This is a genomic window from Planctopirus sp. SH287 (genome assembly GCF_056500625.1).
The window spans coordinates 5206824-5264494 of sequence record NZ_CM151403.1 but is presented as its reverse complement, the minus strand read 5'-3'; the positions used below and the strand labels follow the sequence as shown (position 1 = coordinate 5264494).

At 53.9% G+C, this 57671-nt stretch carries 45 protein-coding genes (2 of these 45 cut by a window edge); 22 read left to right on the top strand and 23 right to left on the bottom strand.

Going from position 1 to position 57671, the window contains the following annotated elements:
* Positions 1-1208, bottom strand: partial view of a catalase gene (locus SH287x_RS19605; protein ID WP_479516089.1) — the 5' portion only. The gene continues 385 nt to the left of window position 1, outside the view; 1208 of the gene's 1593 nt are visible here — the first part of the coding sequence; the start codon lies at positions 1206-1208; the stop codon falls past the left edge of the window.
* A gap of 296 nt (positions 1209-1504) precedes the next feature.
* On the opposite strand from SH287x_RS19605, the gene SH287x_RS19600 reads away from it, so the two are divergent.
* Positions 1505-2383: a LysR family transcriptional regulator gene (locus SH287x_RS19600; RefSeq protein ID WP_479516088.1), complete on the top strand. Its 879-nt coding sequence runs from the start codon at positions 1505-1507 to the stop codon at positions 2381-2383.
* Positions 2384-2388: 5 nt separating this feature from the next.
* Here SH287x_RS19600 and SH287x_RS19595 read toward each other — a convergent pair whose 3' ends face one another.
* Positions 2389-3894 (bottom strand): lipopolysaccharide biosynthesis protein, encoded by a 1506-nt coding sequence (locus SH287x_RS19595; protein WP_479516087.1) that lies wholly within the window; start codon positions 3892-3894, stop codon positions 2389-2391.
* 685 nt (positions 3895-4579) lie between these two features.
* On the opposite strand from SH287x_RS19595, the gene SH287x_RS19590 reads away from it, so the two are divergent.
* The 4 genes from SH287x_RS19590 (at position 4580) to SH287x_RS19575 (ending at position 8923) form a co-directional block, all read left to right on the top strand.
* Entirely contained in the window at positions 4580-5890 is a 1311-nt protein-coding gene (locus SH287x_RS19590) for a DUF1573 domain-containing protein (protein WP_479516086.1), read from the top strand.
* 613 nt (positions 5891-6503) lie between these two features.
* Positions 6504-7280, top strand: a complete 777-nt coding sequence (folK, locus tag SH287x_RS19585) for a 2-amino-4-hydroxy-6-hydroxymethyldihydropteridine diphosphokinase (protein ID WP_479516085.1) — start codon at positions 6504-6506, stop codon at positions 7278-7280.
* Between the two features lie 81 nt (positions 7281-7361).
* On the top strand, positions 7362-8045 hold the full coding sequence (locus tag SH287x_RS19580) for an HAD family hydrolase (RefSeq protein ID WP_479516084.1): 684 nt from the start codon (positions 7362-7364) through the stop codon (positions 8043-8045).
* A gap of 38 nt (positions 8046-8083) precedes the next feature.
* Positions 8084-8923 carry a hypothetical protein gene (locus SH287x_RS19575; RefSeq protein ID WP_479516083.1) on the top strand — a complete coding sequence of 280 codons (840 nt, stop codon included), beginning with the start codon at positions 8084-8086 and terminating at the stop codon, positions 8921-8923.
* Between the two features lie 774 nt (positions 8924-9697).
* Here SH287x_RS19575 and SH287x_RS19570 read toward each other — a convergent pair.
* The 3 genes from SH287x_RS19570 to SH287x_RS19560 form a co-directional block, all read right to left on the bottom strand.
* Positions 9698-10024, bottom strand: a complete 327-nt coding sequence (locus SH287x_RS19570; protein WP_479516082.1) for a hypothetical protein — start codon at positions 10022-10024, stop codon at positions 9698-9700.
* Positions 10025-10516: 492 nt separating this feature from the next.
* The gene (gene guaA, locus SH287x_RS19565) at positions 10517-12115 is read right to left on the bottom strand and encodes a glutamine-hydrolyzing GMP synthase (protein WP_479518742.1); all 1599 of its coding nucleotides are present in this window, start codon (positions 12113-12115) and stop codon (positions 10517-10519) included.
* A 214-nt stretch (positions 12116-12329) separates the two neighbouring features.
* Positions 12330-13403: a DUF1559 domain-containing protein gene (locus SH287x_RS19560; RefSeq protein ID WP_479516081.1), complete on the bottom strand. Its 1074-nt coding sequence runs from the start codon at positions 13401-13403 to the stop codon at positions 12330-12332.
* A gap of 591 nt (positions 13404-13994) precedes the next feature.
* Between SH287x_RS19560 and SH287x_RS19555 the strand changes: the two genes are divergently transcribed.
* The 3 genes from SH287x_RS19555 (at position 13995) to SH287x_RS19545 (ending at position 16607) form a co-directional block, all read left to right on the top strand.
* Positions 13995-15062, top strand: a complete 1068-nt coding sequence (locus SH287x_RS19555; protein WP_479516080.1) for a DUF1559 family PulG-like putative transporter — start codon at positions 13995-13997, stop codon at positions 15060-15062.
* Between the two features lie 33 nt (positions 15063-15095).
* Positions 15096-15560, top strand: a complete 465-nt coding sequence (locus SH287x_RS19550; protein ID WP_479516079.1) for a carboxypeptidase-like regulatory domain-containing protein — start codon at positions 15096-15098, stop codon at positions 15558-15560.
* 78 nt (positions 15561-15638) lie between these two features.
* The gene (locus SH287x_RS19545) at positions 15639-16607 is read left to right on the top strand and encodes a metallophosphoesterase family protein (protein WP_479516078.1); all 969 of its coding nucleotides are present in this window, start codon (positions 15639-15641) and stop codon (positions 16605-16607) included.
* A 226-nt stretch (positions 16608-16833) separates the two neighbouring features.
* On the opposite strand, the gene SH287x_RS19540 is transcribed toward SH287x_RS19545, so the two are convergent.
* The 5 genes from SH287x_RS19540 to SH287x_RS19520 form a co-directional block, all read right to left on the bottom strand.
* A complete protein-coding gene (locus SH287x_RS19540) occupies positions 16834-17871 on the bottom strand; it encodes a hypothetical protein (RefSeq protein ID WP_479516077.1) in 1038 nt (345 codons plus the stop codon).
* A gap of 377 nt (positions 17872-18248) precedes the next feature.
* A complete protein-coding gene (locus SH287x_RS19535; protein WP_479516076.1) occupies positions 18249-18626 on the bottom strand; it encodes an STAS domain-containing protein in 378 nt (125 codons plus the stop codon).
* Positions 18627-19093: 467 nt separating this feature from the next.
* On the bottom strand, positions 19094-20005 hold the full coding sequence (locus tag SH287x_RS19530) for an ATP-binding protein (protein ID WP_479516075.1): 912 nt from the start codon (positions 20003-20005) through the stop codon (positions 19094-19096).
* 629 nt (positions 20006-20634) lie between these two features.
* The gene (locus SH287x_RS19525) at positions 20635-23982 is read right to left on the bottom strand and encodes a response regulator (protein WP_479516074.1); all 3348 of its coding nucleotides are present in this window, start codon (positions 23980-23982) and stop codon (positions 20635-20637) included.
* A 655-nt stretch (positions 23983-24637) separates the two neighbouring features.
* A complete protein-coding gene (locus SH287x_RS19520) occupies positions 24638-25903 on the bottom strand; it encodes a DegT/DnrJ/EryC1/StrS family aminotransferase (RefSeq protein WP_479516073.1) in 1266 nt (421 codons plus the stop codon).
* A gap of 119 nt (positions 25904-26022) precedes the next feature.
* On the opposite strand from SH287x_RS19520, the gene SH287x_RS19515 reads away from it, so the two are divergent.
* Together SH287x_RS19515 and SH287x_RS19510 are read left to right on the top strand one after the other, a co-directional pair.
* Entirely contained in the window at positions 26023-26325 is a 303-nt protein-coding gene (locus tag SH287x_RS19515; protein WP_479516072.1) for a DciA family protein, read from the top strand.
* A gap of 125 nt (positions 26326-26450) precedes the next feature.
* Positions 26451-28595, top strand: coding sequence for an ABC transporter ATP-binding protein (locus SH287x_RS19510; RefSeq protein ID WP_479516071.1), 2145 nt, complete (start codon positions 26451-26453; stop codon positions 28593-28595).
* Positions 28596-28780: 185 nt separating this feature from the next.
* Here the strand turns inward: SH287x_RS19510 and argF are convergent, their stop codons facing one another.
* From argF to argB, 3 genes are all read right to left on the bottom strand, one after another.
* Complete coding sequence (argF, locus tag SH287x_RS19505; RefSeq protein WP_479516070.1) at positions 28781-29701, bottom strand: ornithine carbamoyltransferase; 921 nt, start codon at positions 29699-29701, stop codon at positions 28781-28783.
* 294 nt (positions 29702-29995) lie between these two features.
* On the bottom strand, positions 29996-31201 hold the full coding sequence (locus SH287x_RS19500; protein WP_479516069.1) for an aspartate aminotransferase family protein: 1206 nt from the start codon (positions 31199-31201) through the stop codon (positions 29996-29998).
* 260 nt (positions 31202-31461) lie between these two features.
* A complete protein-coding gene (gene argB, locus SH287x_RS19495) occupies positions 31462-32337 on the bottom strand; it encodes an acetylglutamate kinase (RefSeq protein ID WP_479518741.1) in 876 nt (291 codons plus the stop codon).
* Positions 32338-32842: 505 nt separating this feature from the next.
* Here argB and ispE point away from each other — a divergent pair.
* From ispE to SH287x_RS19475, 4 genes are all read left to right on the top strand, one after another.
* Positions 32843-33769: a 4-(cytidine 5'-diphospho)-2-C-methyl-D-erythritol kinase gene (gene ispE, locus SH287x_RS19490; protein ID WP_479516068.1), complete on the top strand. Its 927-nt coding sequence runs from the start codon at positions 32843-32845 to the stop codon at positions 33767-33769.
* Positions 33770-34414: 645 nt separating this feature from the next.
* The gene (locus SH287x_RS19485; RefSeq protein ID WP_479516067.1) at positions 34415-35047 is read left to right on the top strand and encodes a SpoVG family protein; all 633 of its coding nucleotides are present in this window, start codon (positions 34415-34417) and stop codon (positions 35045-35047) included.
* Positions 35048-35359: 312 nt separating this feature from the next.
* Positions 35360-36616: an adenosyl-hopene transferase HpnH gene (gene hpnH / locus SH287x_RS19480; protein ID WP_479516066.1), complete on the top strand. Its 1257-nt coding sequence runs from the start codon at positions 35360-35362 to the stop codon at positions 36614-36616.
* A 19-nt stretch (positions 36617-36635) separates the two neighbouring features.
* Complete coding sequence (locus SH287x_RS19475; RefSeq protein WP_479516065.1) at positions 36636-37493, top strand: TrmH family RNA methyltransferase; 858 nt, start codon at positions 36636-36638, stop codon at positions 37491-37493.
* A gap of 7 nt (positions 37494-37500) precedes the next feature.
* Here the strand turns inward: SH287x_RS19475 and SH287x_RS19470 are convergent, their stop codons facing one another.
* The 5 genes from SH287x_RS19470 to SH287x_RS19450 form a co-directional block, all read right to left on the bottom strand.
* Positions 37501-39249, bottom strand: coding sequence for an amidohydrolase family protein (locus tag SH287x_RS19470; protein WP_479516064.1), 1749 nt, complete (start codon positions 39247-39249; stop codon positions 37501-37503).
* A gap of 92 nt (positions 39250-39341) precedes the next feature.
* On the bottom strand, positions 39342-39995 hold the full coding sequence (locus SH287x_RS19465; protein ID WP_479516063.1) for a helix-turn-helix domain-containing protein: 654 nt from the start codon (positions 39993-39995) through the stop codon (positions 39342-39344).
* A 10-nt stretch (positions 39996-40005) separates the two neighbouring features.
* A complete protein-coding gene (locus SH287x_RS19460; RefSeq protein ID WP_479516062.1) occupies positions 40006-40446 on the bottom strand; it encodes a sirohydrochlorin chelatase in 441 nt (146 codons plus the stop codon).
* Positions 40447-40508: 62 nt separating this feature from the next.
* Positions 40509-41450, bottom strand: a complete 942-nt coding sequence (gene pyrF / locus SH287x_RS19455) for an orotidine-5'-phosphate decarboxylase (RefSeq protein ID WP_479516061.1) — start codon at positions 41448-41450, stop codon at positions 40509-40511.
* 52 nt (positions 41451-41502) lie between these two features.
* Positions 41503-42489 carry an alpha/beta hydrolase gene (locus SH287x_RS19450; protein ID WP_479516060.1) on the bottom strand — a complete coding sequence of 329 codons (987 nt, stop codon included), beginning with the start codon at positions 42487-42489 and terminating at the stop codon, positions 41503-41505.
* A 623-nt stretch (positions 42490-43112) separates the two neighbouring features.
* On the opposite strand from SH287x_RS19450, the gene SH287x_RS19445 reads away from it, so the two are divergent.
* Together SH287x_RS19445 and hisF are read left to right on the top strand one after the other, a co-directional pair.
* The gene (locus tag SH287x_RS19445) at positions 43113-43790 is read left to right on the top strand and encodes a class I SAM-dependent methyltransferase (protein WP_479516059.1); all 678 of its coding nucleotides are present in this window, start codon (positions 43113-43115) and stop codon (positions 43788-43790) included.
* A 185-nt stretch (positions 43791-43975) separates the two neighbouring features.
* The gene (hisF, locus tag SH287x_RS19440) at positions 43976-44782 is read left to right on the top strand and encodes an imidazole glycerol phosphate synthase subunit HisF (RefSeq protein WP_479516058.1); all 807 of its coding nucleotides are present in this window, start codon (positions 43976-43978) and stop codon (positions 44780-44782) included.
* 80 nt (positions 44783-44862) lie between these two features.
* Here hisF and SH287x_RS19435 read toward each other — a convergent pair whose 3' ends face one another.
* Together SH287x_RS19435 and SH287x_RS19430 are read right to left on the bottom strand one after the other, a co-directional pair.
* The gene (locus SH287x_RS19435; RefSeq protein WP_479516057.1) at positions 44863-46653 is read right to left on the bottom strand and encodes a hypothetical protein; all 1791 of its coding nucleotides are present in this window, start codon (positions 46651-46653) and stop codon (positions 44863-44865) included.
* A 3-nt stretch (positions 46654-46656) separates the two neighbouring features.
* A complete protein-coding gene (locus SH287x_RS19430; RefSeq protein ID WP_479516056.1) occupies positions 46657-47202 on the bottom strand; it encodes a sigma-70 family RNA polymerase sigma factor in 546 nt (181 codons plus the stop codon).
* Positions 47203-47371: 169 nt separating this feature from the next.
* On the opposite strand from SH287x_RS19430, the gene queG reads away from it, so the two are divergent.
* From queG to SH287x_RS19410, 4 genes are all read left to right on the top strand, one after another.
* Entirely contained in the window at positions 47372-48613 is a 1242-nt protein-coding gene (queG, locus tag SH287x_RS19425) for a tRNA epoxyqueuosine(34) reductase QueG (RefSeq protein ID WP_479516055.1), read from the top strand.
* Positions 48614-48624: 11 nt separating this feature from the next.
* A complete protein-coding gene (locus SH287x_RS19420; protein WP_479516054.1) occupies positions 48625-48993 on the top strand; it encodes a cupin domain-containing protein in 369 nt (122 codons plus the stop codon).
* A gap of 129 nt (positions 48994-49122) precedes the next feature.
* Positions 49123-49935, top strand: coding sequence for a 4-hydroxy-tetrahydrodipicolinate reductase (dapB, locus tag SH287x_RS19415; RefSeq protein ID WP_479516053.1), 813 nt, complete (start codon positions 49123-49125; stop codon positions 49933-49935).
* A gap of 139 nt (positions 49936-50074) precedes the next feature.
* Positions 50075-51742: an NAD+ synthase gene (locus SH287x_RS19410; protein WP_479516052.1), complete on the top strand. Its 1668-nt coding sequence runs from the start codon at positions 50075-50077 to the stop codon at positions 51740-51742.
* Between the two features lie 54 nt (positions 51743-51796).
* On the opposite strand, the gene SH287x_RS19405 is transcribed toward SH287x_RS19410, so the two are convergent.
* Positions 51797-53083, bottom strand: coding sequence for a hypothetical protein (locus SH287x_RS19405; RefSeq protein ID WP_479516051.1), 1287 nt, complete (start codon positions 53081-53083; stop codon positions 51797-51799).
* Between the two features lie 290 nt (positions 53084-53373).
* On the opposite strand from SH287x_RS19405, the gene SH287x_RS19400 reads away from it, so the two are divergent.
* Positions 53374-53733: a SpoIIAA family protein gene (locus SH287x_RS19400; protein WP_479516049.1), complete on the top strand. Its 360-nt coding sequence runs from the start codon at positions 53374-53376 to the stop codon at positions 53731-53733.
* Between the two features lie 363 nt (positions 53734-54096).
* Positions 54097-55227: a ZIP family metal transporter gene (locus tag SH287x_RS19395; RefSeq protein WP_479518740.1), complete on the top strand. Its 1131-nt coding sequence runs from the start codon at positions 54097-54099 to the stop codon at positions 55225-55227.
* Positions 55228-55446: 219 nt separating this feature from the next.
* Here the strand turns inward: SH287x_RS19395 and SH287x_RS19390 are convergent, their stop codons facing one another.
* Together SH287x_RS19390 and mnmG are read right to left on the bottom strand one after the other, a co-directional pair.
* Positions 55447-56412 carry a TIGR03009 domain-containing protein gene (locus SH287x_RS19390; protein ID WP_479516048.1) on the bottom strand — a complete coding sequence of 322 codons (966 nt, stop codon included), beginning with the start codon at positions 56410-56412 and terminating at the stop codon, positions 55447-55449.
* A gap of 306 nt (positions 56413-56718) precedes the next feature.
* A protein-coding gene (gene mnmG, locus SH287x_RS19385; protein ID WP_479516047.1) for a tRNA uridine-5-carboxymethylaminomethyl(34) synthesis enzyme MnmG crosses the window boundary here: on the bottom strand, positions 56719-57671 show its 3' portion. 889 nt of this gene lie beyond the right edge of the window; only the last 953 of its 1842 coding nucleotides appear in the window; the start codon falls outside the window, past its right edge; the stop codon is at positions 56719-56721.

Here is a 57671-nt window from a genome sequence, read left to right as displayed (position 1 = left end):
ATAAACCCGTCCTGGTTATTGTTATCGACCGCAGCCAGCGGTGCATTGACGGGGAGTGTTAAATAGTTAACTCCCACTCGGTAGCGCTGGGTATCCGCATAGGAAAAGAGACGGCCTTGCAATAAGCGGTCTTCGGAAGGTTCAATTCCGGGAACGACCATGGCAGGCGAAAAAGCGACTTGCTCTGTGAACTGAAAAAAGTTCGCAGGCACACGGTTCAGTGTCAGCTTGCCCACCTTGATTTCAGGGACTCCCGTCCAGGTCTTCGTGGCATCGAGGGGATCGAAATCAAACTTGTCCAGATCCTCCGGCTTGAGCCTCTGTACGCCCAATTCCCAACTGGGGAATTTTCCTGCATTGATATTGTCGTACAAGTCTTCCGTATGATTGCTGTGGTTCTTGGCTGTGGCAGCGGCGGCTTCAGCAGCCGTGTGTGTCGCATGGCCTTGCAGACTGTGCCAGTTGAATTTCACATAGGTCACTTTCCCTTGGGCATTGACCCATTTGAAGGCGTGAACTCCAAAGCCATCCATCTGGCGAAGGTTGGCCGGTGTCCCTTGATCCGAATAGACAAACGTCAGCATTTGCGTTGATTCAGGGAGATGTGAGAAGAAATCAAAGAAGCGATTGGGGTCTTGCTGATCCGTAATGGGTGAGGGCTTCAGCGAATGAACCATATCCGGGAACTTCATCGCATCACGAATGAAAAAGACCGGCAGGTTGTTTCCCACCAGATCCCAGTTTCCTTCTTCCGTATAGAATTTCACGGCGAAACCGCGAGGATCACGCAGTTCCTGGGGTGACCCCTTGGGGTGGATCACTGTCGAAAACCGCACGAACGTGGGTGTGACCTTCCCCTTTTGTGAGAATAAGGCCGCCCGCGTGAACTCGGAGTAGTCACCGTAGCTGACGAACTCGCCGTGAGCGCCAACGCCGCGGGCATGCACCACACGCTCGGGGATACGTTCGCGATCAAATCGCGAGAGCTTCTGAATCAGGTGGAAGTTATCCAGCAGCACACTGCCCCGCGGGCCAGCCGTCCGGCTGTTCTGATTGTCACCCACAGGCTGGGCACCATCTTCTGTTAAGCGAGGAGCTTTTGAGCTGGAGGGCGGATCTGCCGCTAAGGTGGTTAACGCGGTACCGGCTAACAATAAACTACTACCAAAGAGCGCGACCAACGATTTCAAACGACTGCTGTGCATCATGGAGTTCCTTTTTTGCCGGGTTGCTTGATTCACAAAAAAATCTGCTGCCATCGAATTGCTGTTGAATGTTGCTGTTTGCCCACCTCACTGTGAAGCCACGACAGTCCGGGCAATGAGATGTTCTTCACAACTGGCGAACGTGCCACAAATGCGGCATGCTCGCTTTTCCAGACCGAGATCACAAAACAATATCCGCCATTTCCGCTGAGCATCTCGCATCAGAACAGTGTTGAGATTACTCGCAAAACAGCGAACCGGAACCGGGGTTCGTCCTATGCGTCACAAAGGTTGTGCCTATGGAACTTCATCAACTGCGTTATTTCCTGAAGGCCGCTGAGCTGCGAAACTTTACCCAAGCGGCTGCGGAGTGCTTTGTTTCTCAGCCATCGCTCAGCCAGCAGATTATCAAGTTGGAACAGGAACTGGGACAGCCGCTTTTCGAGCGCTCAGGCCGGGGGGTGGAACTGACAGAATCAGGAAAGCTGCTTCAAAGTCGTGCCGAACAGATTGTCATGCTGGTCGATCAGGCTCGTCGGGAGATCACAGACGATGGCGAGACGGGCCAGCTTTCCATTGGGGCGATCCCGACGATTGCACCCTATTTTCTGCCGGAAATTGTCCGTCGCTTTCGTGAGACTGTCCCACGTGCCACTTTTAAGTTTAACGAGGATGTGACCGAGCAGTGCCTCAAAAAAGTTCAGACGGGCGAATGGGACTTGGCGATTGTGGCTCTGCCGGTGCGTATTGAGCATCTCGAAGTTGAACCACTGTTTGACGAAGACTTGTGGCTGGCTGTTCCTCATGGGCATCGTCTGGCAGACTTCAAGGAGGTGTCTTTTGAAGAACTTGACCGTGAAACGCTTCTGTTACTGGGTGAAGCCCATTGTCTGACGGAGCATGTGGCGCAGTATTGCCGCCGTAAAGATGCCGCCCCGCTGGAAACGGGTCGTCTGGCCCAACTGACAACCATCACCGAACTGGTCAGTCGGGGTCAGGGGGTCAGTTTTATCCCAACCATGTGCAAAGCGTTCGATCATGAAGGCCGCTGTGTTTATCTCTCACTTCAGGGAGAGCGGCCACAACGCACCATCGCGTTGGTCTGGAACAGTTATCGATATCAGACATTGCTGCTCAAGCGAGCGCTCGACTTTATTCGTAAATGGCCGAAAACATAGCGGAATCAAGCTTCCTGTCGGCGAAGTGAGCGTGGCAGCCAGTGGGCGGGAGGGAAATGCAGCATCATCCACGAGATTCCCAGCACAGCTCCCCCTCCGGCGCTGACACCGACCAGGGCCAACCAGCTGCCATGCGCCCAGGGTTGAGGACTGACAATCAGGCAATAGATGGCTAACAGAGCCAGCGGCACCATCTGAGGTCGCACAGCTTCATTCATGAGCCGCACCCACGAGATTCCCAGAATCGACAGGCCCACCGGGAGCAGAATGGCTCCTTCCAACACCACAGCCGGCACCAGCGTTCCGATCGCGACGCCCAGGCGTCCCATTGTCCAACCAAGAATCAGGCTGATCACCAGGTTTGCCAGGGCTTCAGCAAAATAGATCATGGCGGGAAATCGAATCGTCCCCTGGGCCAGCAGAAAGGATCGCAGCAGATTGCAAGGCAGGGTGACGACGGTCGCCGCCAGAAGGATCACCAGCAGTCGATGAGACTCTTCGTAGCCTCCGCCGACCCAGAGTTGAATCAGGTCGCCACCGAAGTAGTAAGCACCCAGATTGATGCCGGCTGCCAACAGGAACGTGACGCCAATGGCCTGCATAAAGAGTCGGTGCAGTTTGCCGCGATCAGCCGAACTCTGCATGGCGCCAGCGGTCGGCATGCAGATAAAGGCCACTTTTTCAATGGGTTGCCGGATAAACTGCACCAGACGCATGGCGATGTAGTAAGGGACAATGGCTTCGGCACCCATCAGGAAGCCGATGACAATGCTGTCTGTGGCATAGATCAGACTTTGCGCCAGGTTATTGAGCAGCGCCATGGAACTGAACGACGTGCATTCTTTCAGGACGGCGTATTTCCAATGGGCGCGGCCAATCCTCAGTTGAGGGAGTTCGCGCCAGGCCAGAATCATGAACGAACCGTTTTCAAGAACAGTGATCGCCATATAAATCAGAGCCATGGTCAGCAGACCATATTCCTGATGGAGAAAGACGACAATCAATGCCACACGAACCAGATCAAAGACAACGCCAACGGTTCGTTCGAGGTCAAATCGGCGTACGCCCATCAGCACGCCGCCGTAAATACTGCCCAGCAATGAGAGCGAGAGATTGAGGCCGAGAATGACAACAACCCATTGAATTTCAAAGAGTTCATGGCCACTCCAGGTGGTCACCCATGGCAACAACAGCGCGATCACCACAGAGAGAAGGAAGGCAAACAAGGCGCCCACCAGATAAACCGAGGCCACGATGGTCACGATTTCGTTCAGCTTGGTGTATTCGCCTTCGCTGTGATACTTGGCGACGTACCGGCAGATGGTTTCTCCCATCCCCATGTAAAGGAGACCGCCGTAAGCGACAAAGGAGTTAATGAAAATCCATTTCCCATACGAGGCATCCCCCAGGACGCCCATGACGTATGGCATCAGGAAAAAACCTGTCACCAAAGCTGCCAGATGAGCAGCCCACGTAAACAGGAGGTTTGCCTTAAGATTATGACCAGCCATCTCGCCATTCACTTTTCTGGGTGGTAGCCACTGACAGCCCCACATCTGACCCGCAGCTGGATTTTGGAAATCGGGATCTGCAGAATTTCCACCCAACTCGACACCGACTCACGTGTAAACTTAGGTCGAGAAACTGACACAGGCGGAATTCTCGGACTCCGGTAAGAGCGGGAATCTGGCAAAGGTCATGGGTTTTATTCGTAACCAATGAAACTGATTGAAGTTGCAACCAACGACACAACTCACGCCCTGAAAGCAAACCCTGATAATCGGCAAGAATTTCCGAATAAGAGCACTTCCTGTATTGAAGCAGCTTTGCCGAGATTTCCATGTGCGATGGCGTCTCGTCGGCCATGTTGACATTTTGCACCTTGTGAACTAACTTCGCGCTCGTGTTAAGTCGATTCTCCTTATCAGTTTGTTACAGAACTCTTTCGGTCAATTTTAAGCATCTGCGACAGAGGATGTTGGGTTTAAGCATGAGCTAGGGGATAGATCCAGAACGTGAACGTCGGCTGCAAATTCCGACGCGGATACTGCCCTAACATCAATACCAGACACAACATCAGGAGAAGAAGCCTCGGACACCCAGACCGTGGGGTTGGTGAAAACGCGTTGGCGATTAACATTAAACCTGCTTCTGGCGGCTAGGCGGGCATGACGTGGAATTCACAAAAAGTGTTTCATGTCGGGCGTATTTAGCTTGTCCGATACTGTAGATCTGGTTGAATTGATTGATGGAGAAGCCCATGGAATGGGAACATTGAACCTTTCGTTCAGTGAAGGAGCTGGCTGCTCTTGCGTAGCATGTGTTCCATCCCGTGCTGATCATCGATGCCAACTGAATTTCGATGTCAGCCAGAACCGTGGATTTGCCAGGACTTTTGGAATGATCCTCAACATGTTTCGTATGGTCGCAGTGAGCATCCCGTGCAGCATTCTGGCTGTAGGGATTGTGGCGTCTTTAATATCAGCAGCGCAGGCTCAGGAATTAAACTGGGCAACCAAGATGCTGGAGCGTCAGAACATCGACTTCGGCACGGTGGCCCGGGGGGCAGACACTGTCTACCGCCTGAAGATCCGCAACATCTATAAAGAAGATGTGCAGCTCCTTGGCACCCGCACCAGTTGCGGCTGTTCAAAGGCCGAACTAAGCACACGCCTGCTCAAGAGCGGGGAAGAAGGCTACGTCGAGATTCGCATGGACACCTACAAGTTCATGCGAGAAAAGACATCCAATGTCTTCGTCACTTTTTCCATCGCCAATGTGGGCACGATTGAAGTTCAGATTCCCTTGCGAGTTTATATTCGCACCGACGTTGTCCTGACTCCCGGGAACGTGAGTTTCGGTAACTTTGATTACGGTGCTGGCAAGGAAGCCCGCGTGACGGTGGCCTATGCAGGGCGTGCCGACTGGGCCATTACATCGATCACCTCATCACATCCCATGGTTTCCGCCACCGTGGTCGAAACATCACGCAGCGGCGGTGCGGTCAACTATCAGTTAGTTGCCAAAGCCTCACCTGAGATTCCCGTTGGCGTCTTTGGTGGCATACTGTCGGTGATGACCAACGATGGTGGGAATACTGCTGTCCCTGTCCCTTTTAATGGGTTGGTGGAATCTGAATTTGTGGTGACTCCCTCGGTGCTGACTCTGGGGAATCTGGTTCCAGGAACCACCAAATCCCTGCAAGTTGTCGTTCGCTCAAAGAATGCGTTTGCCATTGAAAAGATCGAGTGCGATGCGGCTGATGGGGTCTTCCAGGTGAAGCTTCCCACCACCACCAGCACCGTCCATGTGCTCCCCATGACATTGAAAGTTCCCAATATCAGCGGGCCATTAAACGAGACCTTCACGATCTCGCTCCCTGGTCGGCCCAATGCCATTCAGTTTAAGGCCAATGGCACGATTGTGTCGGCACCAGCCACAACATCATCACCTGCTGTCTCTGTCCCTGCCCCTGAGGGACTCCCCGCACTACCCAGCGGCATCTGAAAACCCATCCGGCAACACATAAACCCTTCTCCCTGAGGAGGGAACGTATGGCTTTCTGGCGGCGCAAGCCCCATTCGTGGATGAACAACCGGCCTTCATACGCCGCCCCAAACCCCGCAAGGGGCTGGCGGCGTAAGCCCCATTCGTGGATGAATTACTGGCCTGCATACGCCGCCACGAAGCCCGCAAGGGCACCGCGCAGGCGGGAGAGGGTGGCACGCAGTGCCGGGTGAGGGATTTTCCAATGGGCGTTCTCAATAGAGAAGTGTGCCTGGATCTCTCTCGACGAGCATGCAGGAAGACCGCTTATTTAAGTATCGGCTCGCCCTCACCCAGCCTCTCCCATCGGAATGGGAGAGGAGCAAATCCATTAACAACTGTTTTCTGGCGGCGTAAGACCCATTCGCGGATGAACGACTGACCCCCATACGCCGCCACGAAGCCCGCAAGGGCACCGCAAGGGGAGAGGGTGTGGCAAATCCGTTTACCCCCTCTTCGCTGGATGCCTGAGTTTGTCTGCGGTAGCCTCAGCAGATGGCTTCGTTTACCGGCGACAATCGTTGGCATAACGAAGCCGGAAGTTCATGAGGATTGATTGCGGGGTGAGCGGCTTATGCCGACCTGTTGTATCGCGGCGGGTGGAAATCTCGGAGACGTGGCGGAGACCTTGCGGTCGGCGTGGCAGATGCTGGCCGCAATTCCGGGAATCGCTGCGCTAAAGCCCAGCCATCTTTACCGCACTGTTCCTATCGGTGAACATGCGGGCGATGTGTTTCTTAATGCGGCCTGCCGTTTGGAAACAACGCTTCCCGCCCTGGAAATTCTGGATCATTTGCGGGCGATTGAAACTCATTTTGGCCGAACGCGTGGTGTTTGCTGGGGGCCGAGAACGATTGATCTGGATCTGATTCTTTACGGCCAGAACATCATTCGCTTACCCCAGCTTTCTGTTCCTCATCCCGCGGCATGGTACCGCCGTTTTGTGCTTGACCCACTGGTAGAGATCGCTGGTGAACTGACTCATCCCGTCCATCGCCAGACGTTCCGGCGATTGCACGAACAACTGGCCGCTCGACCGCTCAAAGTCGCTTTAGGGCCGCTGGAAGTTGACGAAGGAGTCACCATGTCTTCCCTTCGTCATCAGCTGCAAGCGGTCTTTCCTCAAGTGGAAATAACCGACCTGGAAGCGGCGCATCAGGCATATCTGGTTATCACTGGGACAGTGGGTGCCTATGATCTCCGTGATGGTTGGTTGCAACAGACCTCACCATTGCGATTGGTTGATTCCGCAGAACGTCCAGCCCGCAGTTTTCATGATGTCTACCACATCCTGCTGTCGGCGACCGACTCACCAGAACGAATTTCAGAACCCGGAGAAAATCCCTCATGACAGGTGGTAATGAGGTTCCCATTCGACGCCGGGTGACTCTGGAAATGTTGATATCTCTTGATTCATGAGCAGTGGAAAACAATGACAACACCTTCCTTTCGCGGCACGATCCTGTTTGATATCGATGGCACATTGATCGACGCCGGAGGGGCAGGACAAGCCGCGATGGAAGCCGCTTTCCGCGACGAATTCACCTCGTTGCGTGAAATCACTGGGATTCCTACTGCGGGACGTACCGACCGGGCAATCACCCGTGATTTGTTCGAATTTCACGAAGGTGTTTGTGATGACTTGTCGTTGGGTCGGATGCGTGATCTCTATCTGTCCCGCCTGCCGCAATACCTTCAGACGCATGCGGGGGAATTGTTGCCAGGAGCGGCTGAATTACTGCATCAGCTCACACTCTCCCAGCGATGGCGGCTCTCTCTGTTGACGGGAAATTTTGAAGAAGCCGCCTGGATCAAATTACGGCATTTTGGAATCGAGTCTCATTTTGTCGATGGAGGATTTGGCGACCATCACGTTGATCGGGATGATGTCGCACGGATGGTTTGGGAGAAATTGCTAAGCCGTGAGCCTCATTTGAGCCGCCATCCGGTGATCGTCATTGGTGATACGCCCGCAGATGTGAAATGTGGCCGGGCGATTGGCGCGCGTGTGGTGGCCGTGGCGACTGGTGTTTATTCGTCCGAGGCATTGAAAGCGGCTGAGCCAGACTGGCTGGTCGAAAATCTGCATGACACACGGTGGCTGACTGATTTATAACAGGGGAAAATCTTTCCATTGTTATGACGGGCCAGGTTATGTCATCTGCTGAAACTCGTCGAAATCCCCTTGGTGATCGACCCGCACAGCCACAGCCACAATTACAACCACAGGCACAGCCATGGCTTTCTCGCCGGGATTGGCTACAGACCACCTCGGGATATTTGGCTTCGAGTCTTGCAGTGGCTGCTGGTGGGTCACTTTTCCTGTCGACAGCGCAGTCTCAGCAGGTTTCTAAGCCGCAGTTATCGACGGCGAAATGGGAAGTGCTGTATCTCCCACCCCGTCAGCGTCGGGCCAGCATTCAGCCGCTTCCTGAAGGAAGCCCTTTGAAGCTGGTCAAAAGTCTGGATCTGGTGGGGCCAGCGGTCGGTCATCCTCATCAGTTAGGAAAGTTTGCGATCAATGGCGAATTTGGAATCGCCGGGGCATTGCTGACCCGCGTAACGGGGGCCAATGCGGCCATTGAGGTGGCAACTGCTGAAAACTTTGAGATGGAAGGAATGATCCAGGCCGAAGGGACAGGCGGCTGGTTCATCCTGCTTGGCTGGAAGGATGGCACCGGCAATGTCCTCTATCAGATGGGCACACGTGTGAGCGGTTCCCCCTGGTATCACTGCTATTTCAAAGATGGTGTGGCTGATAAAGACTCTCAGACGGAGTTTGGCCGGATTGAATGGAAAGGAGGGCAACCGGTAGTACTGACGGTTAGCAATCAGGCCGTCAGTCTGAAAGTGGGCACGTTCAGGCTGGCCCATGAAATGGCGCTCAGGGACTATGCCGGCGGACAAGTTCTGATTGGTACTTATGACACGCAATATGGGCCACGGGATGTGAGAATTCAGTCACTGCGAATAAAACACAACAAAACGCCCTAATACGTTCTCAGTACCTGCCCGAAAACTCTCCAACCCTTCTCCCTCGAGGGAGAAGGTGGCCGAAGGCCGGATGAGGGGGATCGCGTGACTCTCGGCGAAAGGGAGCACGTTGCTATCAACAAAGTGTTATCAGATATCTACCTGAAACACGGATAGTTAAATCCCCCTCACCCGCAAGCGTGGCCTCTGGCGGCGTAAGACCCATTCGTCAACAAACAACTGACCTTCATACGCCGCCCCAAACCCCGCAAGGGAGCGTACCGTCATTGACGAAGTGTTATCAGATATCTATCTGATAACACGGATAGTTAAATCCCCCTTACCCGCAAGCCTGCCCTCTGGCGGCGTAAGACCCATTCGTCAACAAACAACTGGCCTTCATACGCCGCCCCAAACCCCGCAAGGGAGCATACCGTCATTGACAAAGTGTTATCAGATATCTATCTGAAACACGGATAGTTAAATCCCCCTCACCCGCAAGCCTGCCCTCTGGCGGCGTAAGACCCATTCGTCAACAAACAACTGGCCTTCATACGCCGCCCCAAACCCCGCAAGGGGGTCTCAGTTAAAGTTCTGATTCTTTGCCGCGATGATCACTGATGCGACCTGTTCTTGATTTGACGTTGAAAGCAGCAGCGGCAGTCAAATGACAGTGGCGGTCAAAAGGCAAAAGACGTGGCAGGGATCGCACCCCCCGCCACGTCTTCACACACTTGCTTTGTTTCAGAGACCCAGCACGCGACAATTGTGCTTTTACTGGGCAGAGGAACGGAATCAGTTCCCTTCGGCGTAACCAATGCTGCACGAACCACAGACGAGTTCGCAGCTACTGTTGACGTCGCAATCATCGACACTATCTTTGTAGTGTGTGCCAGCGACATAGCTCTTGAGTTTACCGTTGCTGGAAGCTTTGAAGCCGGTGAAGCAGTACGACTGATCCAGGCGGCCGAAAGCGTTTGACAGATCGTTGAGTTCCGTGTTAATCGCCACCGCGACTTCACTCATGCCGACAATAACTCCCAGAACCAGCACGGTCAGAACCAGCACGAGTTCCGCAGAGATCACAGCACCCATTTCGTCACGATACATTGCAGTCAGCATTCTTAGCACTCCCGGCACCAGGGACGAGCGAGGAGTTAATCGTCGCAACACCTTGTCACAACTTTGATTGACAGCTCGTCGAGTGCTTTCCCTCTAGGCAGTCGGTGTGCCAAGAATGAGTGTTGCCAAAAATCGACGCAGGTTTTGCCTTCATCACGGCTGAATTGCAGTGCGCCACGAGTCACGATAACAAAAAACAACAAAGACAAAACTGTTGTTGGCGCGCTGCAACCTTGGCTTTGAATCACTGCGTTTCATGACATTGAAAAGATCTGTCAGTCTCCATTGGCGCCCGGTTGAATTCCGGCATCACACGAAAGAATCGTTATTCTCGGAGCCTGCCGTTGGTGCAACTGACCTGACATGACATGAACTGGAAAGGTCGCGAAGAATTTGAAACGGGGATGGACGAAAAAAGAAGCCGGCCACCAGAGAGAGAGTGGCCGACTTCAAAGATTCACCATCAACGATTCAATCACTAATTCAACGGGCTTATTCCCATTCGATCGTGCTGGGTGGTTTAGAACTAATGTCATAAACGACACGATTTACGCCGCGAACCTCGTTGATGATGCGTGTTGAAAGGACACGCATCACATCGTAAGGAAGCGGATACCAGTCAGCGGTCATGAAATCATCGGTAGAGACAGCCCGTACCGCGATTGTCTCTTCATAAGTCCGGCCATCCCCCATGACACCCACCGATTGAACGGGCAGAATGACAGCGAAGGCCTGTTGAATGTCTCGATACAAACCCGCTTTACGAAGTTCTTCCAGCACAATGGCGTCGGCTTCCCGCAGAGCTTGTAGTCGCTCGGAGGTAATTCCGCCCAGGCATCGCACTGCCAGGCCGGGGCCGGGGAAGGGATGTCGCCAGATCAACTCTTCGGAGAGACCCAGTGCCAGTCCCATTCGGCGGACTTCGTCTTTGAAGAGATCCCGCAACGGTTCGATCAGCTCAAACCCCAACTGCTCCGGCAACCCACCAACATTATGGTGATACTTAATCGTCGCGGCAGGGCCATCGGTTGAACCGCCAGATTCGATCACATCAGGATAGAGAGTTCCCTGAGCCAGAAACCGAGCATCGGTGATCGATTCGGCTTCTTTACGAAAGACTTCAATAAAGACCCGGCCAATGATCTTTCTCTTCCGCTGAGGATCGGTCACACCCGTCAGTTCTGAAAGGAACCGATGGCTGGCATCCACCACATGCAGATCTGTTTTGAAGTGATTCTGGAAGCGTTCGCGAACTTTATCCGACTCCCCTTTTCGTAGCAGACCGTTATCGACGAAAATGCAGGAGAGTTGCGAACCAATAGCCTTATAAAGCAAAGCGGCCACAACGGAGGAATCGACGCCTCCCGAGAGTCCGCAAATCACCCGACTGGTGCCGACTTGCTCACGAATGGCCGCGACTTGCTGGTCAATCAATGATTCAATCTGCCAGGTGCCGCTGCAGCCGCAGATCGAACGGAGGAAGTTTTCGAGGAGTTGCTTGCCGTACTCGGAATGCGTGACTTCGGGATGGAACTGCAGCCCATAGATTTCTCGGGACGCATGGCGGACGGCCGCCATAGGGCACGATTCGGTGTGAGCGATGGAGACAAACTGATCTCCAACTTGCTCGACCTGATCGCCGTGGCTCATCCAGACCGTCGACTTCTGAGGCATCCCGGCGAGTAAAGGATGTTCGGAGTTCACTTCCAGCGAAGTGCGGCCAAACTCGCGGGTTTTTCCGGCTTTGACCTGACCACCCAGCGCCTGGCAGGTGAGTTGCATGCCGTAGCAGATGCCAAGAATGGGGATTCCGAGGTCAAAAATCCCAGGATCACATTTGGGAGATTTTTCGCCGTAAACGCTGGCTGGGCCACCAGAAAGGATAATTCCACGTGGGGCCAGTTCACGAACACGTTCTGCGCTGATGTCGTGGCGAACCAGTTGGCAGAAGACGTTGAGGTCGCGAACGCGACGGGCAATGAGTTGGGCCGTTTGTGACCCAAAGTCCAGAACGAGAACCAGTTCAGACTGTAGCCGGCTGGCGGCATCGGTGTTGCTGGAAGATGGTGTGAACCGAGGGGCACCGGTCATGGCGGGAAATGTTCCGACATCGAGCAAACGGTTTCCCGGCCACACTTTCACGCGGCGTTCAAGGTGGACTCGGGAGCAAACCGTTATTGTGGCAACCTTGATCGCCAACGGCAAATGAACTTGAGGTTCCGTGAGAAAAAGACAAAAGCCCCCCATTCAGAAATGCAGGGCTTTTGTCATCAATCGGAAAATTCAGGCGTTTACGATCAATCCATTAGAAGTTGCCGGCAACTTCACCACCATCACGGGTTCCCAAGGCACCCCAAACGCCATAAGGGCTTGGGCCACTTGTGTTAGCGGTTGCAGCCAGGTTGCCAGTGTCGATGTTGTCCGAGATGAAACGGACGGCACCGTCGGCAAACAGGGCATGGACACCACCCGTATGATAGCTGGAAGGAGTGATGATGGCGGTCACCGAATCGGCGTCACCATTGGAACCCTCTGCACATGAGGGAGAGTTCGGAGGAAGGACGGTTGAGAAACCGGATCGTTCCAGTCGCCCATCTGTCCAGCAGGTTCCCGACCGTTCCTTCACAGATTCCGAGGAGAGGAAGTAGTTCCCACTTGCCACCGTACGGCATTGAGCAGGGTTCGTTGCTAACCCCGACTTGCCAAGAGCAATGCCCATGTTCGTACGTTTTGTATTGCCAGGCCCGGCGCCTGTGTTTCCTTTACATCGCTCGCTGATAGCAATGGTGTTGCTTGTCCCGTCGGTGCAATGGCGAACGCCGACGGTATTGGCGTAACCAAACAGACCACGGACATTTCGCAGGGAATCGGCGTTGGTAATCGTATCACCAATGGAAAAAACGTAGTTGTTCTGTGCCGGGCCTGCTGCAAAAGAATCTGAAGGGCACTGCAATGCATTAAGGCTGACGTTCCAGACGGCCCAAGCCCCACTGTTTCCCGAATTCCAACCCCAGTCACCGCCGCGGCCAACAGCAGGCGTGGCAGTGAGATCACCGGCTTCAATACGGTTATACAAAGGCCCCTGATCAATAAATGGCAGCAGGCCAATCACACCAGAACGCCGCTCTGAATTGTGATGAGGTACAGAATCCCAGGTCGGGCCATTGGTTCCACCACGACGATGGACAAACGTGCCGAAAACATCGTGGTAGTTGTGAAGAGCTAACCCTAATTGCTTCAAGTTGTTACGGCACTGCGTGCGACGTGCGGCCTCTCGGGCCTGCTGCACGGCTGGCAGCAGCAGCGCGATCAAAATCGCAATGATCGCAATCACAACCAGCAATTCAATGAGCGTAAAGCCCCGGCGTTGAAATGACATGAAACCTCCTCATCAGTCGTAAAATCTTGAAAAGTGATTGGGAGAAACTGTCAAAGGGCGAGCGACCTGTAACATTTCAAAGCCAATTGTGTGGATTTCGTGAACACCACTACAAATATAGGTGCTTCCACCAATCTCAGTCCAGACATGCTTTGGCACTGATCAATAAAAAAATGGCTTTATTTGATCGGATTGAGAGGAAGTCACGGCTGAAAAGCAGGCACAGAGAGAGTCCTGGGATCGATGGGTGCTGACGTTGCGTTTTCATAACCATTTGTGATCATTCTGGTTATGGCTTCCGTTCCGTCGGCGGAAGGCTACGAAAAAACCGCGTCAGTTCGTGAAATATCGATGGATACCGGGGATTTTCAAAGAGGCGATCTGAACCATCGCGACCACAAGACCGCCCAGGAAATCGCGAGACTTAACCTCGCACTCCAGAGAAGCCATCACAACTCTCTGATGTGAAGGGCGAGTTAAGGATGAATTTTTATTTAATGTCACAATATTCTACTGGTGGTCACATCTTGTCGCCGGTATCGTTCCGCAGCATCAACATCGTTTTCTTTTGTACTTTTCGTGGAGATGATTATGAAGAAACAATGGCTGCCGTTTAACAGAAGTGGGTTTACGTTAATTGAGCTGCTCGTCGTTATTGCGATTATCGCCGTATTGATTGCGCTGCTGCTCCCCGCTGTTCAGCAGGCCCGCGAGGCGGCGCGTCGTTCTGCCTGCGTCAACAATTTGAAGCAGCTAGGTCTGGCGATTCATAACTATGAATCATCCACAGGCTATATCCCGTGTTTTGGCCTGGGCGGAGTCAGAACCTATGATTACTCGCCACATGTGATGCTCCTCCCCTACATCGATCAGGCGCCGCGGTACAACTTGTTAGCGGCAGATGGATTTAACACTCAGCCATGGGGTGTCAATCAGGCTTGGATGGGGAACATTCCCCTGTTCTTATGCCCTTCAGATTCTGCCTCTCTTCCGACTGATGGCCGAACAGCGACGAACTATTGCTATTCCGAAGGGGATCATCAGGTTCAACAGTACAATCATGGAAGTGGTCGCGCAGGATTCTCGGGACTACAGAACCCCCGATCCGCTTTCCCGGTGGATAATATCAAACGCTTTCGAGATGTTGTTGACGGTCTTTCAAACACCGTATTTATCAGCGAACGTTGCATTTCTCCCGAGAATGCGATTGAAGATCGTATTCGTGGCGGGACACTTTTCAACGTTCAGGCCTACGATAGTGGCCCTCAAACCTGCATGACCTACCGCTCAGGAGCCAGGTATAATCTCACGCTGCCCGGCCGCAGCGGAGCCACCACGGCAAAAGGGGGCGCGGGGCATTATTTCGGCTACTGGGGAATGGGCACCGTTCGCTTTCAGACGATTATCCCGCCCAATGGGCCATCGTGTAGTTACCATGCCTCCAATGTGGCGGTTGGCCCGAGCTTTAATGCCGCTAACAGCTATCACTCGGGAGGAGTCAATGTCTGCATGGGCGATGGTTCCGTGAGATTTATCTCTGACTCTATTGATACCGGAGATATGTCGGCACTCGCAAGAAATGTCAGAAGCGGCCGGTCACCTTATGGGGTTTGGGGGGGATTGGGAGCGATCAATGGCGGCGAGGTTGTAGAATATTAAATGACGATATTTTCCGCTTACAGGAGAAACGCCATGCCATGGCGAATCTGCGCGATATTTTTATTGCAACTCAGCCTGATGACCGTACAGGTGGGATGCTGGGCACGTAGCGACTCCGGCATGGTTCCCGCTAAAGGGATTGTGAACTATGAAGGGCAGCCCGTCGAAGGAGCCGCCGTCACTTTTATCCCGACTGATGGAGGCCTCCGAACAAAGGCGGCATCGAGTTTTACAGATGCGGAAGGTCATTTTCTCATGGGAACGCGAAATCCCGGCGATGGGGTGATCCCTGGAATTTATCACGTTGTCATCTCCAAGAATATTGACAGCACTCATTACACCAAAGAAGAAATTGATGCGGGCAAAGGAGATTTGTCGAAGGGATTAAAAATGGAATTTTTACTGCCCCGAAAATATAGTGATATTAAAACATCAGGTCTGAAAGCTGAAATTGGTGAACAGGGAGAGACTCAACTGGACTTTAATCTCTCGAAGTAGTTCTCACGTTCATCCAGCATGCGGCAACGATTATCAGCTTAGAATTACAAAGACTACTCATTATTCGTTGGGGCAGGCATGATCGTTTCACGGCGGCGATTTCTTGGTCAGGCTTGTGGATGGACTGCGGGGCTTGGGTTTGGTTCAGTGGCACTGCACACGTACGCCCGAGAGTTCCCATCGTCACCTGTGCCTGCTCCTTCAGAGAGTCTTCGTATCCTGCATCTCACGGATATCCATATTAAGCCAGAAGATTTTGCGGCGGAGCGTTGCGATCGTCTTTTGAAGCGAGCCATTCAGGAGTGCGGGCAGATCGACCTTATTCTCAATGGGGGCGACTCGATCTATGCCGCTGACTATCCCCACATTTCTAAAGAACGTGTGCTGGAACAATGGCAACTATGGGATCGGGTCGTCGCCCCTCAGCTTGAAGGGCGCGTGGTGCTTTCGGCCTTGGGGAACCATGACATGTGGTGGGCTTCCCCGAACCGTTCCGATTCTATGTATGGGAAAGCCTATGCCCTGAAACGGCTGAAACAGGAAAAGGCCTATTTCAGTTACCGGTTAGGAGGCTGGCTGGTGATTGTTCTCGACGGCAATCACGACGGACTGTTTGATGCTGAACAACTCCGCTGGATGCACGAAGAAGTTCAACTCCAGGCGGACTTGCCAGTTCTCATCATGAGTCACCAGCCAATCCTGACCGCTCAGCAAGTCGCACGATCGGGCATGTCAAAACGCCAGCATGAAATTGTTGACAAACTGGTCGATTGGCGGCTTCAGTCGCGACCCATTTATTTCTTCTCGGGTCACGAGCATATCATCGACACTTTTTCTTTTGCCAACCTTAGTTTTGTATGCAATGGCGCTTTTAGTGGCGCATGGTGGGAATACCACCTGACCAATAAGCCGGGACGCTACGAAGGAAATAACAGCGTTGCAGGGACGCCAATGGGGTATGCCACGATTGATCTTAAAGCCGATGGAACGCTGTTGAATAACTACATAGAAACAACGGATTGCGCCAACGGAAAACTATTGGGCTGAAAAGCTAAAAAACCATATGCAAAATAAGTGCGGGTGACTTTGGAAAATTCACGACGAGAGGCTGTCCGAAAACCTGCATATCCTTCTCGCTGAGAACAGGCGAGGGAATATAGTTGGTATGGTCAAGTTTACTAAAATGGATTGATGTGAGTTGGCCAATTCATGCTGCGACGGCTGACCAAATCCACGACGGCTGACAAGACATCCTAAATCCCTGCGCCAGTTCTTAGATGCGAGGGATGTCAATCACGACCGGGTTCGCATCGAAGACAAACGTCTTCAGTGGGAGATCCGTTTTCTTGGCACCGGGGAGAACTAAGGTTTCCGCAGTGAAATTCTCGATGCCGGTGGCAGGATTGGTCTTCATCCGGGCACCAAAGAGGCGGGCAAACTCGGCAACCCGTGGATCGTCCTTGGACTGAAACGCTCCGACAGCGACATAGGATTCATAGCGGCCGTGATAGCAATAGGCTTCGACCCCGCGTTGACGAAGGGCGAAGGTCAACTGTTCGGCATCTTCGCCGGCGGTGTTCAGATTGACGCCGTCCGATTTGGCGAGCGAGCGATCAAATTTGACTGCGCCCTTGGCGACAGCGTCACTCCCCAGGGCACTGAGTTGTCGTCCCTGAAAGGTCGCCACTTTGACGCTGTATTTGCCTTTGGCATCAACCAGACCATGATGCATATTGGAATTCAGTTCGCGAAGGAGTGGATCGCTTTTCTGCTGTAAAGTGGAGGGATCGATCATGGGGTTGATCGACAAAAATGCGCCGGCCAATGGCCCTCTCTGACCAGGAGTCTCGCGGAAAATCGCACCGCTGGCGGGATCATCCAAAAACTTCGGTCGGAACTTTTTGACATAACGCAGTGTCTGCTGGGCGTCTTTCCCTTCAATGGAAGCATAGTTGCCAGCCAGTACCGAAATCATGCCACGTTGAGCGGCGAAGATGCGGTCATCTTCACGCCCTAATCGGTCAACTGTCTGCAGTTTTTCGACCCGGCCTTCCTGAACATGGACGTAAGCGGGAATGCCGACTTTACGCAGTTCATAGACGAGTTCATCAGCCGCCTGCCGGGCAGTGAGGCCGGTTTCAGTCCGGCGATCTTCCGGTGGCCTTTTGAAGCTGGCGACCATGATCATCCAGGGGCCATGCTCTTTAGTGAGAGGATAAGACTTGTTGCGGGCAGCGTCAGTGGCCAGCGCATCCAGACTGGACGTTGTCATCATCGCCAGAAGCAACACGGTATTCAGCAACGTTCGCACGGCAGACTCCCTTCCGAAGCGAACCCGGGGGACGGGTTAATTCACTGAATCGGCAAAAACATGCCACTTGTTCGCACCAACGGCGCATGGAAGGGCAGATCTTGCCGACTGTTTTCGAGGGGTTCTAGATTTTTTGTCAAAGTCTGTCTAGTGCATTGTCAAATGCTTAAAAGCGGGATTGAGCAGGCCGTCAAGTCCGACATCGGAGGACGTGACAACGCATGACGTCAAGCAATTCAGGAGGGTTTCCCGACGGGTGATTGTGAAAACGAGTGGTGGTGAAAACGGGTGATTGTGAAAAACGAGCCGCCCCGAAGACCGGTGATGTTTATTCCACCAATCTTCGGGGCGGTTTGCGGCCCTGGTAATAATTCTGGTTATGCGATCAAACTGGCCAATGCCTCATGCTCTGTTTCCACGAGGGGAATCAGGCGGTCAAAATGCGCAATTTCAAGGACTTCGCGAGCCACTGGTGAGGCTCCATAGAGCACCATTTTTGCTCCCTGGCGTCCAGCCTCTTCTCGGACGTGCCGCAGCACTTCCAACAGGCAGGAGCCAAAATACGGTGCCGCCGACAAATCGACGATCACCGCATCGGGAGCATGTTCCTGCATCGAGGATAAGAAGGTTTCCACTTCTTCCAGGATGCGTTCATCGGCAAGACTGCTGACTGATTTTTTCAAATGCAGCCGGAGCACATTTCCTTGCTTCCTTAATTCAAAATACCGAGCCGGGGCAACAGGGGCCGGCAACATCGGATGGCCCTCCTTCCAAAGAATCAGCGACACACTCACAAGACACCAGAGGACAACCTCCGGACAAAAAAGTTCATTGAACAAAGCCTCCTTTACGGGGATGATCCGGAGGAAAACCGCTTTCAGATCTCCTGACTCACTTCGTCATCACTTTTATATCAACAATGAAACAGCAGAAGGTTCATCAATCATCAAGCCAGACCAGATCAGATCAATCGTTAATCGCAACAAGGCGTTTGTGCAAACCATCGGTGCAAATCGTCAGTGCATTTGTCGGGCCAAATACTAAAAAACGATATACCTGAAAGGACATTTCCACGACGACAAGACACTCATCATTGGATTTACTGAGCCTGGGCTGAAGAACTTCTTACACTCCCGAGAAGACCTCGTAAAAAAGTCCGTCAGCTTTCGTTCATGGGGTGAACTTATCGCAAGCACATCCCGCTGATAAAAACAACAGACGCTTATTGACCCGCCGAGTTCCCGGAATGTTCGCGACGGTGCTTCTTCAACGTGACATAATTTCCCTGGTTCCCGTAGGTCACCTCATCCATAAACATCTGCATGAGAAGTAACCCTCGTCCACAAGGCTTCTCGAGGTTCTCAGGCTTGGTTGGATCAGGGATCATCCCAGGATCAAACCCCGGCCCTTCGTCGCGAATCTCAAACTTGGCTGTCATCGGAGAAAACTGAGCGACCACGTGGATTTTTCGGTCGCAGTAAGGAGGAATGCTCATGCGTGCGCGAGCAAGCTCATAGAACTGCCGATGATCGACTTCTCTCAGGCAGGAATCGACCTCCAGATTCCCATGAAAACAGGCGTTGGTCAGGGCTTCCTGCAACGCAATTCCCACACGAATCCGATCCGCTTCTCCACAAATCCCACTACGAGCGGTTTCTTCTTGAAGATATTGCACCAGAGCCGCAATAAGTTCCGGATCATTCTCGATAGAGAACTCAATTTTTTGTGACATGACCCGCTGAAAGAGTCGCTCCCGGGTGGCATCATCCCGGATGGCTTCCATCACATGATAAATCGCATCCATTAAGTCCTGGGCAAGACGGGACTTCGGGACATAACTCGCTGCGCCCAGCCTCAAAGCAGAGACCGCGGTTTCTTCAGTCCCGACCCCGGTCATGATGACAACAGGCAACGAGGGATGTTCCTGGTGGAGCGTCGTGACCAGTTCCAGCCCATTCAGTTCAGGCATTGCCAGGTCTGTCAGCACCACATCAGGGACTTGTACCGCAATCTGCTCAAGAGCATCCGTACCACTGATGGCTTCTGTCACACTCCAGGCGGGATTCGCCTTCAGTAGACCACAAACCAACCGGCGATCAATTGTCGAATCATCCACTACAAGGATGCGAGGCATAGCCGGATTCCGGTCACAGTGGCCTGGGTTTTTGATTTTGTTTGCCAGTGCCGTGTCATGGCTTTGTCTTCGGGTTGATGTCGCCGCAACGTCCTCCGTTGTCGGACTTAACTACAGAAGAGACCCGAATTTTATACATGACAATGCACTGGTGTCTTAAGAACGCCACAGCGTTGATTCAACGCAACAACTCAATCACCACAACATTTTGACAGCACGTAACGACCATCAAAAATTTCAAACAGCCGGCAGCCCTGCCGTGATCAACCACTCCCTGTTTTCCCAATTCTGCGATAAGAACTTCTCTGACCTGATCGGCGATCACAGGATCCGCACCTTGGGAAACTCCATTTGACATACCAATCAAAAGCAGATTTCGCTAGTGGTACGACCACTCTGTCCTGACAGGTTGTTGAACTTGTCCGCAGGCTCGCTGGCCTGCTCATCACCCACTGCTGAACCTGTCAAACCAGAATTGAAGCTCCACTTGTGCCGTGTCACCGCTTTGTCTTCGGGTTGATGTTGCAGCAATGTCTTCTGTTGTCGGACTTCACCACAGACCACACCCGAATCTTACATGATGACAATGCCATAGCGGGAGTCCCTGAGTCCCACCCGGGACCGGAAAATTAACGGGTTTCTGAACAAACGACAGGCAACTCTTCGGCAATACGCAAAATAATCGCATCAGCCACGACACGATTGGCATCGAGATTGGCTTTCTCTGGCAGTTGGCTCTTCTGTTTAATCTCCAGTTCCATCTCTTCGTATTTCTGGCTGATCCCCATGGCCCCAAAGGTACGGAACGCTCCCTTGAGAGTATGGCTGAGACGTTGAAAGGTTTTCAGATCTTTTGCTTCCTGTGCTTCATCCAGCTTATTCAGCAGCCAGGGAGTTTCTTCCAGAAAGGCACTGCCGACATCTGCCAAAAGCTCTCGATCACCATTTGTTGCACGCAGCGCTTCGCTCCAGTTGATATCCGCCAGGAGACCATCGGGCACGCCATCATTCGGTGATGAAAGAGCACTCGGTACTGAAAAGGCTTCCAGCTCTGAATCAGGCGGAGAGACTTCAACCTCTGGTAATTCGGGAATGGCTGTGGTGTCGAAGGGGATTTCGCCGGAGACCGTGCGAGTCTCTGGCGGTTGCTGAAAATCACTATTGGCGCGCTGCTCAATCATCTGGAAAAGTTGGCGGGCACGAATGGGTTTCATGAGATAGTCATCCATCCCTGCTTTCAGGCACTGTTCACGATCACCTTGCAGGGCATGTGCCGTCATCGCCACAATCGGGATATGTTTCCCCGTTCGCTTTTCGATCTCTCGGATCGCAGCGGTGGCTTCCAAGCCATCGAGTTCAGGCATCTGGACATCCATCAGAATCAGATCGAAAGATTCATGACGGAAACGCTCGATGGCCTCCCTTCCATTGTTGGCCACAAGCACCCGGTGCCCCCAGCGATCAAGCAGCCCCAGCGCCAGCTTCTGGTTGGCGATACTGTCTTCTGCCAGCAGAATCCTGCGAGGCCGGGGAGAGTGATCGGGAATCAGCGACTCTTTGCTGATGGTGAATTCCCGAGGCGATTTCCCCATGACCCCGACGATCGAATTATAAAGTTCAGACTGTTTGACGGGCTTGATGAGGTAGCCGGCGATCCCCAGTTGTTGACAACGGGAAAGATCTTCCAATCGGTCACCTGAAGTCAGCATCAGGATTTCGACGGAAGACAGGTTCGATTGAGATCTGATGGAAGCGCTGAGGCTAAAGCCATCTTCGCCGGGCATCTGCGCATCGGTGATAATCAGGGTGAAAGGTTCTCCCTGATCGATGGCATGCTGAATCTCGCGGCGAGCTTCAATCGCACTGGCAGCCATTCGCGGGCGCATTCCCCACACCAGAGTCAGTTCTTCCAGAATCTTGCGGTTGGTCTGATTGTCATCAACCACCAGCACCCGCAATCCCCGAAGTTGCGGAGGATGCGAGATGGGTGCGAGATCCCCACCCTGTGCCAGATTGATTTGAACTGTGAAATGAAAAGTGCTGCCTTTACCGATCACACTTTCGACCCAGATGCGGCCCTGCATTAATTCCACCAGACGGGACGAAATCGCCAGCCCCAGGCCCGTTCCTCCGAAGCGGCGTGTGGTTGAAGAATCGGCTTGTTCAAACGCTTCAAAAATGGTGGCGAATTTTTCTTCAGGAATACCGATGCCTGTATCGCAAACCTTGAAGTGCAGCGTCACCTGGTGATCAGACCGGTGTTCCACCGCAACATCGAGCACCACCTCGCCCCGTTCAGTGAATTTCAACGCATTGCCGACCAGATTGACAATAATTTGGCGCAGTCGACCCGCATCTCCCAGCATTTCATCGGGGACATCAGGAGGAACGTGATAAGCCAGTTCGAGCTTCTTTCGATGGGCACGATTGGCGAGCGACTTCATGGTGTCACCCAATGAATCTCTCAGACGGAAAGGCTGTTCATCGAATTGCAGCCGACCGGCTTCGATCTTGGAGAAGTCGAGAATGTCGTTAATGATTCCCAGTAGCGACTCACTCGAATCTAGCACCATCTGCAGATAGTCACGCTGCGCTGGCTTGAGTTCTGTATCCATCACCAGTTCGGTCATCCCGATAATGGCGTTGAGAGGCGTGCGGATTTCATGGCTCATATTGGCCAGAAAATCGCTCTTGGCCCGATTGGCCGCTTCAGCCGCATCCTTCGCCTCACGCAAGGCTTGCTCAGCGAGCTTCATGGGGGTGATATCACGGGAAACGCCAAAGGTGCCGACCACGTCCCCTGCGGGAGAAATGAGAGGCAGCTTGGTGGTCGACATCCAGCGGACATGCCCATCCGCCCAGACAACCCGTTCCTCTTTGCCCACAATCGGCAGGCGATTTTCCATCACCCGCAATTCATCCTGACGGGCAATATGTGCGTGCTCGGGGGTAAAGAAATCCAGATCGGATTTCCCAATCGCAAAATTGGGATCGGACAGGCCACTGGATGTGGCTTTTGCCTGGTTGATCCTCAGATATTTTCCCTCGATATCCTTGAAATAAATATTATCCGGGATGCTTTTCATCAGGCTGTTGAGAAGATCCCGTTCCTGATCCAGTGCCAGTTCGGTTCGCTTGCGATCAGTCACATCCGAAAAGACACCTTGAATGCCGATGCAGCTTCCTCGTGAATCATAAACCGGAGTTTTCATCACATGGGTGTAATGCACTTCACCGGACTGTGCCGAAAACTCTTCAATCGCCTCGAAATACAGATGCGTTTCAAAGACATAGCGGTCGTCGGCACGATACTTGTCGGCCAGTTCCGGCGGAAAAAAGTCGTAGTCCGTTTTGCCCACAATTTCGCTGGCCGGACATCCCAGAATCTCGCAGAGTTTGCGATTGGCAAATGTGACCCGACCATGCTGATCTTTCCGAAACATGGCATAAGGGAGCGTCTCGACTAATGAGCGGTAAAACGATTCGGACTCAATGAGTTTTTGCTCGGCGTATTGCCGTTTCAGCACTTCCGACATCTGTCGTTTGTGGGTCAGGTTGAGATCGTCGCAGACAGAACGAAGGGCGATCACCAACCGGTCTTGCGATGAAGTCACCGCCGGCGATTCGCCATGTCCCGCGCTGGTGATTTGCTGGACTCCCTGAAGTACATCCTGAAGCGGTCTTTCATAGGAAAAGATCAGATCGGCAGAGCCATCGACCCCTTTCAGGATGGCTGCTGTGTCACCCGCCTTGACCAGAAGCAGCACCGGGACTCGAAAATCCCACTGGGATTTGACCACCGGGAGTGCGTCCAGTGCTTCGCTTCCCAAGATGACAGCCGAAGGGGGAGATGCCAGAGCCGCAGTGAAATCACAATCCGCTTCCAGCGCCTCGACCTGATAGCCAGCATCGACCAGCGTCTGACGCAATCCCTCTCTGGCCGAGGGACGAGGTTCCACAATCAAGATGTTCGGCATGATGGAATCGGCCCGGTTAGACCCGTTTCCGGGTAAGTGCATTAGACCGCCATGGCTAACACCACTTGTTCATGACTTTCGTCATCGGATCTTCAGTCGACAACAAGAGGAGCGTGCCCTGGCTGGCAAAAACATCGGTGTCTGTTTGATTAAGGATGGCACAACCACACTGTCCTGACAGGTCGCAGAACTCATCCACAGGCTCGTGGGCCTGTTCGCTGCTCAGGGCTTGACCGGTCAGATCAGAGGGGTAGTTCCAACGGATTTTTCAGAGAGATCCTTCTTCGCTATTCCTTCATATTATCGGGATCCCTCCCCCGAAAAGATAGACCATTGTTGATCTATGACGGAACATCAGCTTGATGGAAATTTTGTATTTCTCAGAGCCACCGACAATCCCTCATCGATGACAACATGCTCCCTCTCCCGCTGGCTGGAGAGGGTCTGCCGGTCAAAGACAAATGTTTCCGCTCGCAACGTGCGTCCCGGCCTCATCAAACCCTTCTCCCTGAGGGAGAAGGTGGCCGAAGGCCGGATGAGGGGATTGGTCTTGGCTTTGGAAACACGGCTGGTTCATCGGCCCCCTCACCCCAACCCTCTCCCTCGAGGGAGAGGGCTCCTTCCCGGGCAGATTCTAAGCCCCACTGATTCCGCTTCATTTCAAGGCCCATGCCCTTAACGCCGGGAGATGATGCCTGATTTTCTGTAAGATCGCGATGACGTCATTCGTCTGGGAGGCCGTTCCCGAGAACGCGGTATGGTGCAGTTGGAGAACCTGCTGCGCCGCCTGGGTCGCATGCAGGCAGCCATCGTGAGTGCGATATCGTTTCGCAGAATGTGTTTCATGTAATGCTGAAAAACCGGCAGCAATCGGCAGCCCTTCCGCCTGAGCAGCGGCAATCCAATGCTCGCGAGTGACCCCTTCCCACGCAACAGGAACAAACCACAATCCCAGTTTGTATAACGAGACCGGCGACGGGGCGCAATCAGGCCGCAACAGACCTTCTGGCTGTTGAATGTCATCAAAAGCGCGGGCAATGCACGTAGCTTCACGATATCGGTGCTCGTCATCCTGTTTCAAATTGGCCAATTGCGGCCTTAAAGCCAGGGCTTGAAGCTCCGATAACGGATAGGATTCATTCCCTCGCTGGCAATAAAGTCGAATCCGGGCGGCTTGCCGGGGATGCGACGTCAAAACGGCTCCCCCTCGCCCAGCAGACAGTGGTTTCGATCCCCCAAAACTGAGGGTCATGAGATCCCCCTGAACCGGTTCAACCGAAGCAGAATCCTCTGCAGGAGTGAGTGGTGTGAATAGCGGCTCTGATGAGTTCCCCGAGAGTTGATACCTGCCTGGCGACTGGCAGGCGTCTTCGATCAGAACCACTTCTTTCGACCGGCACCAGTTGAATAAAGCCTGCCAATCAGGCCCTTGGCCATGGAGATGACTGGCGATCAGCGCCTTCACTTTCGGAGAACAGGCGTCATCCAGTCGATCCAGATCGATCACCCAGCGACCGGGTTCCACATCCACCAGGACCGGAGTGGCCCCCACTGTCAGCACGTTCTTGAAGTTTGCTTCAAAGTCGTATGCGGCCAGCAACACTTCGTCACCAGAACCCACCCCGGCAGCTCTGAGCGCCAGTTCGATGGCTGCGGTTCCGCTGCTCGTGAGAATGGCTTGCTTGCCAGGAAATCGACATTCCAGATCAGCGATCAAAGCCGCATGGGCGTCTCCCTGATAGACCGCCCAGCGATCACTATCCAATGACTGCACCAAAGCCTCAGCAATGGCGGCCCGCGGCAACAAACGGGGAGGGGCTCCTTGTGGCCAGATCGCGCTGCCGCCGAGAATAGCCAGCGGCAAGGCGATCCATTCTTCACGCAATACCAGTTGTCCAGAAGATGTCCGGGATTGATTCATGCCGCTGGTCTTCACAGACTATTGAGGAAAAGAAGTGGAACAGGAAACGACAACATGCTCGGGAAACCTGGTGGGTTTTCCTACTGCGACATGTTTTTCACAGCAAGGGCAGCATACGCATGGTGGATGATCTGTCTCCTCGGCCGCTGGGCGAAATTCTCAATCAACTCATGCAACTGCGTGGTTACAACCAGGTTCAGGGGGATGACAAACTTCGCGTCTACTGGAAGCAAATTGTGCCTGAGATGTATCGCCCTCTGACCCGGACAGCCAAAATCACACGAGGCGTTTTGCAGGTCTATGTCACCCATCCGGCAGCACTGAGTGAGCTATCCAGTTTCCACCGGCAGTCACTGGTGGAGCAACTCCAGACATTGATGCCCGAATTGAAGCTGAAAGATATCAAGTTTCGTCTGGGATAGCCGCAGTTTACGAGGTTTGAGAGAGATGCTGAAACAGGCGAAAGGCAAATGCCCTTTACCTGAAGGACAAAATGACCTGTAATCCATTCTGTTACTCATGATGGAGTGGTTGTCCCTCGACAGTGATGGCACACCTCGTTCAAGGATCCGAACAAGGACAATTGGTCGTGCGGGAATGGAGCCGCCTTGCGAGCCGAGTCAAACCTCACTGGAAACTTCTGGCGTTTGCCATGGGGTTTGGAGGCGCTGTTGCGCTCCTTTGGGGTGGCGCAATCCTCTTGACTTACCCTGTGATTAAGGTGTTTCTCGAAGGTGAGCATCTGAATGCCTACATTGCGAAGGATATTCAGACTTCGACCTCCCGGTTGGAAGCAGCTTACGCCGAACTTTCTGCTCTCCTGGGAGAATCTGCGCCGACGCCTTCTGAGGATGAACCTGGCAAGGAAGCTCCCGTATCCGCTTTATCCGCGATCCATCGCGATCATCAGCCTGATGCTCCGTCACCACTGCGAGTGGCGCGTCGACAGGCTTACATTCAGAAAGAAATTGACACCTGGGCCTATCGTATCTATTGGATGCGCTGGCTGGAATCGCATGTGGTTCCCTGGCTGCCCCAGGATCAGTTTCGCCTGTTAGTCGGCCTGCTGGTGTTGCTGCTGGTGGCGACATTTCTGAAAGCCGGCGCGACTGTCGTTCAGGATGTTCTGGTCGGATGTGTCGCCGAATTGACCGTCATGGATCTGAGAAAAGACCTTCATCGGCATCTGCTCAAGTCAGATCCTCTGGAAGTCGCCATGGCCGGCACGCCTAAAACCATGGCCACGTTTATGAACGACCTGCAGCTTTTGACTCAGGGATTGCTGCTGGCGGGTGGAGAAATCATCCGGGAACCTCTCAAGGCGATGGTCTGTCTGTCAGCCGCCTTGATACTGAACTTTCGGCTGACCTGCGTTTTGATCATCTTCATTCCTCTGGCAGGGGGTCTTTCATATGCCCTCAGCCTGCGGTTGAAGCGTGCCATCCATCGCATGCTCGATGCGATGTCGCGAATCTACCAGCAATTGGAAGAAACCTTTTCACTTTCCAAAGTCGTCATTTCGTTTGGAACTCAACGTGACCATCGGGCCAGATTCCGTAAAGAAAACCGCGAGTATTATCGCAAAGCGTTACAAATTGTCCGTCTCGACTCATTAAGCAGTCCTATCTCGGAATTGCTGGGGATGGGTGCGGTCATGGCTGTCCTGATTCCTGCAGGCTATCTGGTTCTGGAAGGGCAAACGTCGATCGGGCCGATTCAATTTACGAGCACGCCGATGGAATTCACTGACCTGGCGGTGCTCTATGGATTGATGGCTGGCACGCTTGATCCCATCCGGAAGATGGCAAAATATGTCACGCGCATTCGCCAGTCGGGAACATCAGCCGAGCGGATCTTTCAGGTTCTCGATACGGTTCCATCGATTCAAAACCCGGTTGTTCCCGTGTCGTTCACTCGTCATTCCGAAACCATTCGGTTTGAGAATGTGACCTTCGGCTACCCGCACCCCGAGGGCATTCCTCGCAAACCTGTGATCAACCAACTCGATCTGACGATTCACGCGGGCGAAACAGTCGCGATTGTCGGAACCAATGGCTCGGGAAAATCGACCCTGGTGAACTTGCTCCCCCGGTTTGCCGATCCGCAGGAAGGACGCATTTTCATCGATGGAATCGATTTGAAAGATCTCCAGTTGCGAGACCTGCGGTCACAGATTGGCATTGTTTCGCAGGAAACAGTGCTGTTCGACGACACGATTGCCGGGAACATTGCGGCGGGGCGCGCCTTTAACATGCCGGTTCCCAGCCAGACAGAGATAGAACATGCTGCGCGGATTGGCTCGGTGATGGATTTCGCTCAGGATCTTCCCGAAGGGTTGAACACGCCGTTAGGTTCTGGCGGTCGACAACTTTCCGGCGGACAGCGACAGCGGATTGCGCTGGCTCGGGCCATGCTGCGCAATCCGACCCTCCTGATTCTGGATGAACCGACCTCGGCCATCGATGCCCAGAGCGAGCAGGCGATTCAGCAATCGTTGCAGGAGTTCTCGAAGGGACGTACGACACTGATGATCACGCATGCGATGTCGCCTTCGCTGCTGAAATTCATCACACGGATCGTAGTGCTCGATCAGGGACGATTAGTCGCCGATGGCAACCATCATGACCTGTTAGAGACGTGCCCGATCTACCAGCGACTCTTCCAGGCTGAACCGAAGCGTGCAGCGGCGTGAAGTGAGTCCATGTAGGGCAGAAGTAGGGCAGGCCCCCGCCTGCCATTCCAGGTGTAGTAGGTCAGTCGTAGGGCAGTAGTTCCAGTAGTCGTCGGGCAGGCTCCCGCCTGCCGTCCCAGGTCAGTAGTTCCAGGTGCCGCAAACAATTCAGGAAGACAGGCGGGAGCCTGCCCGACGACAGGGACTCACGCATTCACTTCCAGCACCCAGAGAATCAGCGCCTTCGCGAGGTGCATTCGGTTCTCAGCCTGTTGGAAGACAATGCTCTGCGGGCCATCAATCACTTCATCGGTGACTTCTTTGCCGCGTTTGGCAGGCAGGCAGTGCATGAACCGGGCGGTCTTCGGAGCGAATTTGAGAATGGCCTCGTTGACCTGAAAGGGAGAAAAGACACGTTCCCGATCTTCAGCTTCGGCCTCTTGCCCCATGCTTGTCCAGACATCGGTATAGATGATAGCCGCATCTTTCAGAGCATCTTCAAAGTTTGATGTCTCTGTAATATCAATCTTGGGAAGATAGATTTTGACCCGGTCGAGAAACTCGTTGCCTAATCGATACTCATCGGGAGCACAGAGCACAAACTCCACGCCCAGCATCGAGCAGCAGGCGGCCAATGACGTGGCCACGTTGTTCCCATCGCCGACGAAGACAAACTTCTTGCCGGCAATCGATCCAAAGACTTCCTGCATCGTGAACAGATCGGTCAGCGCCTGGCAGGGATGCCGGTCATCCGACAGCCCATTGATAATAGGCACACCGGCGTAGGTCACGAAGTCGTCGATAAGTTGCTGTGAGAATGTGCGCAGCGCAATGACATCGCTGTAGCCGCCGATCACGCGGGCCACATCCTGCACGGCTTCTCGCCCACCAATGCCCGCATCTTTGGCCGAGAGGAAGATACTGCTCCCGCCCAGTTGCATCATGGCCGCATCAAAGCTGAGACGTGTTCTCAGCGAAGGCTTCTCAAAAACCTGTGTTAACACACGACCTGGCATCAACTGTGGACGGATTCCCTTGGCAACGCCGGTCTTCATTCGCTTCGTCAGGGCGAAGATCTCTTCAATTTCCGCAGTGGACAAATCCACCAACGCGTTCAAATGTCGCATATCCCAAACCCATCTACTCGCAGCTTCCTTTGATTCCTGGAAGCTTGTCACCAATAATCGAATGGTTTATTCGCCGTAGCGACTCATTCATAAGTCAGCCGGGATTCCCGACTGCGATTCAACGACAAAACACATCACATTCAAGGCACCACCAAAAACAATATTGAACGCGAAGGCAGGTCATCCGGCCTTCGCGTTCAATCGGCTTGATGGTCAAAGAAATCCTTCAGAGGTAAACGACTCCAGTGAACAGGAGTTGGGTCTCTGAAAGTCTTTCAGCAATCTCGAAAGGCATCAGACCTGCTGAGCCATCTCAGTCAGAACATCCGCCAGGACATCACACCCTTCATCGACCTGTTCGGCAGTGATGTTGAGCGGAGGGAGCAAACGAATCACTGTATCGTGCGTGGCGTTGATCAAGACGCCACGTTCCATACATTTTGCCACCGCGGGAGTGGCCGGAATGTTTAGTTCCATTCCGATCATCATGCCGCGAATACGGATTTCCCGGACAATTGGCAAAGTTTCCGCGATCTGCTCAAACCGCTGACGAAACTTTTCGCCCATTTGCAGGGCGTTGTCCAGCAACCCTTCCTCTTCAATGGTGCGAAATGTGGCAATCCCGGCGGCCATGGCCAGAGGGTTTCCACCAAATGTACTCCCGTGCATGCCTGGTTTCAGGCTGGCCGCCACATCGTCGCGGCAAATGACGGCCCCAGCCGCTACGCCAGCCGCCAGACCTTTGGCCAGCGACATAATGTCAGGATGAACGCCAGAATGCTGATAGCCAAACCAGTGACCAGTACGGCCAGAACCCGACTGAACTTCGTCAAAGATCAGCAGAATCCCTTCGGCATCGCATAGCTCGCGCAAGCCTTGGAGGAACTCAGTGGAGGCAATGTTGACGCCCCCTTCCCCTTGAACCGGCTCCAACAGAATTCCCGCTGTTTCCTTATCGACGAGTTGCTTCACCGCTTCCAGATCATTGTAAGGCGCATACCGGAAGCCCGGCAGCAGCGGATGGAACCCTTCGTGATACTTCGGTTGAGCCGTGGCTGTTAACGCACCGAACGTCCGGCCATGGAAGCCGTTTTCAAACGTAATGAACCGATAACGCCCGGCTCCCGCATGTGCTCTCGCTATTTTCAAAGCCGCTTCGTTGGCTTCTGCTCCACTATTGCAGAAAAACGCCTTGCCGAAGCTGCGGGTGCAAAGCATTTCGGCGAACTCGCCCTGGGCTTCGGTGTACCACGAGTTAGGAACATGCAACAGCTTTTCAATCTGCTCCTGAACCGCACGCACAACAGTGGGCGGGCAATGTCCCAGCACGTTGCAGCCCCAGCCGGGGAACAGGTCGAGATAACGGCGGCCTTCAGCATCCCAGACATACGAGCCTTCCCCCTGCACGATGCAGACGGGGTAGCGACGATAGTTCGACACCACATACTTGTCGAACCTGGCAATCGTTTCCTGACTGGACTGTGTGGCCATTGCATGCATTGCTGCGACTCTTAAAACATGCCGGAACACCGGCAAAACTATTTCGGCCTCAAAAGTTCGTTATCATCCCTGATGATGGCGAGATAACAGCCATCACGGAATAACGAACAAAGCTGTGCCACGCTCGAGGCCCAAGCGTAACACAAACGTCAAATACTGATCTTGCGAAGTGTACCAGAAGCACAGGTTTGCCCAAAACGGCGGTCAGTGCGAAAATCAGAAATCCGCCATATCGCTCAGACGCCCCAGTTCCTCTGCGATCAGGGAACGATTTCTGTCCCGATCCCCTGGTTAGAGTAAATCTCCAGCAGCACCGAGTGCGGGATACGGGCATCGATGATGTGCACTTTTTTCACCCCTGCGGCCAAAGCTTCCAGAGCCGCTTCCACCTTGGGAACCATCCCCGCGTCGATCGTGCCATCAGCAATCAATTCCCGACAGCGGGCCGCTGTGAGGTGGGATTGCAAGGTGGAGGGGTCTTTGCGATCAAGGAAGATCCCCGGCACATCGCTTAAAAACATCAGCTTGTCAGCCTGAATCAGGCGGGCCACGGCTGCGGCGGCTGTATCGGCATTCACATTGAGCCGTTTGCCTTCGTCATCCAGCGCAACGGAAGGAAGGACAGGGATTCGTCCGCCCCGGCAAGCCGTCAGCAGCACATCCCGGTCAATCTCAGTCACTTCTCCCACACGGCCCAGATCAATCGGCTCACCGCCAGGATTGGGAAGAAAGAGTTGCCTCCCCTTGAGGACATTGACCGACCGGTAACTGAAGCCGACCGCGTCGCCTCCCTGTCTCTCGATCTCGTCGACAAGAGAACCGCAGATCTCACCAGCAAGCGTCCTGGTGACAATCTCCAGCGTCTCGTCGTCAGTATAGCGCCGCCCTTGAACCCAGCGGGGGGTAATTCCCGCAGTGGCCATGGCCGCGTTAATGGCTTTGCCACCTCCATGAATCAGAATAGGGCGTGCGCCGACCGTTTCCATGAAGATCACGTCCGTCAGAAACTGGCGAATAGCGGTGGTTTCTTCGAGCGCGCTTCCTCCCAGTTTGATCACCACATGTCGGTCGCGGAACTGCCGAATCCAGCCCATAGCTTCCAGCAGGACATCCGCTTTGCGGATCGCTGCCTGCATGGAAGACTCCTGTTCGGTGGCCATTCCAGATGCCGTACTGTCTGTTGAGGTTGCGTTCAACGGGAATTTCCTTGCCATTTTCAATGGCGTTGTCTGGCTCGTTCATCATCAAGGAGGCACAACAGGCGGAAAGTTTACACTGACACAACCCATCATGCGAAGTTCACCCAATTTCCTTGGGTCAAGTCAGGATTTCTCCCCCGCAAAAGTGCAAAACACCGCAAACGGATTTTGAGCACTGAGAGATCAACTTGCCCATCATTTTTTGACAGTATTGCAGACAACTGCGCCAAGAATTGGCAACCGATGCAAATCGGAACAGCACTGTTAAACTGCCCCCTCGTGCATTGTCAAAGTATAAAATTTGGGTCTCTTCTGTTGTTAAGTCCGACAACGGAGGACGTTGCGGCGACATCAACCCGAAGACAAAGCCGTGACACGGCACTCGTTCGTCAACATTCTGCGATGACCAATATTTCTCCTTCAAATGCAGGCTGGAATCTCAATGCGGCTGGAAACTACCAACGAAGGACTTGTCGCCCTGGCTCCTGCGAAGCTGAACCTGTCGCTTCGCATTCTGGCTCGACGGCCTGATGGTTTTCATGAAATTGAGACGGTGATGGTCTCCATTCAGCACTACGACACACTGGTGTTTTCACTCCGCGCGGATGGTGAAATTCACCTGAGATGTGAGGATTTGACAGACAGGCAAACCTTTTCTTCCGGCTCAACAGCAACTAACGATATGTCACCTATCCCCGAGGATGACCGAAATCTGGTCGTTCGTGCGGCACGGTTGCTGAAGGAATATGCAGGGACTTCGCAAGGTGTTCAGGTTCTCTTACAGAAACGGATCCCGGCGGAAGCAGGTCTGGCGGGTGGTTCCAGCGATGCCGCCGCGACATTAATGGCGTTGAACCACTTGTGGAAACTTCCATTAAGTTTGGAAGAACTTTCGTTACTCGCAGCGAGATTGGGCAGTGACATTCCTTTCTTTCTTTGTGGGGAATCTCTGGCTGTCTGCCGTGGTCGTGGTGAGCAGATTGATCCCGTTTCTTTAAGGGAAATCCTCTGGTTTGTGGTGGCAAAGCCTGCGGTCGGGCTTTCCACGGCTCTGGTCTATCGACACTGCCAACCCACGAGCAATTCACCCACTGTCGGCCCTTTGCTGACTGGCCTGGCAGAGGGGAACCAGACAGCCGCGGCACATGCTTTGCATAATGGTCTGCAGGCAGCAGCCAGTCAGCTCTGTCCTGCCGTCAGGCAGCTCGAAGCCGAGTTCGCAAAACTTGATGTCCTTGCCCATCAAATGAGCGGAAGCGGTACGGCCTACTTCGGGTGGTGTGCCAGCAAGGTTGCTGCCGAAAAAGCAGCAGCCCAGTTAGCAGCTTTGGGAGTCGGTCAGGTCTTTGTGGCCTGTTCGGGACTTTGAACGTTATTAAGGCAGCTGTTGGATTTCGGACAGAACCCTGATGGTGTAACGAGTGTCTGTGGTCAGCAGGAACCTGTGATCAGCAGGGATCGATTAAGGTCAGCCTGAATCCACGGCAAGATGAGTTTCAGCAAAAACGCTGGCCGCAGTTTCTGCGGTGGACACGATGTCCCGAGATCACGTGCAGATCGGGAGGTCTTTGAGGCTGTCAGAGCACGTGTCGCGATTTCCTCCTGATGAAAATGATTCGGACAAGATTTCTGTCCTGGCTGGAATCAGCGATGTTTGTCGCGTTTTTCCAGGGCACAGCGAGTTTTGTCATGTCGGTGTAAAAAACAAATCACGTCTGCTTCAGACCCGGTGTTGTTTCAGACCCAGTGTCCTGGATCTTCGACGGGTTCCATCTCTTGTGGTCATGTTGAAAACTGAAAAACGGCTCAGCCATTCGTGCTGGCCTGATATGAACGCTCTTGAAAACAAAGCCCTCGATGCTGCCATCCCGTGACTCCCAGAATCACTGCCGGGTGACGGGCGCGGTGTCGACCGATTTTCTTCGATGTTCTTTTTTTGTTGTGTCGCTTGTTTTTGAACAGTTTGGTCATTGTCAACCAGTGTTCGTCATTCCGGATGATGAGGAGTACGGCCATGGAAATTACTGAAATTCGCATCAAGCTCATGGATGATCCCAGTGAGCGACTTCAGGCGTTTTGTTCGGTCACACTTGATGGGTGCTTTGTCATCCGTGATTTGAAGATCATTCAAGGGACGCGTGGCTCGTTTGTGGCGATGCCCAGTCGTAAACTGATGGATCGCTGCCCGCGCTGTTCATGCAAGAACCATCTTCGTGCCCGATTCTGTAATGAGTGCGGTTGCCAACTGCATGAAGAACGGGCGAACAAGGCCGATGACGGACGCGCCAAGCTCTATGCCGACATTGCACATCCGATCAATTCCGAATGCCGCGAGCGCATCCAGGCCAGCGTCATTGTGGCCTACTCGCTGGAACTGGAGAAAGCCAAACTCCCCGGCTACATCTGCACCTACGACGACTTCGGTGAAGAATCCTACGCCACATCAGTCGAGGAACTCGTCTATAGCGAACGCGAACCACAGATAGCACTGGTTTCCGGCTACAGCATGAATCCCGGTATGGCAGCGACAACCCCCGCTGCGGTCTCCTCCGTTGCTGTCATCGCACCTCCTTCCCGGCCAAAGCACACTTACGTCAATCGGGTGGCACAACTGGAAGAGGAAGGTTTTGGATCAGGTCTCGTTTAATGGAATTCCGGTCACGCTGTCGCATTCAGTGTACGAGCGTCGCATTCAGTGCAGTGGCACCGTACCTGTGATTTCGCTCATCAAAACCATTCAAAAAGAAGACCGTCGAGAGCAAAACCGCTTTCGACGGTCTTCTTTTTTTGATTTCTACGGCACGACTTCAGCCACATCTCTTGAGAAGAAACGGTTCTGATATGGGTATTGGAAACCGTTCTCTGGTATGCTGCCTGTCGGGTCGTGGCGAAATCTGTGCGTGCCTGCAATTTTCGCTGACTGCCGGTTGATTGAACGCGTACATGGAGGTTGTCGCGAATGTCGGTTCCTGTCCGTCAAATGTGGACGATTGCCAGCTACGTTCTTAAGCAGAAGCTCAGGGGCAACAAGCGATATCCCCTCGTGCTGATGCTGGAACCTTTGTTCCGTTGCAATCTGGCCTGTGCCGGATGCGGCAAGATTCAGCATCCCGTGGAGATTCTCCGGAAGAATCTTTCACCTGAAGAATGCTTTGCCGCTGCTGAAGAATGCGGTGCCCCCGTCATCTCGATTCCCGGTGGCGAACCGTTGCTTCATCCCCAGATTGGTGAGATTGTCGCCGGGTTGGTGGCTCGCAAAAAATTCGTCTACCTCTGCACCAATGCCATCCTTCTGGAAAAACACCTCCACAAGTTCCAGCCCAGCCCTTATCTGACGTTCTCAATCCATCTGGACGGCCCGAAGGAAGAGCACGACTTCGCTGTCTGCCGGGATGGTGTCTATGAGGTCGCGATTGATGCGATCAAAACGGCAATCGCCAAAGGCTACCGGGTGACCACCAACACCACGGTTTATAACAACGCTCAGCCGGAAGCGCTGCGGGAGATGTTCGACACGCTCGCTGATCTGGGGGTGGAAGGCATGATGCTTTCGCCAGGATATCAGTACGAAAAAGCCCCCATCCAGACGCTCTTCTTGCAGAAGCAGCAGACCATCTCGCTCTTTCGCCAGTTGTTTGCGAATGCCAAACGCCGCTGGAAATTCAATCTTTCCCCACTGTTTGTCGAATTCCTGCAAGGAGCCTGGAATCTGGAATGCACGCCCTGGGGTAGCCCGACTTACAACCTCTTTGGCTGGCAGAAGCCTTGTTATCTGATGAATGAAGGCTATGTTTCCACCTTCCGGGAGTTGATGGAAACGACCAATTGGCCCGCATACGGCCAAGCCAGCGGGAACCCCAAGTGCGCCAACTGTATGGTGCATTGCGGCTATGAACCCACAGCCGTCGCTGCCACCTTTGGCAGCTGGAATGGTCTGTATGCGACCGCCATTCGCACACTATTTGGCCCGCGCCAGAAAAACCTGCCACCATTAGAATCGTCCGTCACCACGGGTTCATCAGGTGCCACGTTGAATGTGATTGAAGCTCCGGTGGGGCAGATGGCTTGCGGCATGTCGGCCAGCAGTTCTTCCTGTGCCTCGAACAGTAATCTCGTTCAACTGGAACCTCATCCCGCGACCTTATCCCCCGGGCGGTCACGAATTGCTGCGGATTCGGTCGAGTCTGAACAGGTCTCTGTGGCCTTGCATACTTGAGTGATGAGCCACTGTTGCCATGCCGCTAATTTCTGTCACCGATCTGAGCGATCCCCGGCTGGATGTCTACCGCGATGTCAAACGCCAGGGGGTGATGCGCCATGGAAAATACTTCATTGTCGAAGGCGTTCGCACTGTGGAGCGTCTGCTTGCCAGTCGCTTTGAAGTGGAGTCATTGCTACTGACGGAAGAACGTGTCAGTCATTGGGCCGATCAACTTCCTGCTGATCTCCCGGTTTATGTCCTCCCGACGGCGATGGCGTCTCAACTGATTGGTTTTCATCTCCATGTGGGGGTCATGGGATGCGGTCGCCGCGAGCGAACATTCTCACTGGAGGCGTTGCTGGGACTTCCCGAACCACCGCCGCCCTATGCGCTGCAAACTTCTGCATTGTCAGCCACATCTTTAAGACAACCCGACATTCCCCGGCAGATGCTGTTGGTGGTCTGTCCCAATTGCGACAACCCGGAAAACCTGGGAGCCATCATCCGGATTGCCAGTGCCTTTCGTGCTCAGGGACTTTTGCTGGGTGATGCCTGCTGCGACCCATTTTCCCGGCGGGTGATCCGTGTTTCGATGGGAAACATTTTTCAATTGCCAATTCGTGAAAGCCGTAATCTGTCGCAGGATCTGGAGCGTCTTCGTACCGGGTTTGGCTTTGAAACCATGGGCACAGTCTTAAGCGATGCCGCCAGTTCATTGAAGACCATTCAGCGACCGCAACGGCTCGCCCTGCTGTTAGGGAACGAAGCAGAAGGACTGACATCGCAATGGATTGACCAGTGCGATCATCTGGTGACGATCCCCATGCCACCCGATGTTGACAGCCTGAACGTGGCTGTTGCTGCGGGAATCTTCCTTTATCAGTTTTCTTAAGCCGTGATCATTTCACAATCGCATTGACCCCGGTGGTTTGAAAAGCAGGATCCATTTCGTTGATGCAGGTCATTTCCAGCAATGAAGCGGGGGTGGCGTCATGTGGATGCCGAGATTGAAGAAGCGTCCACATGGCGGGACTGCCGGGATGTAAAGAAGGTTGAACTGAAGCAAGCCCAAGGGCCTGTTCTCCGTGGATGGTGGCTAGCGGCAGAAGATCCAAAGGGTCGGCTGAGGGATGTAATCGGCCGACTTCGCGAAGCTCATTCCAAAGCGACAGATCCGGATTGGAAGCCCGGCTGTCAGTGCCCAGCGCAACAGGAATGTTGCGTGATCGCAATTCTTGCCAGGGATAAGGATCGTGTCCAAAAGCCCGGTGCGTGCGCGGGCACCAGACCACCGACATCTGATCGTGTTGGGCGATCATGTTCATCTGGTCGGGGGTCAGATAGTTGCCATGAATGATCAGGCTGCGAGGTGCTTTTGCCAGGCACTCCAATTCCTCGAACAGGCTTCGTCCGCCGAAAAGAGCGGTCTCCCAAAGGCCAAAATCCTGCAACATTTGAGCCAGCGGGCCGGTTCCCTTTTCAAGAAGTTCCAGTTCTTCGCGGGTTTCGGCAAGGTGCATGGCGACCGGAACCTGATGAGTCTTCGCCAGCTCAACGACGTTCTCCAGCAGCGATATTGGAACCGTGTAGGGAGCATGCGGGCTGAGAGCGAAATGCCATCCTTCCTGGCCGCTGCGCGAGATCGCTTCCTGCAATTGAGAAGCTCGCGAAAGGAGTTGCTGCTGTCGCTCGGGAGAGAACCCCAGCACTTCAGCAAAGAGCATCATTCGCAGGTTTTTCGCGCGGAGGCCCAATGATGACGATTGATCTTTGAGGATGTCTGGCGAACTCAGAAGTTCCAGCCAGCCCTCGGTGGCAATCTCGCCGATCATTCGTACGCCATGTTGATGCGACTCCTGGATTCCCTGAGTGATGGCACTGACGGGAGAGTGTGACGGGCCTGAAGATGATTGGCTGGGGGCTTGTTGTCGGCCCGTGATAACGGCACGGATCCAGTCGGCGAATGTTCCCGACGTCGGATAAGGTTCCTTCAGCGCCGAAAATTCCAGGTGCGTGTGAGCATTGACCAACGGGGGAATCATGACGCGACCGGTACGACGGCTGCCGGCTGGTTGTGGTCGAAGATCAACAATCATCCCATGTTCAATAATCAGGCGGCAGTGCTCAAGGCATTCCCAGTCTTGCCGGGTGAGTGGTTTGCTCACCTCAGGATCGAACTTGGGGCGAATCAGCCAGTCGATATCAATGATCTGCTGTTCTGAGGGGGATGGCGCGGGTGCAATAGAAGGAGTGACGGCAGCGGTGGGCCGACGGGGAAGCTGAACGGGCGGTGGAGTTTGCGGCCCGACGGGGCAGGCTTTGAGAATGGCCTCCAGATCGGTTGCCACGACGGTGATCGATTCAACCGCCATTTTGAAATTGGTGTGATCGCTGATCCGGGCCGCATCTTCAGTGAACTGCTTGATGCTGGCTTTGAACTTCGGCAACTTCCTTCGGAGCATCAACAGATATTTTTCCGGAAGCTCCCGTTGTGTTTCCAGGGCACGGGAAAGATCAAAAGCGGCACGCACCATGCCCATCAGTTCGGGAAAGTCTTCCGCTTCCGGGGAATGCTTGAGGAATGTCCGCACCATCCAGGCGTGGGACATGAGTTGTTGGCAACGATGGACGGCTTCAGCAGGTGTCATACTTGCTGATTGTAATCAGATGCCGGCGGTTGCTGGCAACTCCGGCAGGTCAAGTTGAGCAGATCAAGTTGGGTTTGATCCACTTTCGATAATTACCGGCCGCTATAAAAGACACAAAGAACCTGGGCATCTGCTTGATAGGGGTTCAGCAGGCGGTGCGGCGTGGTGGCATCGAAGTAGAGACTGTCGCCCTCTTCGAGTTCCAGAATTTCGTTGTTGTATTCCAGTTGAACCTTGCCGTTGACGACTAAAAGGAATTCTTCACCTTCATGCCCCAGTGCTTCTTTGCGCTGTCCACCCACAGGCACGGTGAGCAGAAACGGATCCATCGCGCGATCGGGACGGACATGGGCGAGCGATTCGTAAACGATATTCGAGGTTTCGGGATTGCGTTCGACAAGCTGTCGTTCGCCTTTCCGGGTGATCGCCATCTGTGGCTTGCGGTCAAGCCCTTCCACGAGTTCCGCAACCGTCACCCCCAGAGCGGCGGCGATTTGTCCCAGGGATTGCAAGGAAGGCGTGATCCGAAAGTTCTCAACCTTTGACCACCAGCTCCGTGTTAATCCCGTGCGCGAAGAGACCTGATCGAGCGTGAGCCGCTGATCAATCCGGAGATTTTTGATGCGCTGAGCCAGTTCGACGAGGTTCATACCGGGAGCATACCATAAGTGGTGATATGACAACACACTCTGCTGATTGTGAATTCTTGGTGTGAGATGGTTGGGAGCGGGAGAGCACCACGTCATCACACTATTATTAATTCAGTTCCTGCCATCCTTCTCTTAAACGATCCTGCACGATTTCCAACATGAGAGGATGCAGTCCGAGATGAGGACAGAGAATCACGCTCACGTGGGGAAATTCCTTGCCAAGAACCGTTCGGTATTCCTCCAGATCTGTTGTGACATGCACCCCAGCCGAGAGGAAATAAGGGAGCATCAGCAATCGCTCAATCCCCGGAACAAGGCAGGTGCGGGCGGCTGTCAGAATGTCCGGCTGGGCAAGTTCCAGATATCCACAAGCAATCGGGCCAGCATGGCCAGCGGCTTTTAGCCAGTCGGCAATCTGCACCAGATCGGTATTGGCCACCGATCGGCGACTGCCGTGTGCAATTAGCAGAATAGCCGTCTTTTCAAAAGCGGCGCGACCATCCGCGATAAGGTTTTCCTGTTCCATGGCTCCTGCTTCTGCCGTCATTCAGCAGTTCCTGACTTAATGAAAAAATTCGCATCGTTCGCTTCAGACATCGTCATCACTGTTTAGAGTCGGCCTGCGGAGGTGTTTTCTGCCAGGTCGGCAATCATGGCCCGGGTGGCGGCTTCAGTCGCCGCTTCCCATTGGTTTTCACCGAAAGTTTCCGCGTAAGCCGGGCTGCGGAAAGCGAAGTTAATCCCTCGAGAACTGTTGACGACGGCTCCCAGACCCTGCTGGTCAAAAGCGGCGGCAACATCACTCGCGTCCCCCCCCTGCGCTCCATATCCCGGAATGAGAAGTGGCGTGTGCGGCATCTGCTGGCGAAGTTCCCCCAGTTCCTGAGGATACGTCGCACCAACAACAGCCCCGATCGCGCCGTAATGTGACGTCCCTGTCGAAGCAGCGGCCAATTGTTCCACCGTCTCTGCAACGCGTTGATACAGCGTCTGATTCTGGGAATTGACGTGGTTTTGAAATGATCCCGAACCGGGGTTGCTGGTACGAACCAGAACATAGATTCCGGCGCCTCGCTCATGACAAAGCTTAACGAACGGCGCCAGCGTGTCGTCACCCAGATAAGGACTGACGGTCAACGCATCGGCCGCATAAGGGGCCGCCTGGGGATCTTCTCCCGCGAGATAGGCTTTGGCATAGGCTTCTGCCGTCGTGCCAATGTCGCCACGCTTGGCGTCACAGATTACGACCAAACCCTGCGCCCGGCCATAACGAATGACGCGCGCCAGAGCCACGCTTCCTTCCGGGCCTAATTCTTCAAAGAAGGCGGCTTGCGGTTTGATGGCAGGAACAAGTGGTGCCACGACATCAATGACCCGCACGCAGAATTCTTCAAACGCCGCCGCCATGACCGCAGCCGGATGATCATACATCGACTCTGCCGCGGTCTTGATCTTCTGGGGAAGAAGATCCCAGCGAGGATCAAGGCCCACGAGAGCAGGCGTTTTTTTCGACTGAATCGCACGATCCAGTCGTTCAGAGAATGAGGCCATGTCGGGATCTCAAAGACAAAAAACCAAGAAAATAGACAACAGCACGGAGGCTTTATTTGGCGACTTGAGCGGGGATCAAGCCACTTGACCGCAGCCAGTCTTCACAACGAGCGGGCCAGGTAGCCGCCGGGCCGGCGTCCTTCTGCATTCCAAACCCATGCCCACCCGTGGAATAAATATGCAGGTCGAAGGGGACATTGGCACTCTTCAAAGATCGGGCATAGAAGAGGCTGCTTTCACAGGTGACGGGGTCGTTGAACGCATGTGCCAGAAAGGCAGGTGGTGTTTTGGAACTGATCGGGAATAAATCCGTCAGCTCGCCACTTTTGGTCATGTAAGCGGGATAAACCAGAATCGTAAAATCCGGACGGATACTTGGACTGGCTGTCGGTTTTTCTGCGACCTTTTCTACAACTTTTTCTGTGGGTGTCGCTTCTGGATGATCAAAACGCGTGCTGGCCAATGCCGCCAGATGGCCACCCGCCGAGAAGCCCAGAATCCCGATGCGGTCTTCACGCAGGCCCCATTCTTTGGCATGGGCACGCACCAGTTCGATCGCGCGCTGGCCATCTTCCAGAGGCGCTTTCCAGTTGGGCTGGTCTTTGCGGGCGGGAACGCGGTACTTCAGCAGGATGGCAGTGACCCCCAGCGAGTTCAGCCATTGGCAGACATCAGTCCCTTCGTGCTCAATGGCAAGGATGTTATACCCCCCGCCCGGACAGACGATGACCGAGGTTCCATTCTTGAGTTCTTGAGGGGGTTCAAAGATCGTGAGTGTGGGCTTGGCCACATTTTGCAGACGAGCCACTTTTCGCCCGGCAGTCAACGCCGGAGCCAGCCCTTCGGGAGCAGCCAGAGGGGCGTTCTGAGCCGATCCTTCCGGCCAGAGGTCAATCACCTTTTCCGTCTCTGCGGCGGTCGCTGGCACTGCCAGTGAGCATGCCAGCACCAGCGTCCAGACCCATGCCGGTTTCACAGAGTGAATAAGCTTGACCGATTGAAGAAGATTGACCGGGTGAAGAAGAGGATGGAGTCGCATATCGCCTCTGCTGAAAGGGTGTGAAATCATGAGAGATGCAACAGCTTAGGCATTTTCTTTCGTGATGGGGAGAATCTTTGTGGAAATCAGCAGTGCAAAATTTCCCCGCAGTGCGAAGTGATGAAACTCAGAGCCTGCCCGAGAAAACACCTCCGCACAGAAGAAGGCTGGAGTCAGCAGCCAGATTAATCACAAGCGCCACCACTGACAACGCCCCCCCTCGCGTACCCTTGCGGGCTTCGTGGCGGCGTATGAGAGTCAGTTGTTGATCCACGATTGCGTCTTACGCCACCAGCCCCTTGCAGGGTTTGGGGCGGCGTTTGAAAGTCAGTCGTTCATCCACGATTGGGTCTTACGCCGCCAGAAAATCGGTTGTTAATGGGGTTGATTGACTCCTCTCCCATTCCGATGGGAGAGGCTGGGTGAGGGCGAGTCCTAATGTCAAACGACGGCCATGCTCTCTACTCACCGAGAGTGATCCAGTCACGCTTTTTATTGATAACACCCACTGGAAAATCCCTCACATCAAGGGGGAAGGTGGCTTGCTGCTCCTGTCGACTTCAGCAGACAATTGTGGTCGAGATGAATTCATTCTGACCGATCAGTGAACGAGAGGTTGAACAATGTTGCCGCGTGTGCTTGAACCAGAAGTGATGGAGACTCTCGATGAAGCCCTCGCTTATGACCTGATGGATTTTCAAGCGGTCAACAGGTCGTTTGTGACGGATTTGCTGGCTGCCCTCCAGAAGACAAACTATTCGTTGACCTCCAGCACCTGTGTGGTGGATATCGGCACCGGGACGGCTCGGATTCCTCTGGAGTTTTGTCAGCAATCGTTACTCGGGCGAGTGGTGGCTGTTGACCTTTCTTCAGCGATGCTGGCGATTGCCCGTAAAAACGTGGCCCAGAAGGACTTTTCACAGCGCATCATCTTGCGAGAAACAACTTCCAGCCAACTCGTGAAAGAGGGGGAAAAGTTTGACGTGCTGATGTCGAACAGTCTGGTGCATCATGTGCCCGATGCGGCTGGTTTACTGCACGAATTTGCCAGTCTGTTGAAACCAGGCGGGAGGATATTTGTCCGCGATCTGGCCCGGCCAGAATCCAGCGAAGCGATCGAAGCCCTCGTCGATTTGCATGCTGCCGGCGAGACAGCACATCAGCGGCAACTCTTCCGCCAATCGTTGGCAGCGGCTCTGACATGGGAAGAAATCATCGCCATCGCCAGGACATTGCCTCTGTTAACGGAAGTCATGATGACGAGTGATCGGCACTGGACACTGGTCGGAATCTGCGAATAGCGAGACTTCTCCTTCGAGTGAACTTTGGCTCGTGGCGCTTGTCAGTCTGAAGTCTTGCCGCCATTCTTGAGAGAACATTTTTCGTTTTGTTGGTGGATTAATCCTGCCCACGGCGGGAAATGATTCCTTCACCACCTCTTTCATGCCGCGAGGCAGAACGCCTCACTTTTGACCAGGCACGATTTATGCTTTATCAACGAATTATTCCCTGCCTTGATGTTCATGCTGGCCGGGTGGTTAAAGGGGTGAACTTCCTCAATCTCCAGGATGCTGGCGATCCGGTAGAAGTGGCGGCCCGCTATGAACGTGATGGGGCCGACGAGCTGGTATTTCTGGATATTACGGCCAGCCACGAAGAACGCGGCATCATTCATGATGTTGTTCGCCGAACGTCTGAGGTCTGCTTTATGCCACTGACGGTAGGTGGGGGGATTCGGAATCTCGACGATATTCGCACTCTTCTTCAAGCCGGATGCGATAAGGTTTCGATCAACTCGGCTGCTGTTAAAGATCCTGAATTTGTCCGGGCGGCGGCGTTGAAGTTTGGCAAGCAATGTATTGTTGTGAACATTGACCCACGACGTGTGACACAGGCCGATGGATCGGTGACGTGGGAAGTTCATATTAATGGAGGCCGCAAGCCAACCGGGCTGGAAGCAGTGTCATGGGCCAAAGAAGTGGAACGACTGGGTGCCGGCGAGATCGTGTTGACCTCGATGGATGCTGATGGCACCAAGGACGGTTATGACTTTGAAATGACCCGCGCTGTGGCTGACGCGGTGGAGATTCCTGTCGTGGCCAGTGGCGGGGCAGGTCATCCTGAGCATTTGCGACAGATCCTGCAGGAAGGTCACGCCAGTGCGGCTCTGGCTGCGAGCATCTTTCACTATGGAACACATCCGATCGGTGCCACCAAGCAGTATCTGCTCGATCATGGCGTTCCCGTACGAATGAACCCTCCCATTGGCCTGGGACACCCCATGGTCTCATGAATTGGGACGGCCCACGGCTTCAGGAAATGGAAATTCCCGCCAGAGATGGCAGCGCCCACACGTCGTTCACGGCCACACTTTTATTCACTGCCAGCAGAATCCGCCTCTGCAGCATGGGCGGGCTGATCTGGCGTGGCAGGAGAGACTGCGGCTTCCCAGCTGGTTGCAACACGGATCTCATCCACTTCATAGGATGTCCCCTGTGAATAGATCATGAGATGGTCATAGGATGTCTGATCGTAGTCAGGGTTTGAGATCGCTGTCCATGCCAGGGGTTCGCTGGTCAGTGGGGTTTCGTCTTGAGAGTAGACCCTCAAAAAGACCTGATCCGGCCCGTGACTTCCCGCCACGATTTTCATGACATAGAAATACGATTCCCCGACAGATAACGGCGGAGCCACCTGAAGGTTTTGATCGTTATGCGACAGGATCGGCAGACGCTCTGAGTTCATGCCTGCCAAAATACGCCGCTGCGTATTGCCCGAGTCAGAGCAGCGGAGTGAGACACTGGCATACTGAGTTTTCCGGGGATCGATGTCTTCTATTTTCCTCAGGTAAAAACTCAGATAATAGACGGCGTCGATATCAAGTCGAACGGGCTGTTCCAACGAGCGTTTGGCCAGGTCTTTCTTGGAAGTGAGCCGAAGAAGTCCATCGCGCTCTGGTTGACGTCGCGACTCAGGTTCTAATGTGGCTTGATGATCCCATGTAACATTGGCTTTTCTAGCCGCTCCGATATGGTGCAGCCACGGGCCACTCCAGCCAAATCCCCCTTGGGAATCGTCAGATTGTTGCTCTGAACTTGAGAAACCATCATAGGCCAAAAGACCGCCTCGTTTTGGCCTCCCCGTTGCCGTTTGTTCTGGCGTCTCTCGTTGAAAATCGCCTGGATTCAATGACATGGAATCGATCTGGGTCGCGCTGATTCGTCGGGCATCCCCTGCGTCAATAATCCCTTCGCCCTCGGGCACCATGGCGGATTCAATCCGCACCTGTCCATCAAAGACATGCAGTTCGACATCCCCCTCCTGATTGACAAAAGCCCCGTATTCCGTGCCGATATCAAACACTGTTCCTCGCGGGGTGATGAGGGCAAATTCATTGGCCATTTCATGCCCATGAAGCACGACTTTTCCCGAGTCGAGATAGGCACTCTGATGAGACATGATCCTTAATTGGGCCGGGCCTTCGAGCACCAGGCGTACCCCTGAGTCGAAGCGAAATTCGGCGACACCACTTTTCAGCCGTAAATCACTGGAAAGAAGTCTTGTGCCGCCAAAGAGGGGGATCGCGTGATCCTCCCAGACGCAATCCTGAGATCGTACCAGAGTGGCAAGAAACGTCGGTGTCGTCGGTTGCACGACAATCCGTTGCTGATTGATCACTGTCGCTGGTTGTTGAGTCGTTGCCAGTAATTGAGAAACGCCCAGCGTCGAAAGAACAGAGGCTAAAACGACCGCCAGATATTTTGTTCCCAAATAGGCACGTCTCCATCGGCTGGGTGGAGCCTGTGGCGCTGCAGGCATGAGCAGGGAGGGCGGTTCACTGTCTGCCGGGTTCGACTGTGCCAGTTCGATCAATCCCTGATCAACATCGAGCAGGTGGTAATAGCTTTGGCGCGCTTCTGGGTTTTGTAAAAGAAGCTGCTCCAGTTCCTGGTGCTCCTGGCGGGTGATTTCACCCAGCATCATTCGCAAGGAAAGTTCACCGACGCGGGTGACAACCGAAGATCGCGTGGACGGCTGGGGGCTGATGTCAGTTTCCCCACGCGGTTCGGGCGGATTGGAATGAGACAAAGAGTGGTTTTCTTGAGAGTGCATGTTTTGAATATCGTCAGAAGAAGGATGGCTGGCGTTGGTCTCTGAGGACATGAGTCAGACTCCTTCCACTGAAAATTTACGTTGAACACATTCCATCAGATTTCGGCGGAGAATCCCGAGCCGGTTGTAAAGTGTCTGCACCGCTTTGCCTGTGGTTGCGGCAATGTCTTTGATCGGAAAGTTTTCGGCATACATTTGAAACAGTAATCGTTGATCACTGGTGGGAAGCATTTCGACACATGTCACCAACAGATCAAGGCGGGTTCCCTGATGAGTCAGGTGGGCCTCCCGCTCGCGCGACATCACTTCCAATAATTCTTCACTGAAAGTCACTTTGCGGCGATAAAGTGCCCGGCGATGATTGCAGACGACGAAAAAAGCGATCTTTGACGCCCACGCAAAGAAATCACGGGTGTGGTCGAACTCGTCAAATTTACTCCAGAGCGTGAGACTGACCTTTTGCAGGAGATCTTCAGCATCATGACGATGGGGAACAAGAGTCAGAATGTACCCCAGCAAGCGGGAATGTTCTTTGGTGAGCAAAGAGACAAACCGCTCACTTTTCTGGTGTGGGTTCGATCCACCGGGTCGCTGTTCCATGATACCTGTTGCTCCCATGAGATCGCGGGATTGAGCCTCTCACGCATCATCTCTTACTTCTCATTGTCCTGAGTGGCACGATACTTACCAATGAATCTTCCGGCTTTGGACGAATCGCCGTTTCCATCGAACCAGAAATGCCTGCTAAACTCCTGACTTTTCGAGTCCCATGATTCCCTCTGCTGCCATGATCGCTGCTGACGAATTAAAGCAAACCCTATTGAGGAATGGGTTTGCGATGGTAGGGATTACGCCCGCCATCAGTCCGCCCGGCGTAACGAGACTGCACGAATGGCTGGCGGCCGGCTATGCGGGGGACATGTCTTACCTGGATCGTCGCAAAGAGGCTTACTCTCATCCCGAATTTGTGCTGGAGGGTGTGGCTTCCGTGGTGATGACAGCCTGGAATTATCAGCAGCCGCTCTCACCTTCTGAAGACGTTTGTTCGAGTCCCCGAATTGCCTCGTATGCTCACCTCCCGGAAGATTATCACCATTGGCTCAGACCGAAGCTGGCGCAGGGAGTCGCTGTTCTTCACAAACACTTTTCCAAGGATAAAACGCGAGTCGTGATCGACACGGCACCGCTTCTTGAACGGGATTTTGCACGCCTTTCGGGGCTGGGCTGGTTTGGTAAAAACACCATGCTGATCAACCGGCAACAAGGGAGTTTCCTTCTGCTGGCGGCGATTCTCACGCAGACGGCGCTCCCGAGTGATGCTCCTCATGAAACGGCCCATTGCGGCAGTTGCACACGATGTCTGGATGCCTGCCCTACTTCGGCCTTTCCTGAAGCTGGCGTACTGGACGCCACCCGCTGTGTGTCGTATTTAACCATTGAACAGAAAGGTTTACCCCCAAGGGATCTCCGCTCTGGCATCGGCCCGTGGCTGTTGGGATGTGATATCTGCCAGGATGTTTGTCCCTGGAATACAAAGCAGCAAAAGCGGCATGAGCGTGAAAAACAATTCTCACCCAATGAACCTGTCTCACCCCACAAGTTTCTTCAGAGTGAGTCGTGGGCGGTACAAACGGCCGCCGATGCGAAATTGTTCCTGACAATCTCAACCGCCGACTTTAAGGCCCGGTTTCAACAAACTCCTTTGGAACGTCCCGGTCGTGTGGGCATGGCCAGGAATGCGGCGATCGTTCTGGGAAATCTTGGCTCACCAGATGACTGGCCAGTCCTGGCACACGCGTTGAATGATGAGTCACCGATTGTCAGAGGGGCCAGTGTCTGGGCTGCGGGTGAATTGGCCCGACGCCACCCCTCGCTTCGACCAATCATTGAGATATCATTGCGAAATCAATTGGAGTTGGAGGATACTTTGAGCCATTCAAACCATGATGTCCTCGACGAACTGCGGGCGGTGCTGGAGCCAGATCCTCATCTCCTTGCTAATCCCCCATAGGAAATACGTCCATGCCGGTTCTCATCCCTTCACCGACGCAGATCAAGGCGGCTGGAAATCAACCCAAGCTGATTCGGGAGTATTTCGGCCGAGTGAATAGTGACGATTCGGCGATCAGCGTGGCCCATATGCAAAGTCCCGGCGGGTGGGTGGAACCGGGGCAAACCCCACAGTTTGACGAATACACGCTGGTTCTCCATGGCGAACTGCAGGTGGAATCCAACGATGGCGTGCTGTTTGTCAAAGCGGGACAGGCCGTTCTGACACACAAGGGCGAATGGGTGCGTTACAGCACTCCGGGCGAAGCTGGCGCGGAATATGTGGCGATTTGCCTGCCCGCGTTTTCTCCAGAAACGGTTCATCGCGATGATGAAGGTTAAGTCGATCTTCACGTCGTGCCACGAGGGTTCGGTCTGAAAAATTCCTCTCTCTTCATGGAAGAGGAAGGCTGTCCCAATATTCATTTGCAGTTTCGATTTTGCCTTTATCAATCCACGAAAGCAGAGATCATGGCCGCGACGACGATTGGAGTCTTTGGAGCAACCGGGCGAATGGGGCAGCGCGTGCTGGCTTGTGCTTTGACTGATGCGGCACTGAAAGTCACCGCAGCCTATGAGCGTCCCGGGCATGGTCAGGAGGGCAAGGATGTGGGAGAACTGGCCGGTCTGGGAGCGATTGGCGTTCCCCTCACCTGCGAGATCACCACCGCGCCCGATGTGATCATCGATTTCTCAACTCCCGAAAGCTCGGTGGAACTGGCCAAAGAATGTGCTAGGCGACAGCTAAAACTGGTGCTGGCGACGACAGGCTTTACACCGGAGCAGAAAGCTGAAATCACCGCAGCGGCAGAAAAAACAGCGATTCTCTGGGCTCCCAGCATGAGCCTGGCGGTTAATGTGGCGATGAAGCTGGTGGCGGATGCCGGGAGGGCCTTGAAGGAAACATCCAGTGGGGTCGATGTTGAGATTATCGAACGACATCATCGCTTCAAGGAAGATGCCCCCAGTGGAACGGCGTTGAAGTTTGGCGAAATTGTGGCAGCCGAGATGGGTCAGACGGATCATGTTCATGGGCGTGAAGGCCGGATTGGCCAGCGACCTCGGGGCGAGATTGGTTACCATGCCTTGCGCACGGGAGACAATGTCGGTGAACACACCATTGTCTTCGGTTTGATGGGCGAAACACTGGAGGTGACTGTGCGTGGTAACTCGCGCGACAGCTATGCTCAGGGATCCCTGACGGCTGCCAAGTTTCTTGCTAAAAAATCGGCCGGACTCTATTCCATGGCCGATGCTTTGGGGTTAAATGACGCCTCGAAATAAGCCCTTGTCAGCTGGTTGTTCGTATTGTCTTAACTCACAGACTTAGCCCTGCATCGTCGCAACCTGAGTCCGGCATCGTGGAGTGATCCCTGAGGCTGGATGCTGATTCTGCGGGGCACTGATTTTGAAATCCCGTTTTATGAAGATTGTTCTGCTTCAAGCCAATCCAACTGTGGGAGATCTTGCCGGGAACGCCCGTCTGGTCAAAGAAGCAGCACAGACAGCGATTCAAAGCGGGGCCGATCTGCTTGTCACGAGTGAGTTGCTGCTTTCGGGTTATCCCCCCAAGGACTTGTTGCTTCGGCAGGGTTTTGTGGCAGCTTGCGACCGCTTGATCGAACAACTCGCTGGTGAATTGCCGCCCACATTGGGGGTAGTGATCGGGCATCCGTCTCATCGCGGGTGTCCTGCGGGGCGTGTGGCCAATGCGGCCAGTCTGGTCTGTGGTGGACAAGTCCTCGCGACGGTTCATAAGCAATTGTTACCGAACTATGACGTCTTTGACGAACGGCGTTACTTCCGTCCTGCCGCTGCGATTGTGCCGGTTCCTTTTCGGGGAGAAATGCTGGGCATTCATATCTGTGAAGATGCCTGGTTTCATGATCCATCGACGTTCTATGCGACAGATCCCGAACAACTGGGAGACCCGCTTGCGAAATTGGGGGCGCAGGGAGCGACGATGTTTATCAATCTTTCCGCCAGCCCTTTTGAAGTCGGAAAGTCGCGCCGGCGGCATGAATTGATGGCTTATCACGCCCGACACTGGAATGTGCCGTTTCTCTTTGCTGATCAGATTGGCGGAAACGATGACCTGGTATTCGATGGGCAAAGTTTTGCTCTGGATGCCAATGGGGCCTGTGTGGCGTCACTCCCTGCGTTTCGTCCGGGATTGTTACAGGTTGATACAAAACAACTGCCACCACCGCAGATCATGCTGCCCACGCGAAAAGAGTCCGACCTGCACGAAGCCATCGTTCTGGCGATACGTGACTACTGCGGCAAATCGGGTTTTACAGATTGTGTGCTGGGGCTTTCCGGCGGTGTCGACAGCGCGCTCGTGGCCTATCTGGCAGCTCAGGCTCTGGGGGCTGAGCATGTGCATGGACTGTTGCTGCCCAGCAGATACAGCACAGATCATAGCTTGAGTGATGCGATAGCTTTGGCCGAGCGGTTGGGGATTCCGCATGCAACAATCCCGATCGATCCGGTTCATCAGGCCTATGAAGGGATTCCTGTTCTCAGCGATGAACTGGCTTCCAAGCCTGCGGGACTGGCGGATCAGAACCTGCAATCGCGCATCCGCGGGGCGATTGTCATGGCGCGGAGCAATCACAATGGCTGGCTGGCTTTGGCCACTGGCAACAAGAGTGAACTGGCCATGGGCTATTGCACGTTATATGGCGATATGAATGGTGCTTACGCACCACTGGCTGATCTTTATAAGGGCGAGGTTTATGCCTTGTGTGAGTTCATCAATGAGTCTGAAGGGAAAGAAATCATTCCCAGGAACATCATTGTGAAACCCCCTTCGGCTGAGTTAGCTCCCAACCAGTTCGATCAGGATACCTTGCCAGCCTATGACATTCTGGACGGGATCTTACAAGGGCTGGTAGATCGGGAAGAATCGGTTGCTCAACTCAGCGAGAGATACCCTCGCGAGACGGTTGAATGGATTGCCCGACGATTGGATCGTAATGAATACAAACGGTGGCAGATGCCCCCCGGCGTGAAGGTATCGCCACGAGCCTATGGCGTGGGCCGCCGCATGCCGATGGCTGCAAAATGCGATGGTGACTGGGGTGTTTAATACGCATTCCAGGCGAGCGGGCACACTAAAACACATCAATTTCTGGAGCGAGGCTCAGTTGAACCAGGCGGCAAATCCGAAGAAGCGGCCACCGAAGACGCTTTGCAATTGATTCCAGGACTGCGCCGTTGAAAGCTGGCCTTCTTCCAGATAAGGACTGGCGGCGGTTCCGCTGACCCAGAGCACCAGGTCAAATCGCCCGGGCTTCTGAAAAACGTGCAACAGATTGACGCCACGCCCTGTCTGGCCGTTTGATTTCTCAAGATCGCCTCGCCAAAAGGGGATCAGTTTTTTTCCGGTGAGCAGCGCTTCCATTTCATCGAGCACCAGATGCCAGCCGGTGATCTGTTCGCGCTGGAGCCTTAAGCCGATGGCGACGTTTTTCTGGCGGTCATTGGGGAGCCATTCGTCATCATCGTCGGTTTCTGCATCAATGAGTTTCCAACTCAGGCGGCTCAATTCAATCATCTTCAGGAAATGGGCATGAGCGCTCCGCATCCGGTTCGCATCCGTCAATTCAAAATTGATGAGATGAATGAAGGCGATGGCGTCGGCAATTCGCGAGAAATCAAAGAGATGATCCCCATCGCGGTCGACTTCCTGATTCCACGGATAGGGGGTGACCGGTTTGGCATAGAACATATGGCTCGTTCGTTCAAACAATTCCTGCGTATTGTAAGCGGCTGATAAATCGCAAATGGCCATCAGGAAGTGGCAGTAACCTCTTAACCAGACGGCGTCACCCTCATCGATCTGGATCACGAATTGTTCGCGCGGGATTTGCTGAAGGGGCATCCCCATCCCTATTAACAGGTTCCAGAGCGCCTCTTCGTCAGCGATTTTCCCGACGCGATTCCAGTCAAATGAGACCAGTCCCGGTCGAAAGGGAAGCTTCACTTTCGACTGTTCCACGCCGGTCAATGTCTTTTCCGCCACAGCGAGCGATTGGCCAAGTTTTTGAAAAAGATCTTGAACATCAACATAACGCACCGGTTCAGGCTTCGGGTTTTCAGAAATCCCGCGAAAGAACGGCAGTGTCAGTGAACGAGCGGTTCCATTGCCGGCCCCATATTTGTACTGCGCTGCCGTGAACTGATTGATCGCGTCGAGAAACTGCAGTAACCCCAGTGCAAAGCGAACTTCGGCATTGTCGGGCCGATCAGCGAGTTCCTTTTCCAGTTGAGCCATTCCGCCCTTGAAATCCCCTGATGCACTCGACTTTTCCAAGACCTGTGCGGGCGAGTCATGAGCGGCAGCACTCTCTCCTTTCAGAGAGAACGCTCCCATCCAAACAACCGCAAGGCCGCAAAGACAACGCAGAAACACGCTATGAAATCGCATGGGCAGCTTCCCTGGAGACAGCATGGCAATCCCCCAAGTGTACCAAGACGCGGAGACAAAGTTTCACCAGCGATCAAATAATTGGCACACATGATCGCCTTGACCAGACAAGCCTTATCTCACGGAGATTTTCAACGAAGAATGCCGACTTTTCTGTGAACTTCTCTGGCGATTTTCAGATGCAGAGCAGCATCATGTCGGGTAGCGTAATCATTCATGTCTCCTCGTGTGTTGGCGAGGAATACGTGATTGAGTGATGGAACTATTACTTCCCCGTCAGGATGCAAATCATGGTTAATGCCGTTGAAGTTGTCAGCTCTGGAAACCTTCTGATTGTTCGTGTCACGGGTAAGCTGGATGCCGCTGCCTACGAACAGTTTGTCCCAGTGATTGAGCAAACCGTGGCCGAGTATGGCAAGCTGCGACTGCTCTTTGAAATGCACGATTTTCATGGCTGGACGATGGGTGCCCTCTGGCAGGACATTAAGTTCGACTTCAAGCATGGAAAAGATATCGAAAAGCTGGCCATTGTCGGCGAAAGTCAATGGGAAGCCGGGATGGCCACGTTCTGTAAGCCCTTCACGTCGGCATCGATCAAATACTTCGACCACACAAAAATTGAAGAGGCCAAAGCCTGGGTCGTTTCCTGATCGACATGAACGGGTTCTTGCCATAAAGACTTGTTTCCGATGACTGAGTGACGTGTCACACTGGCTGGTCCTGGGGGGCAACGGGATGTCACGTCTTCTGTTGTCGGATGAACCCCACTTGTTCAACCCGGCTGTTCAAGTTCAATAGTCCATTGAGTGCAGATTTCTTTGATTCAGAAATGCAGCAGCATTGCAGAATCAACGATTCATCACGACACTGCTGAAGAGATTCTCACACCACCTCTGTGCGTGCCGATTTTGCCGGGCATTCAGGGCGTTTCTCACAGGCACAACCGGTTGTGTCGGGCGTTCTCAGTTCTGGCCGGGTTCTTGTTGGTTGACCCCCTCGGGAAGATTGTCGTGATGGTTGATTTTGCCCTGTCCACCGGGTGGGTTCCACAGATGCTGAGCCTGGGAGCAGTCACAGAAACCGGCATTTCGGGTGTGCTGCTTCTGTGGTGCCTGATGGTTGCCTGTAGTTCACTGCTGGGAGGATGGCTCCCTTCGTTAATCCGGGTGACTCACCGTCGCTTGCAGTGGATTATCAGCACTGTGGGCGGGTTCATGGTGGGGGTCGCGCTTTTTCATCAGGTTCCCCACGCCATCCATGCTCTGGGTGATGGTGGAGTCAGTGGCCCTGTGGATGTGGCCATGCTCTGGGTGGTGATCGGCCTGATCGCCATGTTCCTGATGCTCCGGGCCTTCCACTTCCATTCTCATGCCCACGGTGAAGATGAGCCCGGACATGGACATCATCACGATCATTCGCACGATCACGATGGAGGGGTCTGCCATCACGATCATACCCCGGGGATGCTGCCAATCATGTCACCGGCGGTCGTCACGGACTCACTGCTGTCCGTGATCCAGCCTCCCGAAGGTCCTGCGCCGGTTCCTGAACCACCGCGTGCCGCTCACGATCTCAGCTGGATGGCCATGACTTTCGGACTGGTGGTTCATACGCTAGTAGATGGCATGGCACTGGCGGCTGCGGTGAAGACAGACCAATTGCATCTTCCCGGCGGAAGTCTGTTCGGGCTGGGGACTTTTCTCGCCATTGCCCTGCATAAACCGCTCGATTCTCTGTCGATTACCTCTTTGATGGTCGCTGCGGGAAGCCCTCCTCTCTGGCGGGCGATTGTGAACGTCGGCTACTCCCTGATGTGCCCGCTCGGAGCACTGCTGTTTGTGCTGGGAGTTCAACAATTGGAGGGCCAGCAGGCTTTCATTGTAGGGACGGCTCTCGCGTTCTCTGCCGGGGCTTTCCTGTGTATTGCTTTGGCAGATCTGTTACCAGAAGTGCAATTCCATTCGCATGACCGCTGGCAGCTTTCGGCTTTACTGGTCGCGGGAACGGCGGCTGCCTGGGCGATTGGTTTCCTGGAACCGGCTCACACGCATGGTGGTGGACACTCAGGACATCTTCATGATCATGCCGGGCACAGCCATGGATCAGCCGAGGATTCCCAGCAACTGCGAGTCAAAATCCAGTAGTGCCGTGTTGAGTCATGTCCAGAATTGATGACCCCCGTGCCATGTTCACGGCTCTGAGCTGTCTTTTATACACAACTTTTTCGTCTCCTGAATCGCTGCATGCAACCGCTAAAACGCGACGATTAAGAACGGAACCACCACACAATAAAATAACCCGGCAGCCACTGTCGCCAGCGCTCCGGGTTATTCTGTTGTCATCGAACGGTTGTCGTCTTCAGGTCAGTTTCGAGGAAAGCCCGAGTTATTGCTTTGGCGACTGCCGGGAGTGGGAGCCGGTTGCTGATTGCCCGCAGGAACCAGTTGAGCGTCTACCTTGGGGGGTTGCACTTCCTTGTAGCCATTCAGTTTCGGATGGAAAGGATCGCGGTCTCCGCTCCAGGCTTTGGCCAAAGCGGCTCGGATGCCCCCTTTATTGGGTTCGAGATTCTTGAAGATGTAAACCGTCTCCATCGTTCCCGCAGGATCAATCAGCTGTACCGCCGAGGGGAGATAAGTGGTGAGATCGAGCATGATGGTGGCCTTCTTGTAGTTATTGGCGTCCATCTGCAAGCGGGGAACGACTTCGATCCTGGCCACCTTATCGTTAGCCGCGACGAGTTCCAGCGTGAATCGTTTTTGAGCTTCTTCGACCTTCATCCCAAACAGGAAGGGGAGCGGGCCGTTGATGATGTTCTGCCCCTGCATGTTGGGGGGCAGGGCATAGATTTCATAAGTCTTTTCGGTGTCATTGACCTGCAAGACTTCTTGACCTGTGCAGACCCATCGTTCGCGTTTGTCAGCTTCGATACGGAATGGCTCGCCGGTATTGCCGGTTTTCTTTGATTTTTCGCCGCGAAGGGGTTCCATCCCTTCCATATCAATGCGGCCCTGATCGGGGTTCTGATAATAGAAAACGCCCGACGAGCGTCGTTCTGTCTCAAACACAAGGTTATAGACAATCCGACGATGCTCTCCTTCGAGAGTTTTAATTCGGGACGATTCGTTTTCCCAGTTGCGCATAATGGTCAGCAACTGAGGAGAAAGCGGCGGGACAATCAAGTCATTGGGTGCTGGCCGTTGCAGTTTGACCTCTCCCGCGGGTGCAGGGGGCAACTGGGCCATCGCCAAAGAGGCCGGCCAAAGGGATACAGCAAGCACAGGAGCCAGGCGTGTCAGCGTGGCCCATCGTTTGTAAAGCGCATTCATCGGAGCGCGGATCCTTCCGTAGCAAGGCGGCGGTTTGACCGAATCCATTCGGCCAGGACGCTCCCTGCGGCCCGACAATCTGATTTCCTGGATCGACTGGGATCAGGCACTTGTTCACCATCAGCAAGCAAGCGCCGGGGCGAGTCTAGCAGCGCAAGGGAAATCGGGCCAACCCCATTTTTGCACTCTCGAAAATGAACACTTCATCCTGAAAAAACACGCCACGACCAGCGCACGCCGGTGCCACGAGCGGAAATGACCCAACCCGAAAGGACAAGAGGCCATCACTCAGCACCGGGATCTGCCTCAGGCGATGGTAAAACGATCGCGTTCTTTAATATGCAGCAGGACAATCGAAAGATCGGCCGGGGTAATGCCGCTGATGCGCCCCGCCTGGCCAAGATCGGCTGGCTGAATGCGGGAAAGTTTTTCCTTGGCTTCTTTTCGCAAATGCTGGATGGCGTGGTAGTCGAATGTGGCCGGGATGCGGACGCCGCCCAGCTTGGAAGCTTTCTCGATATCGCTATCCTGCCTGCGGATGTACCCCGCATACTTGGTTTCGATCTCCAGTTGTTCAGCCGCTCGGGAAGAGATGACTTGTGCTGCCACGGCGGGGGAAAGTTCCGCCAGCGTCTGCCAGGTCACCTCGGGGCGTCGCAGGATTTCTTCGAGCGTCGCCCCTTCATGCCGCTCTTTACCAAGCAACTGGCGACCGGCCTGAAGGTCTTGTGTGTACTGTTCAAAAGCTGCCCAGCGGTCGTGATCCACCAGCCCGACATCACGCCCTTTGGCCGTCAGCCGGAGGTCGGCGTTATCGTGGCGCAGGACGAGGCGGAACTCTGCCCGGGAAGTAAACATCCGATATGGTTCATCGACGCCCCGAGTGACCAGATCGTCGATGAGTACGCCCAGGTAGGCTTCGCTACGATCGAGAATGAGCGGTTCGCGATTCTGCAGCGCGCAGGCCGCATTGATCCCCGCCAACAGGCCCTGACCAGCAGCTTCTTCATAACCCGTAGTGCCATTGATCTGGCCCGCGAAATAAAGGCCGGCTACCGTCTTTGTTTCCAGCGATGGTCGCAGTTGAGTCGGTGGGGCGTAATCATATTCGACGGCATAGCCATAGCGCATGATCTCAGCGTTCTCGAGTCCTTTCACGCTGTGAATCATCGCATCCTGAACATCACGCGGCAGGCTGGTGGAGATGCCGTTACAGTAAATTTCCCGCGTGTTATAGCCTTCAGGCTCCAGAAAAATAT

Bases quoted from the DNA above. Each gene is read 5' to 3' on its own strand.
- SH287x_RS19460 (WP_479516062.1), bottom strand. From the start codon at position 40,446: ATGACGGCAGAAGCAGGAGCCATGGAACAGGAAAACCTTATCGCGGAT.
- SH287x_RS19555 (WP_479516080.1), top strand. From the start codon at position 13,995: ATGAAGAAACAATGGCTGCCGTTTAACAGAAGTGGGTTTACGTTAATT.
- dapB (WP_479516053.1), top strand. From the start codon at position 49,123: ATGGCCGCGACGACGATTGGAGTCTTTGGAGCAACCGGGCGAATGGGG.
- SH287x_RS19575 (WP_479516083.1), top strand. From the start codon at position 8,084: ATGTCATCTGCTGAAACTCGTCGAAATCCCCTTGGTGATCGACCCGCA.
- argB (WP_479518741.1), bottom strand. From the start codon at position 32,337: ATGCAGGCAGCGATCCGCAAAGCGGATGTCCTGCTGGAAGCTATGGGC.
- SH287x_RS19525 (WP_479516074.1), bottom strand. From the start codon at position 23,982: ATGCCGAACATCTTGATTGTGGAACCTCGTCCCTCGGCCAGAGAGGGA.
- argF (WP_479516070.1), bottom strand. From the start codon at position 29,701: ATGCGACATTTGAACGCGTTGGTGGATTTGTCCACTGCGGAAATTGAA.
- pyrF (WP_479516061.1), bottom strand. From the start codon at position 41,450: ATGGCCTCATTCTCTGAACGACTGGATCGTGCGATTCAGTCGAAAAAA.
- SH287x_RS19465 (WP_479516063.1), bottom strand. From the start codon at position 39,995: ATGACGTGGTGCTCTCCCGCTCCCAACCATCTCACACCAAGAATTCAC.
- guaA (WP_479518742.1), bottom strand. From the start codon at position 12,115: ATGACCGGTGCCCCTCGGTTCACACCATCTTCCAGCAACACCGATGCC.
- SH287x_RS19470 (WP_479516064.1), bottom strand. From the start codon at position 39,249: ATGACACCTGCTGAAGCCGTCCATCGTTGCCAACAACTCATGTCCCAC.
- SH287x_RS19405 (WP_479516051.1), bottom strand. From the start codon at position 53,083: ATGCGATTTCATAGCGTGTTTCTGCGTTGTCTTTGCGGCCTTGCGGTT.
- SH287x_RS19410 (WP_479516052.1), top strand. From the start codon at position 50,075: ATGAAGATTGTTCTGCTTCAAGCCAATCCAACTGTGGGAGATCTTGCC.
- SH287x_RS19550 (WP_479516079.1), top strand. From the start codon at position 15,096: ATGCCATGGCGAATCTGCGCGATATTTTTATTGCAACTCAGCCTGATG.
- SH287x_RS19435 (WP_479516057.1), bottom strand. From the start codon at position 46,653: ATGTCCTCAGAGACCAACGCCAGCCATCCTTCTTCTGACGATATTCAA.
- SH287x_RS19390 (WP_479516048.1), bottom strand. From the start codon at position 56,412: ATGAATGCGCTTTACAAACGATGGGCCACGCTGACACGCCTGGCTCCT.
- SH287x_RS19510 (WP_479516071.1), top strand. From the start codon at position 26,451: ATGGCACACCTCGTTCAAGGATCCGAACAAGGACAATTGGTCGTGCGG.
- SH287x_RS19445 (WP_479516059.1), top strand. From the start codon at position 43,113: ATGTTGCCGCGTGTGCTTGAACCAGAAGTGATGGAGACTCTCGATGAA.
- SH287x_RS19420 (WP_479516054.1), top strand. From the start codon at position 48,625: ATGCCGGTTCTCATCCCTTCACCGACGCAGATCAAGGCGGCTGGAAAT.
- SH287x_RS19475 (WP_479516065.1), top strand. From the start codon at position 36,636: ATGCCGCTAATTTCTGTCACCGATCTGAGCGATCCCCGGCTGGATGTC.
- SH287x_RS19395 (WP_479518740.1), top strand. From the start codon at position 54,097: ATGGTTGATTTTGCCCTGTCCACCGGGTGGGTTCCACAGATGCTGAGC.
- folK (WP_479516085.1), top strand. From the start codon at position 6,504: ATGCCGACCTGTTGTATCGCGGCGGGTGGAAATCTCGGAGACGTGGCG.
- SH287x_RS19580 (WP_479516084.1), top strand. From the start codon at position 7,362: ATGACAACACCTTCCTTTCGCGGCACGATCCTGTTTGATATCGATGGC.
- hisF (WP_479516058.1), top strand. From the start codon at position 43,976: ATGCTTTATCAACGAATTATTCCCTGCCTTGATGTTCATGCTGGCCGG.
- SH287x_RS19590 (WP_479516086.1), top strand. From the start codon at position 4,580: ATGTCGGGCGTATTTAGCTTGTCCGATACTGTAGATCTGGTTGAATTG.
- hpnH (WP_479516066.1), top strand. From the start codon at position 35,360: ATGTCGGTTCCTGTCCGTCAAATGTGGACGATTGCCAGCTACGTTCTT.
- SH287x_RS19515 (WP_479516072.1), top strand. From the start codon at position 26,023: ATGGTGGATGATCTGTCTCCTCGGCCGCTGGGCGAAATTCTCAATCAA.
- SH287x_RS19430 (WP_479516056.1), bottom strand. From the start codon at position 47,202: ATGGAACAGCGACCCGGTGGATCGAACCCACACCAGAAAAGTGAGCGG.
- SH287x_RS19545 (WP_479516078.1), top strand. From the start codon at position 15,639: ATGATCGTTTCACGGCGGCGATTTCTTGGTCAGGCTTGTGGATGGACT.
- SH287x_RS19530 (WP_479516075.1), bottom strand. From the start codon at position 20,005: ATGCCTCGCATCCTTGTAGTGGATGATTCGACAATTGATCGCCGGTTG.
- SH287x_RS19520 (WP_479516073.1), bottom strand. From the start codon at position 25,903: ATGAATCAATCCCGGACATCTTCTGGACAACTGGTATTGCGTGAAGAA.
- SH287x_RS19500 (WP_479516069.1), bottom strand. From the start codon at position 31,201: ATGCATGCAATGGCCACACAGTCCAGTCAGGAAACGATTGCCAGGTTC.
- SH287x_RS19600 (WP_479516088.1), top strand. From the start codon at position 1,505: ATGGAACTTCATCAACTGCGTTATTTCCTGAAGGCCGCTGAGCTGCGA.
- SH287x_RS19450 (WP_479516060.1), bottom strand. From the start codon at position 42,489: ATGCGACTCCATCCTCTTCTTCACCCGGTCAATCTTCTTCAATCGGTC.
- SH287x_RS19595 (WP_479516087.1), bottom strand. From the start codon at position 3,894: ATGGCTGGTCATAATCTTAAGGCAAACCTCCTGTTTACGTGGGCTGCT.
- queG (WP_479516055.1), top strand. From the start codon at position 47,372: ATGATTCCCTCTGCTGCCATGATCGCTGCTGACGAATTAAAGCAAACC.
- SH287x_RS19560 (WP_479516081.1), bottom strand. From the start codon at position 13,403: ATGTCATTTCAACGCCGGGGCTTTACGCTCATTGAATTGCTGGTTGTG.
- SH287x_RS19485 (WP_479516067.1), top strand. From the start codon at position 34,415: ATGGAAATTACTGAAATTCGCATCAAGCTCATGGATGATCCCAGTGAG.
- SH287x_RS19535 (WP_479516076.1), bottom strand. From the start codon at position 18,626: ATGTTGCCGGCCCCTGTTGCCCCGGCTCGGTATTTTGAATTAAGGAAG.
- SH287x_RS19400 (WP_479516049.1), top strand. From the start codon at position 53,374: ATGGTTAATGCCGTTGAAGTTGTCAGCTCTGGAAACCTTCTGATTGTT.
- ispE (WP_479516068.1), top strand. From the start codon at position 32,843: ATGCGGCTGGAAACTACCAACGAAGGACTTGTCGCCCTGGCTCCTGCG.
- SH287x_RS19570 (WP_479516082.1), bottom strand. From the start codon at position 10,024: ATGCTGACTGCAATGTATCGTGACGAAATGGGTGCTGTGATCTCTGCG.